We start from the raw sequence: 55,610 nt of genomic DNA, 5'->3' as shown, positions 1-55,610 counted from the left end.
GGCGATCGTCGTCGGCCACCCCGGCACCGGTGTCAAGGAGCAGACCGCCGGCCTGTACGCGCGGCGGCTGGCGGAAGAAGGCTTCGTCACGCTCGCCTTCGACGCGGCCTACCAGGGCGAGAGCGGCGGCGAACCCCGCGGCCTGGAGGACCCCGCCCACCGCGTCGAGGACCTCAAGGCCGCAGTCTCCTTCCTCACCACCCGCCGCGGAGTCGACGCGGAACGCATCGGCGCACTCGGCATCTGCGCCTCGGGCGGCTACGCGCTCCCCGCCACGGCGGGCGATCACCGCATCAAGGCCGTCGCCACGGTCAGCGCGGTCGACATCGCCCGCCAGTTCCGCCTGGGGGCCGACGGGGCACAGGACCCGGCCGTCTTCCAGCGCATGCTGGACGCCGCCGCCCGCGCGCGGACCGCTGAGGCCCGTGGCGAGGAGCCGCCGGTCCTGACCCTGTTCCCCGACACCGCCGAGCAGGCCCGCGCGCTCGGCGGAGAGCACGGCTTCGAGGGCTTCGAGTACTACCGCACCCCGCGAGGCCGGCACCCTCGCTCGGCGAGCTCCCTGACCTGGTCCAGCATCGACAGGATGGCGACCTTCGACGCTTTCGCCGCGGTCCCGCTGATCGCACCGCGGCCGCTGCTCATGGTCGTCGGCACCCGCGCCGTCACCTCGTGGATGAGCGTCGAGGCGTTCCAGCGCGCCGGCGGCCCCAAGGAGATCCACTGGATCGACGGCGCCGGCCATGTCGACCTGTACGACCGGAAGCAGTACGTCGACCCCGCCGTCGAGAGGCTCGCCGGTTTCTTCGCGGAGAACCTGGGCGAGTGAAGCGGCCTCGCGGGAGGACTACGCCGGTGCGGCGGCCTGGCGGAGATGGCGACTGACATCGCCGACGAGGGTGATGCGGACCCGGCGCTCCAGGAATCGCCACTGATCGTCGCGGCGCTCGAAGCGGTCCTGGTATCGGCCGGCGGCGATGGGCCGCAGCGGCAGATCGGGTAGTGCCTGCAACACGGTGACGTACGATCGCGCGGTCGCGGTCCCGGCCTCTTCGTCGACCTCAATGGCGAGGTTGGTGGTGACGTGCTGGGTCCGCGGCGTGCCGTCGTCGTAGACGATCACCGTCTCCCGGAACATCTTCTCGACCTCGCCGCGGCCGCTCACCGGCGCCGCGCTCCCCACGAAGGTGGCGCCGGCGAACAGCGCGTCCAGCCCGGCGAAGTCCCCGTCGTCCACGAGCTCGGCGTAGCGGGCGATCAGGTTCTCGATCGCCCGGTGACTCGGCGGGGGATCAGCGGGCATGGTCGGCCTCCAAGGCGAGCAGAACGATCCTCAGTATCGCCGGTGATGACAGCCGGCGTCTGAAGGCGCCGTCGGCGCCGCGCCGAGCCGGCACCCAGGACGGCTCCGGCCCGCCGCCCACCGTGTACCGAATGCTCGGCGACCGCAGTCCAGGACGACGGCAAAACCCCCATATCGGCACCACGGGTGAGGCTTTTCCCGAGCATTCGGCACGAGCCCCACACGACCACGACCCAGGTCAGGTCGATGCGGTGTCCCAGATCGGAGGTCTTCGCTCGCTGACCGCGCGCGGCTTCTGCGGCGAAGCGCATAAGGGCGCGGGTGGATTCTGTGCATCCACCCGCGCCCTCGGTGTTGCACCGGTTGTGGACCGGAGCCCAGGCGGTTACGTGGGCCGCACCCTCGCGACCGCGAAGATGTTCTGCCCGAAGCGGAGGGGCAGCCGGTCGAACCGGCGGCTCAGCGGCACGACCAGGCGGTCGTACAGCCTCACCAGCCGGGGATCGGCGAAGTCGGCCGTGCGGCCGACCATGACCCGGTTGAACAGCCCGCCAAGGATGTTGATGGGCCGGCAGACCTCCACCTCCAGACCGGCGAGCCGAAGCCTCTCGTTCAGGCTCTCCGGCGTGTAGCGCACCTGGCGGCCGGCCCGGTCGCGGTCGAAGGCGCTGTAGAGATTCGGGTAGCCGGCCTCCCAGACGATGAACCGGCCGCCCGGCACGGTGACCTTGGTCAAGGCATTGAGGGCCTCGACGTCGTCCTCCAGGTACCCCAGGACGTTGACCAGGAGCACCGTGTCGACCGGCGCGATGTCGAGTCGCTCCGGCAGTTCCACGCGGAGCACCTCGGCGTCCTCGAAGCGTCGCCGCAGGTGCTCGACCCAGCTCTGGGCCCGGTCGCTCAGCACCAGGCGCTGGAGCTTGGCGCCCACCAGCTCGATGAGCCGCGCGGACACCTCTCCCGTCTGCTCGCCGGGTACGAACAGCGAGCCGCCGACATACGGTGCGGCCATCGCCGCCTGGTAGGCGCGGTACCGATCGGCGTCCCCGCTGGGCTTCCAGAACGGGACCAGCTCGGGGGCGAGGTGACCGTCACCGTCGCCGGCGGTCGGCTTGACGGGTTCCCTCTTCACGAAGAACGGGCGGAGAGAGTCCCGTAACGACTTTCGGGTCATTTCGTCCTCCATCTTGTTTAGGTGCGGCCCCGGTCGTGTACACCGGTCGGCCGCACGGCTTCACCTCCTACAGTTCCGGCTGCGGGCCGTACCTCAAGTGCCGGGCGGACCGAACCAGCGGTGTGTCCTCCTCGGCCCTGGTCACCGCGGCATTCGCGCTCGCGGTGTGGCTCCGCTTGACCTTGACACAGTGACAAGGTCTTCACTGTGGCCGAGGAGGTGGTCCCGATGGCCATGCCGAGAGAGGACACGAACACGATGCGAGCTCTCCAGGGGCTGGAGAACGGCAGTTCGTCGGTGCGGTTGCAGGCCGCGATGGCGGTCGGCACGGCCCCAGACCCGAGGTTCGTCGACAAGCTCATCGAACGATGCGCGATCGAGCCTGAATTCTTCGTGCGCGAGATGCTCACGTGGGCACTCACCCGCCACTCATCATCAACGACGGTTCCGAAGCTCATCGCCGAGCTCCGCTCGGAGGGTGCGCAGGCACGAAGCCAGGCGCTGCACACGCTGTCCAAGATCGGGGATCGGCGGGCGTGGCCGGCGATCACCCGGGCGCTTCTGACCGACGCCGACGACGAGGTGGCGCGGAGCGCGTGGCGAGCAGCGGTCGTACTCGTGCCCGAAGGGGAAGAATCCGAGTTGGCCGGAGTGCTGGCGACCCAGTTCGGGCGCGGCGAGCGTGAGACGCAGCTGAGCCTCAGCCGGGCGCTGATCTCGCTCGGTGAGGTGATGATGCCGACCCTGCGCGCCGCGATGACGGATCGCGACCCTCGCGTGCGCCGGCACGCGATCGCCACGGAACGGCTGTTGCGCGACCCGGATGCCGGCTTCGAGTCCGCGATCGAGGAGGCGAAGCGCCTCGTAGCCCTCGGTGGGACCGGCCAGGAGGGACGGTAGACGGTGTTGATCGGTGATGTGGCACGACGGTCCGGGGTCAGCGCCCGCATGCTCAGGCACTACGAGTCGCTCGGCCTGGTGCGGCCGATGGGTCGTACCGAGGCCGGCTATCGAGCGTATTCCGGCGAGGACATCCGGCGGATCTTCCATATCGAGAGCCTGCGGTCATTGGGGCTGTCGCTGCGTGAGATCGGGTGCGCGCTGGATGATCCCGGCTTCAAGCCCTCGGAGCTCATCGACGACCTCATCCGCCAGACGCGAGAACGCATCGCGAATGAGACGGAGCTGCTCACGCGACTCCGTCGGATCGATGCCGCGGAACCCGCCGGCTGGGAGGACGTCCTCCAGATCGTCGCACTCCTCCAGGCCTTGGGGTCGGAGAACGCCGGGAAGCGCCAGCGAGCGGCCTTGTCCTCGGTCGAAGAGGCTCCGGTGCCGGTGGAGGCTCTGGTCGAGGCGGCGTTGAGCGAGACGGACCCGAACGTCGCCGGAGCCCTTCGCTGGGCCCTGGCGCAATCGGGCGATCGTGGATCGGCGCTGCTGGCGGAGGGCCTCGGCTCACCGGCAGCCGAGGTCCGGAAACGCGCCGTCCAGTCCATCGCCGAGATTCCGAACGGTGCGGCGACCGCACTGCTGCGCGACGCCCTCACGAACTCCGACATCGCGGTCCGCAGGTACGCGGCTCTGTCGCTCGGGGCGCGTGGAGTGGCCGACGCGGTCCCGACGCTCATCGACATGATCGTCGAGGGCACGAACGACGCCGACGCGGCCGACGCGCTGAGCGCGCTGGCGAGTGATCCCGCGTTGGCGGATCAGATCGCCACCGGGCTCGTCGACCGCCTCGCCCACGGCGCCGTCGAATCATCCGCACGCCGGCGGCTGACAGAGGCGCTCGCGGACATCCCGGGGACCACGACGTCACGTGCCCTCGCGGATCTGTCACATGACGACGACCGTGCCGTCGCGCTCACCGCGACCTACATTCTCACGCTGCGCGACGTACGAGAAGGGCAGTGACGACCCGCGGCGAAACGGGCCTTACCAGGAGAGCGGCTGACGCTAGGCGGCGTTGAGCGCATGCAGGAGGTGCCGTTCGTCGTGGTCGGAAAGTCCCGCGCGGCGTGGCCGTTCCGGATCTCTGGTCAGCTCCCACGCGAGGGTGTCCGCGAGCGTCTCGGCGAGCGGCCGCGAGACCAGACCCGCGGCTCTGGCCGTACTGCCGTCTCGGGAACCGAAACCGGCGTACTCCGGCAGAGGCAGCCACAGAGGCAGGGACCGTTCGCCCATCCACGGCGCGACGTCGTGGGCGAGCAGCCACTTCTGGTCGACCGCCGCGACCGAGCCGTGGTGGTCGGCCACCTGACGGGCCACCGCCAGGTGCTCGGGCAGGGAGAGTGTCTCGCCGACGACGTTGAAGACCCCGCTCACGCCGCCCTCGCCGGCGTCGATGAGCCACGTCGCCACATCGCGAACGTCGATCACCTGCGTCATCAGGTCAGGCGCGTCGGGCACCAGCACACTGCCATCGTCGGCGGCCGGTCGGGCGAACCGCAGCGGCCAGTAGCCCGTACGGTCGGAGGTGTCACCTGGACCGCCGATGAGCCCGACGCGGGCGATGAGTGAGCGGTCAGGACCGAAAGCGTTCGACACGTGTCGCTCGCACGCGACCTTCGCCTCCCCGTACGTTTCCATGGTCTCCATGACGTCCCCGGCGAGCGCTGGGAGCAGGGCGGCGCTCTCATCGTCTCCGGGTCTGGAGCCATCGGCGTACACGCTCACCGACGAGACGAAGAGGAACGATCCGGCGCAGCCGGCGAGAGCCGCGGTCGCGCGCCCGACCTGCCCCGGTTGACGGGACACGTCGACCACCACATCCCACTCGGCGCGGGAGACCTCGTCGTAAGCATCGGGGTCGTCTCGGTCGGCACGCTTGAACTCCGCGCCGCGCGGAACGGCCCCGGACTCACCACGAGCCATGCAGGTGACATGGTGTCCGCGTTCCACTGCCATCGTCGCGATGTGGACGCCGAGCCAGGCCGTGCCGCCGAGAACGAGAAGTCGCATGCGGACAGTGGAATCCATCCCGCAGAGTCCTCGAAAGGCGCTTCGCCCACGGCGTAGCCGTCCATTCCGGACGAACCTGCCGGCGGCAGCACGCGATGAGCTGCGGTCCGGCATGTTACCTGTGCGCGTCGCCCGTGGAGCCGAGACCGGTGTGGTCGGGAGCCCTTGCCGTGATGACGAAGGATCGCTAGGCGGGGGAGGCGTGCGCGGCGGGGAGCTCGGCGAAGGTCTCTTCGACCAATTTCGTCAAGGCGTCGCGGCCGTCATCGCCGGGCCGCTGTTGATGGTCGGGCTGGGCGCCGGGCTGTCGTTCGGCGTGGGTGACGGGGCGGCGATGAGCCTCGTCGAACCCGAGCGAGCCGGGATGGCCACCGGGCTCCTCCACAGCATGCGCATCGGCAGCGAAGCCATCGTCATCGCCCGTGTACGGCGCCGTCCTGGTCAGCCTGATCAGCACTCGCGTCGGCTCCCAGGAACTGGCCGCCAAGGTCGCTGCGGGAGACCTGACCGGCGACGACGCCGCCGTGCTGGCCGCTGGGTTCACCTACGCCTTGCACATCGCGCTGTACGGAACGGCCGCCGTGTGCCTTCTCGGCACGGTGGCCATCGCCGCCGCACCGGCCCGGCCGCGCCGAGACATCACCGAGAGCGTCGGGCAGCTCGTGCCGGTCGGTCATGAGCAGGCATGACCGCTGGTTGCGCCGGGAAGGCGTCGGCATCCCGCGATCGCGCCAGTACGGTAATACGGATCGGCAGTGAGAGGATAAGCTTCGCGAGTACCGCGAGTGGGGCCTTCCAGAGATGGGCGTCCAGATACTGGATGAACTCCTCGCCGGCCGCGGCCGCCACAGCGAGTCCCACATATGGCTGGACACCCACCACGCATTCGGAGTCACCCCGACATGTTTCACCGAATTCGCCAAGCGCGACGCCAAGGCACTCCTCGGCCGGCGCACCGAAGAAAGCACCCTGTGAACGACGACCGGAATGCGAAGGTGACACGATGAGCCGCCTCATCGTTCAGATGCAGATGTCGGTCGACGGCTGCGTGAGCAGCGACGTCCCCCGATCACGGTGGCAGCTGTGGGACTGGGGACCGGACTGGCCCTGGACACCCGATGCCCGCGCGCGGTTCAACGAGCTGTTCGCGTCCGCTTCAGGGATCTTGCTCAGCCGGCCGATGGTCAGCGAAGGGTACCTGGACCATTGGCGACGCACTGCCCAACAGCATCCGAACGACCCCGACTACGCATTCGCGGCACGCATCGGCCAGCTCCCGAAGGTCGTCGTCACCCACCGCGAGCCGGCCACCGCATGGCCGGGCACGACGGTGATCACTGGAGACTTCGCCGAGGCGGTGCGGCGGGCCAAAGACTCTGTCGACGGCGACCTCATCTGCTTCGGCGGCGCCGGCTTCGCCACCGCGCTGCTCGACCACGGCCTGGTCGACGAGCTGCAGCTCTACATCAATCCCGGCATCGCCGGTCACGGCGCACAGATCTTCAGCGATGCCCTCGCAGCCGACCGCCTCACTCTCCTCGACGCGACCTCCACCGACTGCGGAATCCTCATCACCCGCTGGCTGCCTGCGGCAGGTCGACAGAGCCGTTAGCTGGACAGGCACCAACGGGGCTGTCCGTTCCGGATGAACCTGTCGGCGGCAGTACGCGATGAGCTGCGGTCCGACAAGTGGTTGTTCACTTCGAACTGACGAATTATGTAGCGTGAGGCGGTGAAGAACATCGCGCCGTCCGAGGGTTCTGCTGGGATGACGGCACTCTTACCCGATGAGACCGAGCCGGAGCGACCCCGTAGGCGCCGGCACCCGAATGCCCGTCTCGACCGTCCCTGGTCGGTCAGCCTCCCGTAAATCGATGCGTGGAAGAGTTGGGGTCGCCATGAGGGAATCGACCGAGGTCATGCGTTTGGCGGACCACTTCCGGAACGCGCCTTCGGTCTTTACCTCGTCTCCGCTGTACCGTTCGTTGTGCATGAGCGCGGCCGATGACCGCGATCTTCTCGAGATTCTGACGGAGCGTCGGGCGGGGCAACAGCCGTCATACCTGCTCCTAGGCGCCGTGCACTACCTTTTGCTACGTGGCGTACGGCATCGGCTACGTGATTTCTATCCTTCTCTGGTCGGCTCCGCGGCTGCGGACCCGAACGACGCCGGGCCGGTGTTCCTCGATTTCTGTCGGGTCCACCGAGCGGAGTTGCGCCGGCTGGTCCGCGAACGCCTGGTCCAGACGAACGTGGTGAAGCGATCTGTCGCTCTGAAGATCGCCATGTCCGTGATCGCGGATCGATGTGACCGGCCCGTGCATTTGATCGAGGTGGGCGCGAGCGCCGGCGTTCACCTCCTCTTCGACCGTTACCGCTACGTCATCAGCGGCCGGACGTCCGGGCCCGCGGACGCCGACGTGACCATCGAGACGAAGTGGCTTGGCTCGGACCTGCCTCCCGCTTACGACCGTTGCCCACCGATCGCCGGCAGAACCGGCGTCGACATCAACCCCGTGGACGTCACGGACCCCGACGAGCGGCTCTGGCTCAGAGCACTGGTATGGCCCGAGAACCAGCAGGAGGCCGACCTGCTCTCCGCGGCGTTCCATCAATTGATCGAATATCCGGTCGACGTCATCGCCGGCGATGCGATCGACATCTGCCCGAGTCTCGGAAGACGGCTGCCTCCGGGCGAGCCACGTGTCGTGTTCCATGCCGCGACGCGAATGCACGTCCCACCGGCGCAGCGCGCGGAATTCGACAGTGCGATCGATTCCATCGGTGAGCATGGGCCGCTGTTTCACGTCTGGCAAGAACCTTCGACCGCGCCTCCTCGTGGGTCCGGCACCGATGTTCCCGAGGCCCTGGCCATGCACGGACCGGACGGCATTGATCCCATCCCTCTGATACAGGTCGACGGCCACCTCGAGTGGATAGCACCCCTGACGGTCGAGGTTCGGTGAATCCGGCAGGCCGCGGGTTCTGCTGTCCAGTTAACGGATTCCTCTCTGCTCGCAGCGGCTTGACACAGAGAGGCGCCGAGAACCGTACCGTCCCGCCAGCGCGCCGCGGGCGGAGCCAGACTCGGAGTCGATCGTTTCAGCCGGTCAACGGGCAGGCGTCGGCCGGCGAGGGCATCCTCAATAGAGGAACGTCGGCTTGGGCAGGGGCTTGCCGCTGTCGGTGGTGAGGCCATCGCCGGATGACCGCCCCATCAACCAGGCCAGGAGGGATGCCTGACGGCCTTGGACCGTCACGGCGTCGCCGCTGGTGGATGTCTCGTACCAGGCATCGGTATCTGCGGCGTGGATGCGCATGGCGGGCGAGTCCTCGCGGATGTTGAAGGCTGCTGTGACCTGTTCCAGTTGGTGGGAGACGAAGTCGGCGGGCCAGTGGTCGGGGGTGACGCCGATTCGTAGATCGACATGATGGATGAGTACCTCGCTGAGCCGGGCGTCGGCGATCCGGGCGGCGCGATGGCGTTGCCCGGCGGTCCAGCGGACTTCGTTCTGCCATGCCTCGGCGGGCATCAGTGTGTACTCGGTGGCGAACCTTTCGGCGCTGGCGCGGACATCGGCGATCAGTTCGGCGGTGCCGCGACCGGCGCCCGCCTCGATCTGCGCTTCCCGCGCCTCCAGGCTCGGATACTCCGCTGCTGGTGTTCCGGTCCGCGCCCAGGTCAGCAGCCGGATGCCGCCGTCGGCGTTGCGGGCGAGATGGGTCAGCACATGCCCTCGCGACCAGCCCGGCAGGAGGGATGGAACACGCATGTCCGCATCGCTGAGGGCGGCGACGGTGGTGAGTAGGTGCTCGGTCGCGGTGGTGATTTGATCGAGGAGTTCCGTGGGCTCAAAGCCCGCGTTCAGATCGACGCTCATGCCGTCATTGTCCGCCCCTACCTGCACGTCTTGCTGTCCTTGCTCTGGCTCTGTCAGTGGTCCAATGGTCGTTCCCAAAATATCTCGTCGCGCCATTCACCGTCGATGAAGATGTGTGAATGGGCGATGCCCCATGGTGTGAAGCCGTTGCTTCTCAGCACACCGTGGGAGCTCGCGTTGTCCATCCGCGCGTCCGGCGTGCCCCTGCTACTGGAACTCCGACCCCCGTTGGCCGGGTGAGTCCGAACTCGGCAGGCTTGAGAAAGGCGGGCGTGTCCAGTTAACGGTGTATCTCGGTTTTGTGAGGTTTAGTTGCGGGCGGCGGCCAAGCGGCCTTCCCTCCCTGGCCAGAGGCGGAAGAGGCGATCAGGATCGGCAGAGCTCTGGCGGGACGGCTGGGCGTTCCGTTCCATTTCGCGAGTCCCAACGAACCTGATGACACAGCTCCACGCTGGTGGGACTCCCTCTGACAGGGCGTCGCAGTCGTGCAACGGCACCGACAGCTCGGTCTCCAGCTCGTGCCGCCAGAGCAGATGGAACAGCACTGGCAGCACCGCGATCGGGTCTCCGACCGCTTCCGCCCTGGCCATCAGCGGCACCGGCCCGCAAAAGATCATCTGGAGCCGGTCCGCGCCTCGGGAAGCGAGTGGCGCGGATGCCGATAGCCCGCCAACCAGCGCACGTTCGCTGTCCGCACCGGATCCAGAGCACCCACCGGTTCGCTGCTGGCCGACCAGTGGAACGAGGACCTGATCCGCGCGATGTATCCGGACCTGCTGCGGGTCGGCGGGTCGCTGAAGTTCGGGGAGGCCACCACCTCGCTGATCGTCGGGAAGTGGTCGGCGGCCTCGCGGCAGAACACCCTGGCGGCGGCGCTGAAGGAGTGGGGGCGGATGCGCCGCACCATCCACGCCGCCCGCTACCTGTCCGACCCGATCTACCGGCGGAAGATCTCCCGGCAGCTCAACAAGGGCGAGAGCCTGCACGCGCTGCGGCGCGACCTGCACTACGCCCAGCAGGGCACCATCGTTCGCCCGCACCTGCAGGACCAGACCGAGCAGGCATGGTGCCTGACCCTGCTGACCAACGCGGTGATCACCTGGACGACCGAGTACTACGGCAAGGCGATCGGGACCTTGCGGGACCAGGGCCGCGATCTCGCCCCCTGAGAGCGCCCACCTCAACCGGCCTGGGTGGAAGAGCGCTGGGGCCCGGTGACCGTGGTGGTCGTGCCGGGGCTGGTCAGGGTGTCGGGTCGGGCCCTTCAGGTTGAAGGCGGAGCTTAGGGGGTTCGCGTGCTCGGGGCGGGGGCTGTGAGGATGCCGTTGAGCAGGACGAGGAATTGCCATCGGCTGCGGGCCTCGGGGGTGCCTGAGACCAGTTCGGCGGTGGCGGCCGTGATGTGCGGATGCCGGTCGGGCCGGATGGTGCGCAGTGCGGTGAGGAAGGCTTGCCATTCCTGCGCGGCGTTGGGGTCCTGGTTGCGGGTGCCGTGTTCGACGGCGGTCGCGGTGGCGAGCTGGAGCAGCAGGTCCACTCCCCAGGCTGCGCGTTCAGTGTCCATGCCGCCTTCGTACAGGACACTCATCAATGCCTCGATGAGGCCGAAGTAGTTGCGGCCGCGTGGCCGTGACACCAGCGCGGAGCGGGCGAGGTTCGGCCGCGTGTAGAGGATGTGGATGTAGGAGGCAAGGATCTTCATCAGGCGCTCGCGCCAGTCCCCGGGGGCCGTCACAGGGGTGAGGTCCACTTCTCCGAGCATCTCGTCCAGCATCGCGGCGTGCAGTTCGTCGGCGTTGCGGAAGTAGACGTACAGCGAGGCCGGCCCGGTGTCGAGTTCCCGGGCCAGGAGCCGCAGCGTCACCTGGTCGTGCCCCTGGTTCATCAGCTTGACGGCCGCAGCGACGATCCCGTCCGCGGTGAGGGCCGGCTTGGCGGGCCTGTCGCGGCGGCTGCGGGGGGATGCGTCAGGGGCAGGCATGACACCACAGTACCGAACATGTTCGACGCTGTACAAGTCGTATAGCCGCGCCCGACTCACCGAGTCGTTACTTATTGTGATTATCTACGCACTCGCTGCGTAAATCTACGGTTCGTTGAGGAGCATAGCTCGTTACATTCGCCCCGGGTTCATCCTGCATCGCCGGTGTCGGCGGGCGTTTGCCGGCCGTCGAGCCCGCCCGTCGATTGGATGGGAACCGTAACGAACGAACTTGTTCTTAGCGAACATGTTCGTTACCGTGATGGGACGGCGACTCTTCGACCGCTTTTGGAGGAATCATGTCGACCTACATCACCAACGTCCGCGTTTTCGACGGTGAGCGAGTCTTGGACGCCCGCACTGTGGGCATCGACGGGACCGAGATCGTCTCTGTCGGCCAGCAGCCGCCGCAGGACGCCGAGCTCGTCGACGGCCAGGGCGGCACGCTGCTGCCGGGCCTGATCGACGGTCATGTCCACACCTCGCTGGAAGGGCTGCGGCTCGCATTGGCGTTCGGGGTCACCACCGAGCTGGAGATGCAGGGGTACTGGACGCCTGAGCAGCGAGCACAGATCGGCGCCGACGACGAGATCGCCGACGTCCGGTCCGCCCTGCTCGCTCTGATGGCGCCCGGAGGGCACCCCAGCGAGCTGATGGGCGACCTCGGCGATCACGCCCCCGACAGCGGCGGCTGGACCATGCCCTCGGTATCGACCCCCCAGGAGGCCGTGGCCTACGTCAACGCGCGAGTAGCCGAAGGCGCCGACTACATCAAGGTCATGATCGAGGACGGTGCGGTCATGGGGCACCCCGGCCTACCGATGATCAGCACGGAGACCCTGAAGGCAGGAGTGGCCGAGGCACACCGGCTCGGCAAGCAGGTCATCGCCCATGCCCTGACCGTGGCGGCCACGCAGCAGGCCCTGGACGTCGGCGTGGACGGCTTCGCGCACCTGTTCATCGACCAGGCGCACACACCGCAGATCATCGCCGCCATCGCCGACGCCGGCGTCTTCGTCACCCCGTGCCTGGCCGTCAGCGCCTCGGTCATGGGCGGTACCGGCGTTGTGCTCGCCGAGGACCCCCGGGTGGAACGGCGACTGCCCGAGCCCTGGCTCGAAACGCTGCGCGGGACCTTCAACACCTTCCCGGACGGGCGCTTCGAGGACGTCCTCGGTTCCGTCGCGGCACTGCGCGACGCGGGCGTCGACATCATCGCCGGCACCGATTCCTCGGTTCCGGTGCCCTCCCACGGCGGCGTCGTGCACGGCGCGAGCCTGCACCACGAACTCCAGCTACTGGTCCGAGCGGGCCTCAGCCCCCAGGAGGCGCTGCGCGCGGCGACCGGCACACCGGCCCGCAGGTTCGGCCTCACCGACCGAGGCCGTATCGCCCCCGGAGCACGAGCCGACCTGCTCCTGGTCGACGGCGATCCCACGACCCGCATCGGCGACTCCCTGTCCATCCGAACGATCTGGCGCCGCGGTACCGCCATGGCAGCGCACTGAACGGCCAACGCACCGGGGGCCTCGACCAGTGCCCCACCACCTAGGAGTGATCCATCATGTCGACACCAACACCCGCCCCCACGGGCGCCGCTCAGCCGGCCGAGCGCGCCGTGCCCAAGAACGTCCGCTGGGTGCTGCTGGGGATCCTGCTCGCCATGCTGCTGGCGCAGCTGGACGGGCTGATCGTCGGCACCGCCATGCCCACCATCGTCAGTGAGATCGGAGGGCTGGACCACATCTCCTGGGTGGTGACCGCCTACACCCTCACCATGGCCTGCTCGACCCCGATCTGGGGCAAGCTCGGCGACCTTTTCAACCGCAAGCTGATGTTCCTGTCCTCGATCGTGCTCTTCCTGATCGCCTCGGCCCTGTCCGGGGCGTCGACGACCATGACCGAGTTGATCATCTTCCGCGCGGTCCAGGGCGTCGGCGCAGGCGGGCTCGCCGCAGGAGCGTTCGCGCTGATCGGCGCACTGCTGCCGCCCCGCGAACGCGGCCGGTACCAGGGCATGGTCGCCATCGTCATGGCGCTCGGCAGCATCGGCGGCCCGCTGGTGGGCGGTCTCATCACCGGCCACCTCGGCTGGCGGTGGGCGTTCTACATCAACCTCCCCATCGGGATCATCTGCATCGTGTGGTGCCAGCTGCTGCTGCACGTCCCGTCGGTCCGCAAGGAGAAGGCCGTCATCGACTGGCTGGGCATCACGCTGTTGACCAGCACGATCGCCGCGACTGTGCTGGCCTTCACCTGGGCGGGCAGCACCTACGCCTGGGAATCCTGGCAGATCCTCGCCCTCGCCGCCGGGACCGCCTCCGGGTCGGCTCTGTTCATCGCCTCCCAGAAGCGGGCCGCTGACCCGCTCATGCCGCTGCGGATCTTCACCGACGGCCGCAACTTCCCGCTCGCCTCGCTGCTGCTGATCGTCGCGGGCGTGGCCATGTTCGGCGCCACGCTCTACTTGCCACTCTTCCAGCAGACCGTGCAGGGCGCCTCGGCCACCAACTCGGGTCTGCTGCTGGTCCCGATGATGGCCGGCACCGTCATTGCCTCCAACATCGCCGGGAAGGTGATGACCAAGACCGGCAAGTACAAGATCTTCCCCGTGCTCGGCACCGCGTCACTGGTGGTCGGCATGTACCTGCTGTCGACCATGGACACCGGCACCGCCCGGTTCACCACCAGCCTGTTCATGGTCCTGGTCGGCATCGGCACCGGCTTCACCCTCCAGATGGCCAACACCATCGCCCAAAACAGCGTGGAACTGCGCGACATCGGAGCCGCCTCCGCCGCCGCGACCCTGTTCCGCACCGTCGGCGGCTCCCTCGGCGTCGCGGTCTTCGGCTCCCTGTTCACTAGCTCCGTCCAAGGCCACGCCGCACCAGGCGAAGGAAGCACCAACCACGTCGCGCACATGACCGCCGCAGCAAAGGACGCCTACCTCCACGCCGTCGCCCACGCCACCCACCAGATCTTCCTCGTCGGCGCAGCCATCGCCGCCGTCGGCCTCATCGCCGCCATCGCCATTAAAGAAGTACCGCTCCGTGCCAAGCCCGGCAGCGGTCCCGCTCCCGTCAAACCCACCACCCCACAACCAGCCAGCAAATAGCTTTCGGACCGGGCCGACGCCCACGCTCTATCCCAGATAGCGTCCAACTATCTGGGATAGAGCGCGACCTGCGGAGACGAACCGGATCCGCCGCGTGACAGGTATCAACTATCTGGCATAAGCCCGAGGAGGTCCGACGTGGGTGCCGTCCACCGCTTCGACACCGGCCGACAGGTCCCCACGCTCCGCCAAGCCGTCGAGACGTTCCTAGCCTCGGTGACCAACGCGCCCGACCTCGGCGCTGCCGTGTAGGTCCGAACGCATGCCGCCGCACTTGTTAAGACCTACTTGGCAACTTCGGTGGACCAGGCCCTCGGAGTGCTGGCCGGGGAACGCCCGAATCGTGCTGCTCGCTCAATTTGCGGGGGCCGAGGCATTGCCAGTGCGCCTGATAACCTGCGCGGTCATGTCTTGGTACTTCGCCGACGACAGTCCACTTCGCGCGTTGTCCTCTCGCACGTTACCGAAGATCGTTTTCAACGCGGTGTGCGACGAGTTGGGACGCTATTTTGCGCCTGACGGGCTTCGTTATGTGCGCTCGCGCCCTCGCGTCGAACAGCGCTGCGGCGACCTGGTGTTGACATTGTCGATGTGGTCGTCGCGGTCCAACGTCGGTGGTGAGCACGTCGCCCTGGAGGTCGTGTCGCACGTCGACAGCCGGGCGCTCGCGAAGTGGGTCAAGGCGACCGGAATCGGTGGCGGCAAAGCGCTGTTCACCGTCGACACCCGCAACGCGAGGACTGGCCGCTACGAGAAGTACTTCAACGTCGCCGCCGTGACCCCGGCGTCGTTCGTCGACCTCGCGGAGACCATCCGCAGGGTTTGCTGGGAACCGATGACCTGCATAACGGCCGAAGGGACGTTGCGGGCAGAAGTCCACCCGCGGCTGGAGCCGATCGAAGACAACTTCGCGTGCTGGCTGTGGATGCGCGGCCGCCGCGACGAAGCGCTGGCCACTGCCGGCCTGTCCGACGACGTCCGTGCCCGCCTGCTGGCTCAGGCGTAGCGTGCGATCAGCGGCAGACTGAGACTCGCCGATAGTCCCAGGACGTGATCCTCCCTGCCGGACGACATCGGCGGTCCTGACCGCCGGCCGGCCTCGGAGCGGGAAGTACGGGTCGCAACGCAGTCGAAGCTGATCGTTCATGTGGCGAGCGGGCCGCCGAGGTCAGAAGGCGCGGCCGCGTCGCCTGGCGAGGACGACGCGGCCGGTCCGTGACGGTCAGCGAACCTTGGCGAAGAACGCGCGGATGTCGGCGGCGAAGTGATCCGGTTGGTCCATGGCGATGAAGTGGTGGCCGCCGGGGTTGTCTTCCGGCCAGTGGAGGATGGTGTTGTGGCGTTCGGCGAGCCGGCGGATCCCAGGTGGTCCGCTGTAAACGCCGGTCGGTACGGCCGTCTGTCCTTCTGGCCAGCCGAAGCCGGTGCTCTCGTAGTACGGCCAGGCCGATGTCCCGAACGTCCCGGTGAACCAGTACAGGCTCACGTTGGTGAGGAACAGGTCGCGGTCGATCACCTGCTCCAGCGGCTTGCCGGAGGCGTTGAACTCGTGGAACTTCTGGGTCATCCAGGCCAGTGCCGCGATCGGAGAGTCGTGCCATCCGTAGGTGAAGGTCTGCGGTGCCGCGCGCAACAGCGCGTGGTGGTCGACGCCGTTCATCCAGTCCTGTTCCTGGAACCAGGCGAAGGCCGTCTGCTCCTCCTCGGTCATGTCCGGAAGGTCCTTCTCGGTGGGAAAGCCGAGACCGCTGACGACGTAAACGCCGACCACCTGGTCCGGTGCCGCCTTGGCCATCTCCGGCGCGACGTAGGCTCCGAAGTCCCCGCCCTGCGTGCCGTACCGCTCGTAGCCGAGGCGGCGCATCAGCTCCGCCCAGATCCGCGCCACGCGTGCCGCGGTCCAACCGGTCCCGCGCGGCGGTGCGGAGAAGCCGAAGCCTGGCACGGAGGGCACGACGACATGGAATGCCTCGGCGGGGTCACCGCCGTGTGCGCGGGGATCGGTGAGGCGGTCGATGAGATCGGTGAACTCCACGAACGAGTTCGGCCAGCCGTGCGTGAGGATGAGCGGCAGGGCGCCGGGCTCGGCCGAGCGAACGTGCAGGAAATGGATCTCCTGACCGTCGATCTCGGCCATGAACTGCGGGAATTCATTCAGTCGCGCCTCGTGCCGACGCCAGTCGTACTCGTTGCGCCAGTAGCCGGCGAGCTCTCGGAGGTAGGCGGCAGGAACGCCGCGGCTCCATCCATCGCCGGGCAGTTGCTGGGGCCACCGAGTGCGGTCCAGCCGGTTGTTCAGGTCATCCAGGTCGACTGGGGCGATGTCAATCTGGAACGGGCGGATCTCGGTACTCATGTTTCTCCCAGCGCGTCGCGATAACGGGTTCGACGGTAAACGCCATATAGGTCGCCCTCTGTCCTAGATGACCGGGCATGCTGGACGCCATGGGTGACATGTCCGCACGATCGCTCGCCTTGCTGTCGCTGCTGCAGACTCCCCGCGACTGGCCTGGGAGCGAGCCGGCCGAGCGTCTGGGGATCACTCCCCGGACCATCAGCGGAGCCCGCACCTGCGCTCCGTCCGGCGTCAGGTACCCGATCTCGAAGCCTCCGGCCGGCGGATCAACTCCATCGCCGATCACCATACGTAAGACCGTCATGACGGAGCGTCCTTTACGACTCGGCCGTCGCCTCGAAGGGTTGATCCGAACTTCGCAAGGTCACTCGCAACTTGAGTACGGAACTCGCAAGGTTCCTCCGGACAGGACAGGTGTCTCGTCCGGCCGAACCCTGCCGGTGGCCAGCGCGCTTAGCTGCGGGTCGAAAAGTAGGTCCGGACAGCGGCCGCCGATCTTGTTCAGACCTACCTTGCACTTTCGGTGAGAACAGCCCGTCGACATCGGTCCCGGAATGTCCGAGAGTGTCGTCCCGTCCCCGTCTGCACCGACCGCTAGATCGGAACGCGTCTGTGGAGGAACGAACGCAGCGGATGGAAACGCCGCCGCGAGGTATCGGGAGTTGCGTTCAGCCAGGACGGCGATAAGCTAGCCCGCTATTCTTCGATAGCGAGTACAAATTCGATGCGATGAATGAACTGAGTGACTACTGATCGAATCTGAGGAGAGCGGGCCGACTCATGAGTCTTAAGACATTGTTCACTTTTCGTTTCACCGCCGATTTGGGCGGCTACCGTGGGCGGCTTCTCAAGGAGGCGACCGGGATGCGGATCGGGGACATCGACAACCTGTGGAAAGACACCCCTGGAAAGGGGCAGATAACGCCCGGCGTCAGGATTTACCTGTGGCGGCCGAGCGGCGAACCGAACGATTGGCAGATTGATGCAACCACCCGAGAAGATGATTACGACTTCGCGGCGGTGACCGCCTGCCGGGACCGGCTCCTGCGGCTTCTCTCACAGATCGCCCAGCGATGGTAGGAAACCAATCCCGCCGCCGGGTAAAAATGCAGAATCGGCCGGAGCGTACGCTGGCGGGTCTGGCAGCGAACTTAGTTTTCCGGATCGGTCGAGGGGGACCAGAAACGTAGCTTGGTTCGTTGAGGCCCTTCCTCCACGTGCGGACACCTTGAGCGCCCTGGATAACGGAGCTCTGGGGGTGAGATGGGTCCTGTGTGGCGATTAAGGTCCACTCCGAGCAGGCCCTCCGCTCCCGAACGTGTCCCCAGCCGCCAGGTAGCTGGCTGAGAAGTCACGATTGCGGTTCGTGATCGTTGCGAGTGGGTGAATGCGGCGGGTTGGTTGGTGTTCCTGCTCGATTGTTTTCGCGTCGGAGACGGTCGGGTGGAGGGCGGGTTCGGGTGCGTCGGGAGTGGGAGCCGGAGGAGCTGATCGCGGCGTGGACGCTGCTGGACGGCGACTGGGATCTGGTGGGGAACAAGACGGGGGCGACGCGTCTGGGTTTCAGCCTTTTGCTGAAGTTCTTCGAGCAGGAGGGCCGGTTCCCTCGGCACGTGGGTGAGTTGCCCAAGGCCGCTGTCGACTACGTGGCGGGGCAGGTGAAGGTCGATGCGGCGCTGCTGGCGGAGTACGACTGGTCGGGCCGGTCGATCGAGCGGCACCGGGCGCAGGTGCGGGAGGCGCTGGGGTTTCGGGAGTCGACCCGGGCGGATGAAGACGTGCTGGCCGAGTGGCTGGCGGACAAGATCTGCCCGATGGTGTTCACGGACGAAGGGCTGCGGGCGGCGCTGCTGGCCCGCTGCCGGACGTTGAAGATCGAGCCGCCGGGCCGGGTGGAGCGGATCGTGGGGGCGGGCCGGGCGCGGTTCGAGCGGGAGTTCTGCCTGCATGTGCTGAACGGCCTGTCCGCGGACTCGGCGCGGTCGCTGTGGGAGCCGGCCACTGGTGAGGACGGGTTCCTGCTGGAGCTGAAGTCCGATCCGGGACGGTTGGGCCTGGAGACGCTGTTGGAGGAGATCGTTAAGCTCCGGCGTGCGAAGGCGCTCGGGCTTGCGGCGGATCTGTTCGGCGGGTACTCGGATCGGCTGGTGGCCTCGTGGCGGGCGCGGGCGATGGCCTCACATCCGTCGGACCTCCGCCAACACCGACCTGTTTTACGGCAGCGCCGGCACCATCCCCGGCAGCGACAAGGAGCACCAGGAAGTCTCCATGCTCAGCCTGCACCTGCTCCAGTCCGCGCTGGTGTTCATCAACACCCTGCTCGTCCAGTCCGTCCTGAAGGACCCCGCCGGGCAACAGCGCCTGACCGACGCCGACAAGCGCGGCCTGTCCCCGCTGTTCTGGTCCAACGCGAACCTGTACGGGTCGATCGACATCGACATGGAGCGCCGCCTCGACATCGGCCTCGCGGCCTGACCACCGCCCTCTTGATCATCCTGATCGAGGGGGCGTGATCGGCCTGTCGGGCAGCAGACCGGCCAGCGCGGTCCGGACGGCGGCCCGGCTCACCCCATGGGCGCGGGCCAAAGCTGCGATCGAGGCACCCTGGTCGGTGAACGCCGACCGCACCTCCTCCAGCCGGGCGCCGGACAGCACGGGCGGCCGGCCGCGGTAGCGGCCTTCGGCTTCCGCCGCGGCGATCCCTTCGGCGGTCAGTTCGTTCTGCAGGTCGCGCTGGAACTGCCCGACAGCGGTGATCACATTGATGATCAAAGCGGTGGTCGCGTCGCCTGCGGCCAGATCGTGGAAGTTCGACAAAGGCCCGGAAAGGACGCGCAGGGCGACGCGGCGGGCCTGGCACCAGTCGCGGACGGCGTGGATGTCGACCAGGTCGCGGCACAGCCGGAACAGCTCCGACACCGTCAAGACGTCGCCCGGATGGGCGGCGGCGGCGACCTTCGCGAACGCGGGCCGTTCCAGCGCCGGGATCTTCGAGGTCGTCGCCGGGTCCTCGAACAGCAACACGCCCTCGGCGGGGCGGAACCCTTCGGCGACGCCTTCGGTCCGGACGAGGAGGCCGGCCTCGGTGAGGATGTGCCGCTGCCGCAGCAGCGACTGCGTCGCGGTGGACACGCGGGAGTAGACAATCCGCACCGGGCACTCCTCGGGGAGGGGCGAACCCCCCTTCTACCTGTCGGGAAAACCTGTCGTCAATTCAAGGCCGAAAACGGCCGCTCGGAGCGGTGTTTCGGCACCTGGAGTCCGGTTTTCCGGGTGGCCGCGGGCCGGCCCGTCGGGGTGTCGGGAAACCATCTAATCCCGACAGGACCAGGGCGCCGATCTACTCCGGATCAGCGGGACCAGTATCGGAACGATGGACGGCGGTAACTCCGCCCGACCCAACTCGCTATCGCCGTTGGCCGTTCGATTGCTGCTCACAGGCCGGTGCTGCCGGGAGGCTGAGGCCGGTGGTGGGATCGGCGCGTGAAAGCGCTGGGGGAGATCGGGTGAGACCAGGGTGACCGCCAGCCCCGCCATAGAGAGGCCGCACATGACACGGAGCCCAATGTGACCGCCGCGATCGGAGATCCAGCGATGCGCGCGGCCAACGACGCCGCCGTGATCCGCGAGTCCCGTGACGTCCCCGAACGCTTCGGGGCGATTTTCGATGCCTACTTCGACGAGATCCGCGCGTACGTGGAGCGGCGGATCGGGCCGGAGAACGCCTCCGACGTCGCCGCCGAGACGTTCCTCGCCGCGTTCCGCAAACGCGACCGGTACGAGCCCGCGCGTGCCAGCGTGCGTACCTGGCTGTACGGATTCGCGACCAAGCTCGTCGGCAAGCATCGGCGCAGTGAGGTGCGGGCGCTGCGCGCCATGGACCGGATCGCCGGGGACGCCGGGTCTGAGGAACTCGAAGAGCGGATCGCCGGCCGGATCGCCGCCGAAAGTTTGCGGGGGCGGCTCGCGGGGGCACTCGCCGGGCTGTCCGCCGGGGACCGCGATGTGGTGCTGCTCGTCGCGCTCGCCGAGCTGAGCCACGAGGAGGTGGCCGCCGCGCTGGACATCCCGTACGGCACGGTCGGATCACGGCTGAACCGGGCCAGAAGAAAGCTACGTGAGGCGCTGGGTGGGACCAATCCACTGCTCGACCTGGAGGAACACGATGGATGAGATCCAGATGGTCCGCGGCCTGTACGGACCGCCCACAACCGCTCCGGTGCACGAGGTCGCCGCGGCCCGTGCCCGTCTCGAGCGGCTGTGCCGGCCCTCCCGTCGGCGGCTCGTGAGCGGCTCGCGGTTGCTGCCGCTCGGGCTCGGGCTGGCCGCCGCGGTCACCGCGGTGACGCTGACGGTCCTGTCGGCCGGCACCGGTCCAGACCCGGAGACCGGCCAGGATTCCGGCCGCCGGCTCCTGCTCGCGGCCGCGGAGAAGGCCGATCATCAGCCACAGCCCAACGGACAGTACTGGCATGTGCGGATGCAGGTGAGCGACCTGTTGCTCTTCGGCACACAGCGCGACCCGTATTGGATCAAGACGCGCGACCGCCTGGAGTACTGGATGTCTCGCGACCCCGGAAAGCTCGGCTGGGATCTGAAACAGCATCTCGGCGCCGAACCGGCGAGCCCGGCCGACGCTGCGGCGTGGCGGCGTGCGGGTTCGCCGTCGCCCTTCAGGGACGCACGGCTTTCGGGCTTCCACGCGACGGTAGCACCGGGACCAGGGAAGGCGACGCTCACGCGGAGTGATCCCAACCTTGAGATCCTCAGCGGAGAGTCCTTCCCGCTCCGCAAGGTCTTCGCCCTCCCCGCGCGCTCGGATGAGCTGGAGCTGGCCATCCGCAACCATCTCGGCCAGCGGGCCGACAAGAACGGCGAAGACAGTCCGGACGACGCTCGAGTCTTCGACTTCGGCAGCACGCTGTTGACACGCGCCCCGCTCACGCCACAGGTACGCGCGGCCACCTACCGGATGCTCGCCGGGCTGCACGGCGTCCGGAAGGCCGGGTCGGTGCGGGACCAGGCCGGCCGGTCGGGCACGGCGATCACCATAGGCGGCGGCACGGACAAGAACGGGAACCGGGTACCGCTGTACCGGCTCATCATCGATCCCTCGACGGGCCAGGCGCTCGCCGACGAGACCGTGGTGGAGAAGTCGGATACGAAGGTTCCCGCCAAGCCCGGTACGGCGTTCACCTCCTTCACCGTGCTGGAGTCCCACTGGACCAACACGGCGCCGAAGTAACCGCACCCTACGGCGTCGAGGCGGCCACCTCGACGCCGTAGGACCCGCGTCTCTCTCGATCGCGACGGGTTCTGGTCGTCGCCCCCCATCCGGACGCGAGGCCGCTACGACGACGACCCCGGTGTCACCCACTCGTGACCGCCATCAACCGCAGTCATGATCTTTCACTCCAACTACTTGGCGGCTGAGGACACGCCCGCAGCGCGCGGTGAGCGGAAGGCGCCCCCCAACGCCGCGGCGATTTCAGGAAGCAGATGACGCGGCTGGCGGTAGCCCGCCAGCCACCGCACATTCGCCGTCACGATCGAATCCGGGGCGCCCATCAGCCGGTACTCCCACCCCACCAGCCCGTACGCCCTCCTGATGGCCTCGAACGCCGCCAGGTCGCGTGGCTTACGTCGTTCAGCGGGACGGCAGTCGACGACCACTCCGGATCCGTCTGCCTTCCGCGCGAAGTAATCCGGCGCATGCGACCGGCCCTTCCGCCGATCCTCGGTCGACCAGAACAGCCAGAACGGCTGGGATGCGATCCCGATGATCGTGGGATCGAAGTCGAGCAGCATCAGGTGGTCGCGTTCCAGCCACGACTCGTACCCGACATGTCCTTCCTCCGTGGCCGTCCACCATCGACCTGGGAAGTGCCGTTGCCCCTTGTAGGAGGCGAAGCTCCGCGCAGGCGGCGCGGACTCCAACCGCGCGCTCCACGCGTCCGTCAGCGGAACCCGCACCTGCGCTCTGTCCGGCGTCAGGTGCCCGATCTCGAAGCCATCGGCCGGCGGATCGGCCCCGTCGCCGATCACCATGCGTAAGACCGTCATGACGGAGGATTCTTCACGACTCGGCCGTCGCCTCGCAGGGTTAATCCGAACTTCGCAAGATCACTCGCAACCTAAGTCCGGAACTCGCAAGGTTCGCCCGGACGGGACAACAGGTGGGTGATCGCTGACGGCGAACGGCCGGGCGGAAATTAAACCGGGCTCTTCTTTCTTGAGTGTGGATGACTCAAGCTTTTGGAGGCCTGATGAGCAAGATCGTCACCCTGCCGGTGCTGCCCCTCGATGACGAGGTCGTGCTGCCCGCGATGGTCGTGCCGCTCGATCTGTCGGAGAGCGACGTGCGGGCGGCGATCGACGCCGCGCGGGCGGGCGCCGTCTCCCGGGGGCCGGGCATCCGGTCGGAGGACAAGCCGCGGGTGCTGCTGGTGCCCCGGATCAATGGAAAGTACGCGGCCGTCGGCACGCTCGGCGTCGTCGAGCAGATCGGCAGGCTGCCCGGCGGCGGCCCGGGTGCCGTCGTCCGCGGCGTCGCCCGCGTGCGCATCGGCTCCGGGACGACCGGCCCCGGCGCGGCGCTGTGGGTGGAGGGCACCGAGGTCGAGGACACCGGGCTCGGCGCCCGCGCCGACGAACTGGCCAAGGAGTACAAGGCCCTCGTCGTCGGCGTGCTGGAGAAGCGCGGCGCCTGGCAGGTCGTCGACATGATCCAGCAGATCGAGGACCCGTCGGTGATGGCCGACCGGGCGGGCTACGCGTCCTACCTCAGCGCCGAGCAGAAGGCGCGCATCCTGGAGACCGCCGACGTCACCGAGCGTCTCCAGCTCGCGATCGGCTGGACCCGCGAGCACCTCGCGGAGCTGGACGTCGCCGAGACGATCCGCAAGGACGTCGAGGAGGGCGTCGAGAAGCAGCAGAAGGAGTTCCTGCTCCGCCAGCAGCTCGCCGCGATCCGCAAGGAGCTGAACGAGCTCAACGGTGACCCGTCCTCGGAGGAGGAGGACTACCGGGCGCGGGTGGAGGCGGCCGACCTACCGGAGAAGGTCCGCGAGGCGGCCCTGAAGGAGGTCGACAAGCTCGAGCGGACCTCCGACCAGTCGCCCGAGGGCGGCTGGATCCGGACCTGGCTGGACACGGTCCTCGACATCCCGTGGAACGAGCGGACCGAGGACGCCTACGACATCGCCGGCGCCCGCCGGATCCTCGATGAGGACCACACGGGTCTGGACGACGTCAAGGAGCGGATCGTGGAGTACCTCGCCGTGCGCAAGCGGCGGGAGGACCGCGGCCTCGGCGTGATCGGCGGCCGGCGGTCCGGCGCCGTCCTCGCCCTGGTCGGGCCGCCTGGGGTCGGAAAGACGTCACTCGGCGAAAGTGTGGCGCGGGCGATGGGCCGCGAGTTCGTCCGCGTGGCGCTCGGCGGCGTCCGGGACGAGGCCGAGATCCGAGGTCACCGCCGTACGTACGTCGGCGCGCTGCCCGGCCGCGTCGTCCGGGCGATTCGCGAGGCCGGCACGATGAACCCGGTCGTGCTGCTCGACGAGATCGACAAGGTCGGCGCGGACTACCGCGGCGACCCGACCGCGGCGTTGCTGGAGGTGCTGGACCCCGCGCAGAACCACACGTTCCGGGACCACTACCTCGAGGTGGAGCTCGACCTGTCCGACGTCGTCTTCCTGGCGACGGCGAACGCGCTGGAGACCATCCCCGGCCCGCTGCTGGACCGCATGGAGCTCGTCGCCCTCGACGGTTACACCGAGGACGAGAAGGTCGCCATCGCCCGCGACCACCTGCTGCGCCGTCAGCTCGACAAGGCGGGCCTGACCGCCGACGAGGTGACGATCGGCGAGGACGCGCTGCGGCTGCTCGCGGGCGAGTACACCCGCGAGGCCGGCGTACGGAGCCTGGAGCGGGCGATCGCCCGGGTGCTGCGCAAGGTGGCGACGAAGATCGCGCTGGAGGAGCAGGCGAATCCCTCCCGACCAACCGACCCCGACCGACCTCCCGCGCCCGTGACGGTCAGCGCCGGTGACCTGCGCGACTACCTCGGCCGTCCGCGCTTCACGCCGGAGACGTCGCTGAACGAGTCCGAGCGGCGCACGGCGGTGCCGGGCGTCGCGACCGGCCTGGCGGTCACCGGCGCGGGCGGCGACGTGCTCTACATCGAGGCGTCGCTGGCCGACCAGGAGACCGGCGACACCGGCGTCACCCTGACCGGCCAGCTCGGCGACGTGATGAAGGAGTCGGCCCGGATCGCGCTGTCCTACCTGCGGTCGCGCGGCGCGGAGCTGGAGCTCCCGGTGGGCGACCTGAAGGACCGGGGCGTGCACGTCCACGTGCCCGCCGGCGCTGTGCCCAAGGACGGGCCGAGCGCCGGCATCACGATGACGACGGCGCTCGCGTCGCTGCTGTCCGGGCGGCTCGTCCGTACGGACGTCGCGATGACCGGCGAGGTGTCGCTGACCGGGCGGGTCCTGCCGATCGGCGGCGTCAAGCAGAAGCTGCTCGCCGCGCACCGGGCGGGGATCACCACGGTGATCATCCCCAAGCGGAACGAGCCCGACCTGGACGATGTGCCCGCCGAGGTCCTGGAGCAGCTGACCGTCCACCCGGTCAGCGACGTCCGGGAGGTGCTCGAACTGGCGCTGGAGCCGGCGACCACGCGGAACGCGGTCGCAGCCTGACCGGCCGGGATCGCCACGCGGCGCCCCTCCCTCCGTGGGAGGGGCGCCGCTCGCGTACGGGCGGTCAGTTCCGCGGTTCGAGGCGGAAGACCCGGAGCTCCCGCCCGGAGCGCTCGACGTACCGGTCGAACGTCGGCCAGACCTTCACCAGCCGGGGCCAGACCTCGGCGCGTTCGGCCCCCTCCAGCAGCCGTGCGGTGACCGGGATCGTACGGCCCCGGTGGTCGACCTCGGCGTTCGGCTCGTGCAGCAGGTTCGTCGTCCACGCGGGATGGTGCTCGCGGCCGAAGTTGCTGCCGACCACGAGGTAGGAGCCGTCCGGTTCGGGCAGGCAGGCCAGCGGCGTCCGGCGGGGCAGGCCGCTGCGATGCCCGGTGGCCGTCAGCACGAGGCTGGGCACGATGTACTGCGCCAGGAGGAGCCGGCCGCCGGACAGCCGGTGCAGCGCGCGGTCCAGGGGCGGGACCACCTTCGGCCCGACCTTGGCGAACCACGCGGATCCGGCCATTCGCTGGACCGGCGGGGAGATGACGCTCTTGAGCCTGCTCGGTGCCATGACAGGTCCTGCCTTTCTGCGGGCGGCACTCGTGGTGTCGTTCGGGGCTGCGTCGCCTGAGCCCGGACCGGGCCCCGGCCACGCGACCTGGGCGGGGGCGGGGTGTCCGGCCAGACCGGGCGCCAGGGATCCGGCACGGCTGGGAGTCCGGCGTCCGGGCCGAGCGGGGGCCAGGCGTCCGGCGCGGGCGGGGGCCAGGTGACCGGCGGCGGCGAGCCAGCGCAGGGAGTCCGTCAGGCTCTCCTCGACCGGCCGGAGCGTGAGGCCGAGCGCGTCGATGGTCGCGGCGTCGTCGGAGGGCACGAGGGTCACCATGATCCGCGCGGCGTCCCGGGTCAGCGGGTAGTCGAACGCGCGGATCCGCTTGACCGTGTCCAGCAGCGCCCCGAGAGCGATCATCATCGCTCCGGGGATCGGGATCCGGCGGCAGCGTACGCCGGTGAGGGCGTCACAGCGGTCGGCGAGCTCCGGCCAGGTCAGGTAGTGCCCGCCCAGCATGTACCGGCGCGGCCCGAGACCGGGAACGGTCGCACGGGCCACGGCCTCGCCCAGGTCGCGCACGTCGAGGAGCGACACGCCGCCGCCCGGCGTCGGCCAGATCAGGTTGAGCGCCCCGGCCAGACCGGCCATCATCGCGTCCAGGTGCGGCTGCCGGGGGCCGATGACGCCGCCGGGGTAGAAGACGGTGACGGGCGCGCCGTCGGCCTGCAGGCGGCGGACGTAGCGTTCGGCCGCGACCTTCGACAGACCGTAGTCCGTACGCGGGTGCGCGAGGGGATCGTCCGGTCGGATCACCGGCCCCGCCGGTGGGACGAACGCCGCGATCGTGGACACGTGGATCACCGGGTCGAGTCCCCGGGCGACCGCGCCGCCGACCACGTTGCGGGTGCCGGCGACGTTGACCTCCAGGACGCTCGTGCGGGGGTCGGTGACGCCGAGCGCGGCCGCGGCGTGGACGACGGCGTCGCGGCCGTCGAGGGCCTGGGCGACCGCCTTCGCGTCGAGCATGTCTCCGGGATACATCTCCACGGCCTCCGCGTCGACGCCCACACCGCCGAGGACCGCGGCCGCCCGGCGGGGGTCGCGTACGAGCACGCGCACGTGGTGACCGGCCCGGAGCAGCGCCGCGACGGTGTACGAGCCCACGAATCCGGAACCACCGGTGACGAGAACGCGCATGAGATCAAACTAGCGCTTGGTGTTCGATCGAGGCAGGAGCGGCAGGGGATCACGAGTAACGGATCGGCCTTGTCCGGTCAATTCATGGACGAGGGGCGTGCCGCGGTTTAGCTTAAGTGGCACGCCTGAAATGTCCTGACAATCGCGATCCGGCGTGGAACGTTCCAAAACGCTCCCGTCGGGTCGCGGGCGTCCTGATGGAGATCGCCGACCGGGAGGACTCTATGAGAATCGGGCTCGCCGGGGCCGGCCGCATCGGTGCCCGCCACGCAGAAACCCTCCGCGCGCTGTCCTCTGTGGACGGCTTCGTGGTGGCCGATCCGGACGGGGACCGGGCACGCCGCCTCGCGGGGGAGTACGGCGGGTCGGCCGCCGACTCGGTCGACGCCCTGTTCGGCGAGCGGCTGGACGGCCTGGTGGTCGCCGCCGCGACGGACGCGCACGCCGAACTCGTGACCCGGGCCGTCCGGGCGGGCATCCCGACGTTCTGCGAGAAACCGGTCGCGCCGGACAGTTTTGGAACGCTCCAAGTCGTCCGGGAGGTGCAGGCGGCGGGCGTCCCCGTGCAGGTCGGATTCCAGCGCCGCTTCGACGCCGGCCACGTCGCGCTCCGGGATGCCGTCGCGGCCGGCCGCCTCGGCCGGCTGCACACCGTACGGTCCTGCACGCTCGATCCCGCGCCGCCGCCCGCCGCGTACGTCCGGGTCTCCGGCGGCATCTTCCGCGACTGCGCCGTCCACGACATCGACGCGGTCCGGTTCGTGACCGGGCGGCAGGTCGTCGAGGTCACGGCGACCGGGGCCAACAAGGGGGAGGAGTACTTCGCCGCGTGTGACGACGTCGACACCTGCGCGGCCGTGCTCACCTTCGACGACGGGACCCTCGCCCTCATCACCGAGACCCGCTACAACGGCGCCGGATACGACGTCCGCTTCGAGGCGTTCGGCGCCAAGGACAGCCTCGCGGCCGGGCTGAACACCGGGACGCCGCTGACGCCGGTCGACGGCGGCCCGGCGGCCGCGACGCTGGGCGCGCTGCCCTGCCAGGGCTTCCTCGAGCGGTTCGGGCCGGCGTACGAGGCCGAGCTCGCGACCTTCCTCCGGGTCGCCGCCGGGCAGGCCGAGAACCCGTGCCCGCCGGAGGAGGCCCTGGAGGCGTTCTACGTGGCCGAGGCGTGCGACCGGTCCCGTCGGGAGCGGCGCGCCGTGACGATCGAGGAGGTCCGGAAGTGAGGATCGCGGGTGCGCCCATCTCCTGGGGCGTGTGCGAGGTACCGGGATGGGGTCACCAGATGTCCCCGGACCGGGTGCTGGCCGAGATGCGGGACACGGGGCTGACCGCGACCGAGTTCGGCCCCGACGGGTTCCTGCCGGCCGACCCGGCCGAACGCGAGGCGCTGCTGGCCTCCTACGGTCTGGCGGCGGTCGGCGGCTTCGTCCCGGTCGTTCTGCACGAGCCGGGGCGCGATCCGCTGCCGGAGGTGGAGCGGGCGCTGCGCGGGTTCGGCGACGCGCCGATGCTCGTGCTGGCGGCCGTCACCGGCCGGGACGGGTACGACGAGCGCCCGGTGCTGTCCGCCCGTGACTGGACGACGCTGCTGACCAACCTCGACCGCATCGCGGCGTACGCCGCGGGGCTGGGGCGCCGGACCGCCCTGCACCCGCACGTCGGCACGATCGTCGAAGGCCCGGACGAGGTCGACCGGGTCCTGACCGGCTCCGGCGTGCCCCTCTGCCTGGACACCGGGCACCTGCTGATCGGCGGCACCGACCCGCTCGCGCTGGCGCGGTCGGCCGCGGACCGCATCGCGCACGTGCACCTCAAGGACGTCGACGCGAGCGCCGCCGACCGGGTGCGCGCGGGCCGGGCCACGTACACCGAGGCCGTCCGCGACGGCCTGTACCGTCCGCTCGGCACCGGCGACGTGGACACGGCGGGGATCGTGGCGGCGCTCGACCAGGCCGGCTACCAGGGCTGGTACGTCCTCGAACAGGACACCGTCCTGACCGCCGAGCCGGCGCCCGGCGGTGGCCCCGTCGCCGACGTCCGTACGGGCGTGGCCTTCCTGAACGGCTTGAAAACCGTTGCCGACGTGGGAGGACGTTAACCGGACCGACGACGGGGAATGATCGCCCGCGTCAAGATGGGCGAGCCACCCCCCGGCCCATGTTCGAGATCGGCCGGCACGGGGGTTGTGCGGTGTTCACTGGGTACGTCGGGTCGGGATCCTTCCGTTCAGGCCGCCGAGGCTCGGCCGGCTCGAAGGTCCGGTGGCCGGCCCTCGTCACGGCGGTCGCGCTGGGCTCGGCCGCCGGATGTTCCGGCGGCTCCCGCCACCAGCGCGGACCGATGACCGCGGCGACGGCCCTGAAGCCCGTCGCCGCCGAAGTGCAGGAGGCCGCGGCCCGGGTGTGGCCGGAGGCGGCGAAGATCTGGCCCGGCACGGTCCTCAAGGACCGGCGGGTCATCCTCGGCGAGGGCGGCCGGGCGCGGCTGGTCAGCGTGGACGGCGTGACGGACGTGAGCGCGGCCGAGCTGCGCAAGAGGAAGATCGACATCCCGCGCGGCGGCTCCTCCTACGCCACCTGGGACGGGCACCCCGCCGTCATCCTGAACGTCGCCGACCCCTCGTACAAGACGGACTCGGTGACGTCCGGGATGCCGTTGTCCGCCACGTTGTTCGCCGCCGCGACGGACGAGCTCTTCCACGCCACGCAGCAGAGCTGGCAGGCGTGGCGGAAGAGCGGCGAGATGCTGCGCGGCACGGACGTCCCGCTGGCCGTCACACCCCGGCTGTACCGGGCCATGGTCTACAACGATCTGGTCGCCGCCTTCAACGCGCCCAAGCAGCGGAACCAGCGGCTGGCCGGCGCGGCGTACTGGTGGTCGAGGTGGCACAAGGAGTTCCCCGGTGAGGTGAAGCGGGCCGCGGTCACCGACATCGGCGACGGCGCGGCGGGCTACTTCGGCGCCATCTCGATGGCCATGGCGATGGGCGCCAAACGCGAAGACCTCCCGGCGATCCGCAAGAACGCGCAGCTCCGGCCGCTGGAGGGGAGTCTCGATCCCGGGCAGATCACCCTGGACGGGGAGAGCACGGAGCTGGGCGGCGTCGCCGGCCTGCTCCTCGACGAGACCCGCAAGGACTGGAAGCGGCAGGTCACCCAGGGCCGCCAGACGCCGGTCGACCTGCTGCTCACGGGCGTGAACCCCGTCGCCGAGCCGGCGCCGGACTCGCTCCGGCAGTCCATCCAGGACATCCTCAGCAAGCTGAACACCGATCTGATCCCGCGGCTGAACCCTCTCATCTCCGCCTACCGGGACACCGGGCACGCGCTCGTCCTCGTGCCGATGAACACGGCCGAGGGCGACCTGGACGCGGGCGGCTACTACGTCTCCCACGAGATCCCGTACGAGATCCTCGCCCGGCTCACCGGCACGTTCCGGCTGAAGAGCGGGACGCTCCAGGCCAAGGAGGCGTCCGTGCTCGCGGGGGTGGTCGACGGCCGCTCGTACCTGATCATTCCCACCGGTGACAAGAGCACCAAGGGCCAGGTGTCGTCGAACCAGGCGCGGTTCGACGGCGGGTCCCTGACCGGCTCCTTCCAGGTGTCGCAACGCCACGAGGGCGGCCGCGAGCAGTTCGTCGCGCGCTGACCGAAGGGCGTCGCGCGCCGGCTCCGGGCGTCAGCGCGGCGACGGGACCGAGCCCGTGTCGGGCGGCCCGATCGTACGGGCGCGGATATGGCCGATGCCCGACCGGGTCGCGAGCACGACGAGCCGGTCACCTGGGATCAGCAGGTAGCCGTCCTGCAGGTCCCAGTCGAAGCGCGGGCGGCCGCGGCGGCCCAGTGCCAGCACGCGGGCCTCGCCGGGGAGGTTCGCCTCCCGCAGCGGCCGGCCGTCGAGCTCGGAGCCCTCGCCGATCGGCATGTCGGCGATCAGCATGACGCTGCGGCCGACCGGGATCGTCCCGATGACCTGGCGTTCCATCATGGAGGCGGCGAACGCCGGGGCCGCCAGGAAGGACACGCTGCGCGACACCGGGATCTTGAAGTTGCGGTGCACGCGCGCCGCCAGGTCGTCGTCGAACAGCCGGAGCACGACGCGGACGTTGTCCCGCAGGGCGCGGGCGTTCAGCCCGGCCTCCAGGTTGGCGATGTCGTCGCTCGTGACGGTGACGACGGCACGGCAGGTGCCGACCCACGCCGCGCGCAGCGTCTCCCCTCGGGTGGCGTCGCCGAACACGATCGGCAGCCCCAGGCGGCGGGCCAGGGGCACGCCGACCGCGTCCTCGCTGGCCTCGACGCAGACCACCGGGACGCCGAGGTCGTGGAGCTGCGACACGACCCGGAGGCCGACCCCGCCGAGGCCGACGACCACGACGTGCCCGCTGATCGGATCGCGCAGCCGCTCGAGCGGCCCCGCGAGCCGGGCCCGGACCACCGCGTCGACGACCGCGGCGGTGATCGCGGGCACCAGCGCGAGGCCGCCGAGCGTGGTGATCACCTGTGTCACCTTGGCCGCCCCGCTCAGGTCCGGGTCGGGGTTGGCGGCGCCGGCGATGTCGAGGAGGACGAGGTACAGCGAGTACGTGATGCCGTGACCGTCGGTGATGCTGAGCGCGGTGCTCCCCACCGCGACCAGCACCAGCAGGGCGACCGCCACCTGGAGGAGTCGCCGGCTGAGCAGCAGGCGCAGGCTCCGGGTGAGCCCGGACACCGGGCGCTGGGCCACCGGGGGGCCGGAGAGGGACGTGGGCGACGTGCCGTCGGCGACCGCGAGCACCAGGTTGGCCCGGTCCTGGTCCACCGGCAGCAGGCGTGGTCTCCCGTCCGGTCTGCGGGTGTCCGCGAGCGCGCAGATGACGTTGCGGACGCGGTCGCTGCGGTGGGCGACGTAGAGGGTGCGGCCCGCCACGCGGACGTGGCTGGGCGGCAGGTCTCCGAGGGCGGCGGCCACGAACGACGGCGCGGCGACCGCGCTGTCGGACAGCACGGCACAGTCCTTGAAGAGGGTGCGGATGCGGTTGCCCAGGGTGGTGTTCGACATTCGGACGACCAGCCGGATGTCGGGGTTGAGCTCCTGTGCCCGCAGCGCCGCGTGGATGTTGCCGACCTCGCTGTTGCTCACGAGGGCGACCGCGAGCGCCGACTCGATGTGCGCGGCCCGGAACGTCTCGTCGTCCAGCTCCGCCGCCTCGTGCACCCGGACGCGGGGCAGCTCGGCGATCTGTGGTCCGTGGTTGCGTCTCTTGGAGGGCACGATGACGGTGACGTCCTGCAGGTAACGCGTGGACAGCTCGTCGGCCAGCCGGAAGGCGAGCGGCGTGTCACCGCAGACGATCAGGCGACCGCGAACGGGGCTCCGGAGGCGGGGGACGACGGTCGGCACGGCGTGATCTTAACGGCCGCGGCTCCGACGCTCTGTGTACGGACGCACGCAGCGCGGGCCCGATGACGGCGGGCTTGCCGCCGCCGGGCCGACTCTCTAGTGTCCCAAGCAAGCGCTTGCCAAGTGGCGGGTGCGGGCCGGAACGACGGGAGCGGCGCATGCGGCGGGGCATCTGTCTGCTGGAAGAGGTCGAGTTCCATCCGATGAACTCGCGGCGGCCGCTGGAGTACCTGCGGTGGCTCACCGCGTACAAGAAGGAGGACGAGACGCTCGAACCCGGCCGGCACGTGCTCACGAAGGGAGAGTCGATCCGGTCGCGCGACATCGACCTGGTCGGCGCGTTCTACGCCGTCGGCATCACCGGGCACCCGCAGTTCAAGGTCGTCACGCTGTGGGACTGCCACGGCGGCTGGGACGGCGGGTGGCGGCAGATGCTGGAGATCTACACCGGCGTCAAGGAGAACCTCTTCCTGTCCTCCATCGACGACCTGCGCTTCACCGCGTACTCCCGGCCGCTCGGCACCGCCCCGGGCGGCCCGGCGCTGGCCGACGCGACGGGTGCGGAGTTCTTCGTCCTCGAGAGCGCTCGGGTCCGCCCCGGCGCGGCGCTCGACTACCTGGCGGCGGTCCGGGAGGAGCGCGTCCCCCTGCTCGCCGACCACGGTCACCGCCCGGTCGGCCTGTACGAGGTGCTGCTGTGCGACACCGAGGTCGTCACCGTCTGGGCGACCGACCTCGACTCCCACCTCGCGCTGCAGCGGTCGTACGACGCCGCGCTCGGGCTGGATGACGAGATCGACGCCGACGAACGCCTGCTCGCCTGGCGCAAGCGCGCCCGCGAGTTCCTCGACGGCACCTGGCGCGAGACGCTCCTGTCCCCGTACCCGGGCTCCCGGCTCGCGCCCGCCTGACCGGTCAGGTGCCGGCCAGGCGCTCCACGACGGGAGCGAACGCGTCGAGGTCGGCCTCGTTGTGCAGGACGTAGTACGAGACGCCGAGGTCGTCGCGCCAGCGCCGGAGCGCGTCGCAGACGGCCGGCGTCTCGCCGGTGAGCACCTGCGGGGTTCCGGACTGCGCGGCGGGGTCGGCGGCGCTCCACGCCTCGGTCGCACGGCCCGGGCCGACCCGCAGCACCGACGTGCCCAGCTCGATCGCCTCGAACCGGGACCCCGCCGCCTCCCGTACGACCTCGATCTTGTGCCGGAAGGCGTCCGGGCCGCCGTCCGCAGTGTCCGGTCCGGAGCCGTCCGCGCGCACCCGCAGGGTGAGGTTGACGACGTCGGCCTCCCGGGCGGCCAGGCGCAGCATCCGCGGGCCTCCGCCGCCCAGGACCAGCGGAGGGTGGGGGCGCTGCACGGGGAGCGGCCGCTGTTCCAGCCCGCCGAGGGTGTAGTGCTCGCCGGTGAAGGAGTACGGGCCGCCGCGCCACAGCCCCTTGAGCACCTGGATCGCCTCGGCGAGGCGTGAGATCCGGGTGCCGGGCGGGTCGAGCGGCAGCCCGGCGCCCGCGTAGTCCCGGGCCATCCACCCGGTGCCGAGGCCGAACTCGAGCCGGCCGCCGGACAGCAGGTCGATCGTGGCCGCCTCCTTGGCGAGCACGGCCGGGTGCCGGAAGTCGTTGGCGAACACCAGCGTGCCGACCCGGAGCCGGGCGGTCGCGCACGCCGCGGCGGTCAGCGCGGCGATCGGCGCGAACCGGGGGCCGACGAGATGGTCGGGGACGAGGAGGACGTCGAAGCCGGAGTCCTCGAGCCGGCGGGCCTTGGCGGCCCACGCGGCGGCCGTGTCCGCGTCGCGGAGGACGGCGCCGAAACGGAACGGACGCTTCACCCGTATGAGGGTATACCAAGCGCTTGCTCGCTGCCGCGCGAGCGTCTATCGTCGCGGCAGTACGACGACTCGAGGCGGTGTCGATGGCTGCACCCGTACGGGACGTGACCGAGGAAGAGGCCCGCTTCTTCCGCGCCAACGGCTGGGTGCGGCTGCCCGGCCTCGTCGGACCGGACTTCGTCGACCGGCTGCGGCGGCGCGCCCTCGACCGCCTGGCCGCCCGCCGCCGGGCGTCCGGCGCCGGCTTCGTCGACGAGGCGTTCGGGCAGGACCGCGACATCGCCGACCGGGACGCGGACTTCCGGGCGCTGGCCACGTCCCCGGCACTCGGCCGCGCGGCGGCGCGCCTGCTGACGGGCGTCGAGCGGGTACGGCTGCAGGTCACCAACGTGCTCGTCAAAGAGCCGGGCCGGCACGGCCGGACCGTCTTCCACCAGGACTTCCCCTGGATGCCGATGGACACCTCGGCGATGCTGACCGTGTGGCTGGCACTGTCCGACGTGCCCGCCGACATGGGCTCCCTGCGGTTCTTCACCGGGTCGCACCGATACGGCACGCTGGGCCGCACCTTCGTCCGGGAGGGCGACGACGCGCTGACCCGCCACCCGTGGCTGCGCGACCTGGAGCTCTCCCCGTCCCTCGACCTGACGGCCGGTGACGCCACCGTGCACAGCGCGCTGACCGTCCACGGCGCGCCGCAGAACCGCCGGAACACCCCGCGCCTGTCGTTCACCGCGACGTACTTCGACGCCGCCGCGCTCTACACCGGCGCGCCGTACGGCCAGACCGACGGGCTGGGCCTGGAGGTCAACCGGCCCTTCGACCACCCGCAGTTCCCCCTCATCCCGGTGGAGTGACATGGTGCAGACCGTCCGCGGCCCGGTGGCCGACCCCGGGGCGACCCTGATGCACGAGCACATCTTCGGGCTCAGCCCGGAGATCCTCTGGAACTGGCCGGACATCCCCGAGGGCTGGGATCTGGAGGAACGCGCCCGCGAGGCCGCGGGAAAGCTCAACGAGCTGAAGGCCGCGGGCGTCGACACGATCGTCGACCTCACCGTGGTCGGCCTCGGCCGGTACGTCCCCGCCGTCCAGCGCGTGGCCGAGCGGACCGAGCTGAACATCGTCGTCGCGACCGGCCTGTACACCTACGACGCGCTGCCGCCGTACTTCGGCAACCGCGGGCCCGGCACGCTCTTCGGCGGCCCGGACCGGCTGGCCGAGTTCTTCGTCCGCGACATCACCGACGGCATCGGCCGTACCGGCGTGCGGGCGGGCATGCTCAAGTGCGCGACCGGGCGGCAGGGCATCACCCCCGGCGTGGAGCGGGTGATGCGCGCGGTCGCCGAGGCCCACCGCGCCACGGGCGTGCCGATCACCACGCACAGCGAGTCGGCCACCCGCAACGGGCTCGACCAGCAGAAGCTCCTCGCCGCCGAGGGCGTCGACCTGGGCCGCGTCGTCATCGGCCACGCGGGCGACTCCACCGACCTGGCCTACCTGGAGGAGCTCATCGCGAACGGCTCGTACCTCGGCATGGACCGGTTCGGCATCGAGTTCACCTCGTTCGAGGACCGGGTCGCGACCGTCGCCGCGCTGTGCGAGCGCGGGCACGCCGGGCGGATGGTGCTGTCCCACGACTCGTACTGCTTCAACGACCGCTTCGACCCCGACGTCGTACGGCGGCGGCACCCGAACTACCACCTGCTGCACATCTCCCGGGACGTGCTCCCCGCCCTGCGCGGGCGCGGCGTCACCGAGGAGCAGATCCACCAGATGCTGGTCGACAACCCCCGGCGCGTCCTGGGAGGCGGATCGTGAGCGGACCCGAGACGGCGACCGACTTCGACGTCACCGCGGACTGGCACGTCGCCGATCCGTACCCCTTCCTGACCCGCCTGCGCCACGAGCGGCCGGTGTTCTGGAGCGACCACCTGCGCATGTGGGTGCTCACGCGCTACACCGACGTACGGGACGCCTACCGCGACCACCGCCGGTTCTCCTCGGTCGGCTCGCTCACCATCTCCCGTACGCTCACCGACGAGGTCAAGGAGTCGCTCGGCGAGCACCGGTCGTTCCTCGACAACTTCGCCGCCAACGTCGACCCGCCGCAGCACACCCGCATCCGCCGGGCCATCTCCCGCGCGTTCACCCCGCGCGCCGTCGAGCGGCTCGGGGACGCGTTCGCCACCCAGGTCGACGCGGTCCTGGACGCCGTCGAGCCCCAGGGGCACGCCGACCTCGTCGCGGACCTCGCGCATCCGCCGTCGGCCCGGCTGACGGCGGGGTTCATCGGCGTGCCGCCCGAGGACGAGCACCAGGTCAAGCAGTGGGTGTACTCCTGGTTCCAGCTGTTCCTGTCCCCGCAGCCACCCGCCCGCCAGCGCGAACTCGCCCAGGACTTCCTCAAGTACCTCGACTACGTCGACCGTCTCGTCACCGAACGCCGCGCCGAACCCCGCGACGACTTCGCCGGGCTCATGGCGGAGCTCATCGACACCGGCCCCGGCGGCCTGTCGCACCGGGAGGTCGTCGAGACCATCAGCGCGCTGCTGCTCGGCGGAAACGACACCGTCCCGAACAGCCTCGGCAACGCCGTCCACCGCATGCAGCGGGACCGCGCGTCCTGGACGGCCGTCGTCGCCGACCCCGCGCTCATCCCCAACCTGATCGAGGAGACGCTGCGCATCGACGGCGCCAGCCTCGGCAGCTTCCGCCGCACCACCGAGGACGTCACCCTGCACGGCGTCACGATCCCGGCGGGCGCGGAGGTGCTCCTGCACGCCGACTCCGCGGGCCACGACGAGACGGTGTTCCCCGACCCCGAGCGGTTCGACATCCGCCGCCCGAACGCCCGCGACCACATGGTCTTCGGCTACGGCATCCACCACTGCGTCGGCGCCGCCCTCGCCCGCCTCGAACTCCGCATCGCCCTCGATCGCGTCACCGCCCGGCTGCCCGGCCTGCGCCTCGTCCCGGACCAGGACATCGCCTACCGCAAGAGCCTGGTCGGCCGCGGCCTCCCCACCCTCCTGGTCGAGTGGTGAGGTTCACGGACCGCGCCGCGCTCGTCACGGGCGGCGGGTCGGGGATCGGCCGCGCCGTCGCGGTGCGACTCGCGGCCGAGGGCGCGCGGGTGGCCGTCGCCGACATCCGGTACGACGCCGCGCGCGAGACGGCCGAGATCCTGCGGAGGACGGGTGCCACGGCCCTCGCCCTGGCGGCGGACGTCGGTGACGAGGAGGCCGTGCGCCGGATGGTCGCCGACACCGTACGGGAGTTCGGGCGCCTCGATGTGCTGCACAACAACGCCGCCGCGCTCGGCCGCGACGTCTACGGCCGCGACCTGGACCTCACCGCCATGGACGTCGAGGTGTGGGACCGGACGCTCGCGGTGAGCCTGCGCGGGGCGATGCTCGGCTGCAAGCACGCCGTGCCGGCGATGCGGACCGGCGGCGCGATCGTCAACACGTCGTCGGTGTCGGGCCTGCTCGGCGACACGGACCACGCGGCGTACGGCTCCGCCAAGGCCGCGCTGACCTCGCTCACGCGCTACGTCGCGACCATGTACGGCGAGCGGGGCATCCGCTGCAACGCCGTCGCGCCCGGCCTCGTCCTGACCGACGTCGCCCGCGCCGTGATGACGCCCGAACGGCTCGCCGAGAAGACCGCCGAACGCGTTCTGCCGTACGCGGCCGAACCCGCGGACGTCGCGGCGCTGGTCGCCTTCCTCGCCTCCGACGAGGCCCGCTGCATCACCGGCCAGACCATCGTCATCGACAGCGGCACCACCACCCACCGCCCCGAACACGCCATCCGCCAGGCACGGTCCCGCTGACCAGCCTGGCCTCCGTCAAGCGGCGGTCAGCGTCGGGGAACGCCCTGGGCCGTGGCGTGTTCGGCGTAGTGGACGGCTTCGCCACGTGGGAACCGCTTGGCAGTGGTGGGGCTGTTCGCGCCGCTGAAAGACACTAAAGTGCTCCGCCTCATGGCGGATGGCATCGATGCTGCGAAGTTGATGGTTCAGCCCGCAGCCACGGGCGAGCCCGCTCGTTTCCTGCAGCATGGCAATGCCCTCGTCGCGCGTGGCGCGATCGGACACCAAGGTGTGCGCGTATGCATGCGGCACCATGTAGATCACCGGCCATCTCGTCGATCACTCACACCCCCGGTCGCACGCGTGGCGCGCGACTCTGCGAAGATCGCCTCGAAGGCGGCCACCGATCACCGGGGCCGACCAACGAGAGGACGACTTCATGACGCTCATGACGAGCAAGCCCACGGTGGCCGTTCTGGGTCCGGGCGGCATCGGCGGTCTGCTGGCCGCCCTGCTGTCCCGCTCCGGCCACCGCGTCATCTGCCTGGCCCGCGAAGCCACGGCACACACCTTGCGCAGCGGCGGGATCGAGGTACGCAGTCGCCAGTTCGGCGACTTCACCGCGGCGGTGGAAGCGTCCACCGAACTGCGTGAGCCGGTCGACGCGTGCCTGATCACCGTCAAGCAGACCGCTCTGGACACCGCGCTCACCCGCGTCCCGCCCGCGGTCCTCGGCGACGCCCTCGTCGTACCGCTGCTGAACGGCGTCGAACACCCCGCGACTCTCCGGGCTCGCTACCGGCCTGACCGGGTGGTCCCTGGAGTGATCCGCGTGGAGTCCACCCGCCTTGCCTACAGCGGCACCGGGCCCGTCGTCATCGAGCACGGCAGCCCGTTCGCCGAGATCGACCTGGCCGCCGGCACGGCACCCCGCTCTCACGTCGAGACCCTGGCGGCCGCCCTGTCCGCCGCAGGGGCGACGGCCCGCGTGACCGAGGACGAGACCACCGCTCTGTGGGCGAAGATGGCCTTCCTCGCCCCCTTCGCCCTCCTCACCACCCGGTACGGCGCTCCCCTCGGAGATATCCGCACCCGCCACCACGAGGAGCTGGAGAGCCTGGTCGCCGAAACCGCCGCGGTCAGCCGCGCCTGCGGCGCGCCGGTGGACCCCGCTCAGGCCCTGGCGCGCTACGACGCCTTCCCGGCCGATGCCAAGTCCTCCATGCAGCGCGACGCGGAGGCGGGCCGGCCGCTGGAACTCGACGCCATCGGCGGAGCGCTGCTGCGCGCGGCGGATCGGCACGGTGTGCTCGTGCCGGTGACGGCCCGACTGGTACGGGAACTGCGGGCCGCAGGCCACTAGGGCACATCGGGTTTCGCCGTCGCGGTGGCCACCTTGCCGCCGGAGTGGACCGGGCTCCGTCCCATCTGAGCCTTCTATCCGGTCAACACCGGCGACAAGGTTCCCGCTGTCACCGTGTCGACCACGCCGGTGGTCGGTACGCGACGTGCGGGAGCAGGCGCTCAGGTCGCGGGGGTGAAGCGGGCGGCGATCCGGTCGAGGGTGCGGAGGATGGCGACGGTCTCGTCGAGGGGCATGACGGCCGACTCGGCGCGGCCGTCGGCGACGCACCGGGCGACCTCCTCGGCCTGGTAGGTGTAGCCGTGACCGGGCAGGTCGGCGGTGAACGTCTCCGGCTCCGCGTCCGTGCGGTGCAGGGTCATGGCCGTCGGCCGCCAGGCCGGTGACGCGACCTCGACACGGCCCGTGGTGCCGACGATGGTCGCGGTCTGCGGCGAGTCGCCGAGGAGGCCGCAGTGCAGCAGCGCCACCGCTCCGGAGGCGTAGCCGAGCAGGATGCCGGTGTTGGCGTCCACGCCGGTGGGCGCGCTCGTCGCGACGGCCTGCACGCTGTCGGGATCGCCGAGCAGCATCCACGCGAAGGACACCGGATAGACGCCGAGGTCGAGCAGGGCGCCGCCGGCGAGTTCGGGCGCCCAGAGCCGGTGTTCCGGGTCGTAGTCGGCGGCGAACGAGAAGTCGGCGTACACCGCCGTGACGTCGCCGATCGCGCCGTCGGCGATCAGCTCGCGCAGCCGGGTGACGATCGGGTTGAACCGCGTCCACATCGCCTCCATGGCGAACAGGCCGCGGTCGCGGGCGAGGGCGACCAGCGCCTCCGCGTCCGCCGCGCTCGTCGTGAACGGCTTCTCGACCAGGACGCCGCGCCCCGCCTCCAGGCAGACGCGGGCCGCGTCGTAGTGGCCGCTGTGCGGCGTCGCGACGTAGACGACGTCGACCTGGTCATCGGCCGCGAGCTCGGCGTAGGAGCCGTACGCGCTCGCGATGCCGTACCGGTCGGCGAACGCCTGGGCGGTCTGCGGGGCCCGGGACCCCACGGCCGCCACCTTGTGGCCCAGCAGGAGCAGGTCCTCGGTAAGCGTACGCGCGATGCCCCCGGTCCCGAGGATTCCCCACCGAATCGTCATGGCCGGGATCGTACGGGCCGGGGCCGGCGGGGGGAATGCCGGCCCCGGGGCTTGTCCGGGTCAGCCCATCCGGGCGATGGACTTGTACTCCAGGTAGGCGGCCAGGCCCTCGGGGCCCAGCTCGCGGCCGACGCCGCTGCCCTTGTAGCCGCCGAAGGGTGACGACGCCTCGATCATGTACATGTTCACGCCGTACGTCCCGGTGCGGACCTGACGGGCGATCTCCAGCCCGCGGTCATCGTCGGCCGTCCACACCGTGCCGGCCAGGCCGTAGTCGCTGTCGTTGGCGACCCGCACCGCGTCGGCCTCGTCCTCGTACGCGATCACCGACAGCACCGGGCCGAAGATCTCCTCGCGCGCGACGCGCATGTCGTTCGTGACGCCGGCGAAGACGGTCGGCGTGACGTACCAGCCGCGGTCGTACGGCCGGCCGGACCCGCCGAGCGCGACCTTGGCGCCCTCCTCCTGGCCGATCCGGATGTAGCCCTCGACGCGTTCCTGCTGGCGCTTGGCGACGAGCGGGCCGATCTCGGTGGCGGGGTCGGCCGGGTCGCCGACCTTCATCCCGCGCACGGTCTCGGCGAGCGCGTCGACGACCTCGTCGTAGCGGTTCCGGGAGGCGAGAATCCGGGTCTGGGCGACGCACGCCTGGCCGTTGTTCATCAGCGACGCCATCTTCAGCCAGCCCATCGTCGCGGCGAGGTCGGCGTCGTCGAGGATGATCGCCGCGGACTTGCCGCCGAGCTCGAGCGTGCAGCGTTTGAGCTGCTCGCCGCAGATCGCGCCGATCTTCCGGCCGGCCGCCGTCGACCCGGTGAAGGCCACCTTGTCGACGCCCGGGTGGCGGACGAGGTGCTCGCCGGTCTCCCGCCCGGCGGCGACGATGCTGACGACGCCCTCGGGCACGCCGGCCTCGGTCAGCAGTTCGGCGAGGACGTAGCCGTCCAGCGGCGTCTCGGGCGCCGGCTTGATCACGATGGTGCAGCCGGCGATGAGCGCCGGGGCGAGCTTGAGCGCGATGATGAACTGCGGGACGTTCCACGGCACGATCGCGGCGACCACGCCGACCGGCTCGCGGCGGACCGTGACCGGCCCCATCAGCCCGGCGCGCTCCTCCTCCCAGGCGATCTCCTTGCCGAGCGCGGCGAAGTAGCCGTAGACGGCCTGGGCCTGCCCGGTCTGGCCGAGCTGGGAGAACGAGATCGGGCAGCCCATCTCGGCGGTGATCAGCTCGGACAGGTCGCCGAGACGCTGGGCGTACAGCTCGGTGAGGCGGGCGACGACGGCGGCGCGCTCGGCCGGCGCCATGCGCGGCCAGGGGCCGTGGTCGAAGGCATCCCGGGCCGCCGCGACGGCCCGGTCCATGTCCTCCGGGGTCGCCTCGGGCACCCGTCCGATCACCTCTTCGGTGTGCGGGGAGACGACGTCGATGGTGCCGGTGCCGGCGGGCGCGACCCACTCGCCGCCGATGTAGAGCCGATCGTGTTCACGCATGCCGTACCTCCGGAGGCGGGAGGGCCTTGACCGAGTGCTTGCTTGGTATCTTCTCCATCCGGTCGCCCCCTGTCCAGCGTGGCATGCCTCACGACGGCGTCAGGCGTCGCGGCGGCGTAGGACGAGGTACCCGCCGACGCAGGCGGCCGTGGCCCAGATCGCGAGGATGCCCAGCGCCGTCCACGGTCCGAAGTCGCGATGGGAGATGTACGACCGATCCGGCCGCACCGCCTGCATCATCACCTGCCCGGCCTGATCGGGCAGGAACTGCGCGACCGTCCGGACCTTGGGGATGTAGCCGAGCCCCTGGGAGTCGAGGAACAGCAACGGGATCATGATTCCCAGAGACAGCGCCGTACTGCGCAGCATGGTCGCCACGCCGATCGCGAAGGCGCACAGCAGCGTCAGGTAGACGCACGCGAACACGACCGCGCGCAGCACTCCCGGCTCGCCGAGGGTGGTGCCGTGCGGGCCGAGCGCGGCCTGTGTCGTGAAGAACGTCACGAGGACGGTGACCAGGGAGAACGCCGAGGTCGGCAGCGTCGCGGCCAGCACCTTGGCGCCGTAGAGCACGCCCCGGCGCGGCACCGCCGCGAGGGAGGCCAGGATCGTGCCGCTGGTGTACTCGGTGCCGACGCACAGCACGCCGAAGACGACGAGCGGGATCTGGCCCAGCGTCAGACTGTAGAGACCGGTCGTGACGGGGTCGAAGTTGGCGCGTGCCGGCCGGTCCATCCGGTCGAAGCCGTGGCGAATGCCGAGGCAGAAGAGGACACCGAGCCCCACGCTGAGGATGAAGGTCAGCGCGAGGGTCCAGGCCGTGGACCGAACGGTGCGGACCTTGATCAGTTCAGCGCTCACAGCCGCTCGCGCGGCGATCGTGTTCACCACTGCGGACCTCCGGCCCGGTAGTCGACGACGTCCCCGGTGAGCCGCATGAACGCCTCCTCCAGCGAGGCGGTCTGCGTCGCGACCTCGTGCACGATCAGTCCCTTGGCGGCGGCGATCTCACCGATCGTCGCGGGCTCGGTCCCGTCCGCCTCGAGCGTGCCGTCCGCGACCTGGGTCACGGTGATGCCGGCCGCGGCGATCGCGTCCCGCATCCGCTCCGGCTCGGGCGTCCTGACCCGTACGAACGAGCGGGTGTGCGCGGCGACGAACTCGGCCACGGTGGTGTCGGCGAGCAGCCGGCCGCGGCCGATCACGACGAGGTGTTCGGCGGTCAGCGCCATCTCGCCCATGAGATGACTGGAGACGAGAACCGTTCTGCCCTCGGCCGCCAGCGTCTTCAGCAGATTCCGGATCCACACGATGCCCTCGGGGTCCAGCCCGTTGAGCGGTTCGTCGAAGAGCAGGATCGGCGGGTCGCCGAGCAGCGCCGCGGCGATGCCGAGACGCTGGGACATGCCGAGGGAGAATCCCCTGACCCGCTTCCGGGCGACGCCCTCCAGCCCGACCATCGCCAGGACCTCCCGAACCCGCGTCTTCGGGATCCGGTTGCTCCGCGCCAGCCACCGCAGGTGGTCCTGGGCCCGGCGGCCGCGGTGCACGGCCGTGGCCTCGAGCAGCGCCCCGACCCGCCGCAGTGGCTCGGTCAGCCGTTCGTAGGGCCGCCCGTCGATGAGGACCCGGCCCTCGGCCGGGCGGTCGAGGCTCAGCATCATCCGCATCGTGGTCGACTTCCCGGCGCCGTTCGGCCCGAGGAAGCCGGTCACCTGGCCCGGCCGGACCGTGAAGGACAGCCGGTCGACGGCGACGGTGCCGCCGTATCTCTTGGTGAGGTTCCGCACTTCGATCACGGTCTCGACGCTCCCGTACGGCGGGCCGCCGGCGCTTCGGAGCGGCGGTGGAATCGCGGCCTCCGCCCGGGCGCGTACGGCGGCTCGCGGAGCGCGGTCCACTCCGACCAGGGGATGAGGGACTCGGGTCGGAGGCGGGGGCGAACGAGGGCCGGTACGGTTCGGACGGTGCGCGAACCCGATCCGGTCTTCACCCGGCGGCTCGGCCGGGGCCGGCTGATCGCCCTCGACGCCGTGGCCGGGGTCGGATCGACCCTCGTCCTGCTCGGCGTCGCCTTCGCCCGGCCGGTGGACCTGCCAGCGTGGGCGACCTGCCTGCTCGTCGGGGCGGTCGGGCTGCCCGTCGCCGTACGGCGCCTGTGGCCGCTGCCCGTCTTCGGGATCGTGTTCGCGGCGTCGGTGGCGGCGATGCTCGCCGGCGCCGGCTGGAATCCGCTGCTCGTCGCGGCGTTCGCGTTGTACCTCGTGGCGCTGACCGAACGTCGCCATCCCAGGGAGCCCACCCTCGTCATCGCGGGGATCAGCGTCTTCGGCGTGCTCCTGGCCACCCTCGCCGGGCAGCGCGGCGGCTCGGGGGTCACCGACTTCCTCCTCATCGGCCCGCCGGTGCTCGGCGGGGCGTGGACGATCGGCCGGGCCGTGCGCGAACGCCGCGCGTACGCCGCGCGGGCGGCCGAGCAACTCGCCGACCGGGCCGTGACCGAGGAGCGCCTGCGGATCGCGCGCGAACTGCACGACGTGGTGTCCCACACCCTCAGCCTGATCGGCGTGAAGGCCGGGGTCGCGGGCTACGTCCTCGAGTCGCGCGCCGCGGGGGACGCGGCCGCCGGCGGCGAGGTCCGCGAGGCGTTGCGCGTCATTGAGACGACGAGCCGGGACGCGCTCGGCGAGATGCGCACCATGCTCGGCATGCTGCGCTCCGACGACGCGTCCCCCGAGCTGCGGCCGGCTCCCGACCTCGCCGAGCTGACCGAGCTGCGCGAACGCGCCGCGACCGCCGGCGTCCGCGTCGAGCTGGCGGTTCACGGCGTGGCCGGGCTGCCCGAGGGGATGGGACGCTCGGTGTACCGGATCGTGCAGGAGGCGGTGACGAACGTGGTCCGGCACGCGGCCCCGGCGCACTGCCGGGTCGTCGTGGCGGGCGACGCGAAGGAGGTACGGATCCGGGTGACCGACGACGGCCCGGGGAACCGGGTGCTCCCGGGGCCGCCGGGGCACGGCATCATCGGGATGCGGGAACGCGCCCACCTGTACGGCGGAACGCTGGCGGCCGGGCCGCGCCCCGAGGGCGGGTTCGAGGTGTCCGCCCGCCTGCCCCGTCCTGCCCCGGAGGATCCATGACCGAGCGAAGCGAGGGAATCAGGAAGCACAGCACCTTGGTCATGGGGCCGACGAAGGAGGTCCCATGACCGCACCCGCACCCGTCCGCGTCCTGGTCGCCGACGACCAGGCGCTGCTGCGCGGCAGTTTCCGCGTGCTCGTCGACACCGCCCCGGACCTGGTCACGGTCGGCGAGGCGGGCACCGGGACGGAGGCGGTCGAGTTCGCCGTCCGCAAGCGGCCGGACGTCGTGCTGATGGACGTCCGCATGCCGGAGATGGACGGCATCGAGGCGACCCGGCGCATCTGCGGTCCGGACGGGCCGCCCGGCGTGCGGGTGCTGATCCTCACGACGTTCGACCTGGACGAGTACGTGCACGCGGCGCTGCGCGCCGGGGCCAGCGGGTTCCTGCTGAAGAACACCCCGCCCGCCGACCTGCTCGCCGGGATCCGGGTCATCGCCTCCGGTGAGGCGCTGCTCGCGCCGGCCGTGACCCGGCGGCTGATCGCGGAGTTCGCCCGTCGGCCCCTGCCGGCCCGGCAGCCCGCGCGGGAGCTGGAAGGGCTGACGGGCCGGGAGCGCGAGGTGCTCACCCTCATCGCCCGCGGCCTGTCCAACGGCGAGATCGCCGATCATCTGTACCTGAGCCCGGCGACCGTGAAGACGCACGTGGGGAACCTGCTGGCCAAGCTCGCCGCCCGCGACCGGGCCCAGCTCGTCATGGTCGCCTACGAGACCGGACTGGTCACTCCGACACCCCGCTGACCGCCTCGCCGACACGCCACCCCAGTGACCGGTAAAACAGGTGTGACGTGCGATAATGAGGGTACCTCGCTTCCACCAACCATCTTCTGTCAGTGGATATCGCCATGCCTAAGTTCCGTCGAGTTGTACACCGCTTCGTCAATCGTCGCACCGTCCAGTCCCTCCGGCTCACGGAGAGCCTGGAGCAGTGGGAGCGGCTCGCCACCCCGGAGGAGCGGGCCCAGCTGCTCGCCAAGTCCGACCTGCGGAAAGCGGCCTGATACAGCAGCACCCCAGCAGAGCGGAGGCCCTCGGCGAACCCTCGCCGGGGGCCTTTCGCGTCCGGCGGGATGTTCCTCACTAAAGGGACCGGACGCGGCGTGTGAGGTCCGTGTTGTCGGCGGGGCCTGTTAGCTTGCCGGGCATGCCCCGCCTCCTGCACACCTCCGACTGGCACCTCGGCCGGTTCTTCCACCGCGAGGACATGCTCGGCGCGCAGGCGGCGTTCGTCGACCACCTCGTCGAGACGGTCCGGTCCGAGGGGGTCGACTGCGTCCTCGTGTCCGGCGACCTTTACGACCGGGCGCTGCCGCCGGTCGACGCGGTCGACCTGTGCGACGAGGCGCTGCGGCGGCTCCTGGCCGAGAAGGTCCGGGTCGTGCTGATCAGCGGCAACCACGACTCCGCGCGGCGGCTCGGCTTCGGCGCCGACCTGATGGACGGCTCCGGGGTGCACCTGCGCACCGACCCGGAGACGGTCGGCCGGCCGGTCCTCCTCGACGACGGCACCGCGATCTACGGCATCCCCTACCTCGAGCCCGAGGTCGTCCGCGGCCGGTGGGAGCTCGCCGAGCGCGGGCACACCGCCGCGCTGACCGAGGCGATGCGCCGGATCCGCGCCGACCTGGCGGGGCGTGGCGGCCGGTCGGTCGTCCTGGCGCACGCGTTCGTCACCGGGGGAGCGGCGAGCGACAGCGAGCGCGACATCGCGATCGGCGGAGTGGCGAACGTCCCGGTGAGCGTCTTCGACGGCGTCGACTACGCCGCCCTCGGCCACCTGCACCGCGCCCAGCCGCTGACCGAGACCGTGCGCTACTCCGGCTCGCCGCTGGCCTACTCCTTCTCCGAGGAGAAGCACGCCAAGGGCACCTGGCTGGTCGACCTCGGCGAGACGGTGCGCGCCGAGTTCGTCGAGGCGCCGGTGCCCCGCCGGATCAAGCGCCTCGAGGGCCGAATCGACGACCTGCTCACCGCCGAGCACCTCGCCGTGTACGAAGATCACTGGCTGCAGATCACGCTCACCGACGCGCAGCATCCCGTGGGCGCCATGGACCGGCTGCGGCGACGGTTCCCGCACGTTCTCGCGCTGGCCTTCGAACCGGAGCGGACCGCGGACACCGGCGAGCGGACCTGGGCGGAGCGGGTCAAGGGCCGCTCCGAGACCGAGATCGCCTGCGACTTCGTCACCGAGGTGCGCGGCGCGGCGCCGGACGAGGCCGAGCGCGCGCTGCTGCACGAGGCGTTCGAGCACTACCGGCGCGAGGAGGCGGCCCGGTGAGACTCCACGACGGTGCCCGCGCGGCGAGATCCCGCGAGGAAGTGGCCCGGTGAGACTCCACCACCTCACGATCACCGCGTTCGGGCCCTTCGCCGGCACCGAGCGCATCGACTTCGACGCGCTGTCCGACGCGGGCCTGTTCCTCATCAACGGCCCGACCGGCGCGGGCAAGACCAGCGTGCTCGACGCGGTCTGCTTCGCGCTGTACGGCCGGGTGCCGAGCGTCCGCAACGACGCGAAGAACCTCCGCAGCCACCACGCCCCGCCCGACCGCTCGCCCGAGGTCGCCCTGGAGGTGACGATCCGCGGCCGCCGGTTCCGGGTCACGCGGTCGCCCCGGTGGGACCGGCCGAAGCTGCGCGGCACCGGCACCACGGAGGAGAAGGCCAAGGTCCTCCTCCAGGAGTGGCGCGCCGGTGAGTGGGAGGCACTGTCGACCCGGTTCGACGAGGCCGGTCAGAAGATCGGGGATCTGCTCGGCATGTCCGCCGAGCAGTTCTGCCAGGTGGTGCTGCTGCCACAGGGCGACTTCGCGGCGTTCCTGCGCGCCGACGCCGAGAAGCGGCGCACGGTCCTGGAGCGGCTGTTCGCCACCGAGATCTTCACCGACGTCGAGAAGTGGCTGCGCGACAAGCGCCAGGAGACCGGGCGCGAGGCCGAGGCCCTGCGCACCGCCGCCGGGTCCACCGCCGACCGCGCGGCCGAGGCGGCCGGCGCCGAGCGGCCCGACCTCGACCCCGACGCGCTCGCCGCGTGGGCGGTCGAGCTGTCCGCCCACATGGACGACGTCCGCGCGGCCGCCGAGGATCGGGTCGCGGCCGCCGCGAGTGTCCTGTCGGCCGCACGGGCCGCCGCGGAGCGGGGGCGTGCCGTCGCCGACCGGCGGGCCCAGCGCGCCGCCGCCGAGACCGACGCGGCGGCGCTGGCCGAGCGGGCCGGTGAGCGGGCCGCGCTGGCCGGCGCGCTGCACGACGCCGAGCGGGCCCGCCGCGTCCTCCCGCTGCTGCACGTCGCCGAGGGCCGTGCCGCCCGCCGCGACCAGGCCGCGGCCGTGGTGGGCCGGCAGCGGGACGCCGTGACCAGGCTCGTCCCCGACACCGCCGACGCCGACGTCATGCGCAAGGAGGAGCGCGCCCGCCGCGAGGAGGCCGCCGTCCTCGAACAGCGCCGCGACGACGAGCGACGGCTCGCCGCCTTCGGCCGGGAGCTGAAGGAGGCGGAGGACAGAGGCCGGGACCTCGAAGCGGCTGAGGCCGAGCTCGCCCTCTTCCTCACCGACTCTCCGCGCTACCGCGAGGACCTCGCCGAGCGACTGGAGGGGACGCGCGCCCGCCTCGCCGCCAGGCCCGTGGCCGAGGCCGCCGTGGACACCGCCCGGCGGCGGCTGGACGCGGCGGTCCGGCGCGACACGCTGGCGGCGGCGCTGGCGCGGACGGAGGAGGAGCACCGCGCCGCGACCGACGCCGCCCAGGCGGCCCGGGACGCCTTCCAGGAGATCCGCCAGGCGGTTCTGGAGGGCATGGCCGCCCGGCTCGCCCGGGAGCTGACACCCGGTGAGCCCTGCGCCGTCTGCGGATCCACCGAGCACCCGGCGCCCGCGACCCCGGACCGGGACCTCCCGGACGAGGCCGCCGAGGCCGCCGCCCAGGCCGCCTACGAGCAGGCCGGGAAGGACCGGGAACGGATCGCCACCCGCCTCGCCGAACTGCGCGCCGAGCACGCGGCTGCGGCCCAGGACGCCGGTGACGATCCCGTCGACGACCTGCGCGCCGCGCTCGTCGCCGCGCAGGAGGAGCTGGCCGGCCTGACGGCCGCCGCGGCCGACGTCGCGCGGCTCGAGGAGGACCTCCGACAGGTCGACGCCGAGTACGAGGAGGCCCGCGACCGGCGGCGGGAGGTCGACACCGCGCTCACCGAGAACCGCACGCTGCGCGTCTCCCTGACCGCCGAGTCGCTCCGCCTGCGCACCGGCCTGGACGAGGCGCGCGGCGGCGACCCGACCCTGGAGGCCCGGATCCGGCGGCTCGGTGCCGAGGCCGACCTGCTCCGCGACGCCGCCACCGCGATCGAGCGGCTCCGCGCGGCCACCGACGACGCCGACACCGCGCGGCGTGAGGCCGCCGACGCCGCCGAGGCCGAGGGCTTCCCCTCGGTCGAGGCCGTACGCTCCGCCACTCTCGACGACGCGGCCCACGAGGAGCTGACGCGGCGGGCCAGGGCCTACGACGACGAGGAGGCCAGGGTCACGGCGCGGCTGAACGACCCCGAGCTCGCCGCGGCCGCCGCCGAGCCGGCGCCCGACCTCGACGCCCTCGAGGCCGCGCTCGCCGACGCCGACCAGGCCCACCAGGCCGTCTCCTCGGCGCGCGACCGCGCCCGGCACCGCCGTGACCGGCTCGCCGCGCTCGCGGCCGAGCTGCGGCGGCACGCCGCCGCCTGGCGTCCCGTCGCCGGGCACCACGGGCTCGTGTCCCGGCTGGCCGCCCTCGCGTCCGGCGACCCGGCGGTGAACACCGCGCGGATGCGGCTGTCGGCGTACGTCCTGGCCGCCCGGCTGGAGCAGGTCGTGGCCGCCGCGAACCACCGGCTGGCCCGCATGTCCTCCGCCCGGTACATCCTCGAGCACACCGTCGAGCGCGCGGCGGGGGAGAAGGGCCGCCACGGCACCGGCGGGCTCGGGCTGCGCGTCATCGACGGCTGGACCGGGCAGCACCGCGACCCGGCGACCCTGTCGGGCGGGGAGACGTTCATCGCCTCGCTCGCCCTGGCCCTCGGCCTGGCCGACGTGGTGACCGCCGAGGCCGGCGGCGCGGAGATCGGCACGCTGTTCGTCGACGAGGGGTTCGGCACCCTCGACGAGGAGACCCTCGACGAGGTGATGGACGTCCTCGACGGCCTGCGCGACGGCGGTCGCGCGGTCGGCATCGTCAGCCACGTCGCCGAGCTGCGCACCCGCATCCCCACGCAGCTCCGGGTCCGCAAGACCCGCACCGGCTCGGCCCTCGCCGTCACCGGCGCCGGTCACGACGCCCCGGCCGCGCGGACGGTCGCGCCGATCTCCTGAGCCCATCGGCCGAGCCCGCAGGCGACTCTGCCCGATCTCGCCGGTCAGGGCCTACGGTCATGCCATATGGCTTCCAGGCTGAGGCGGCCGACGGCGAGCCCGGTCAGGTCACGGTTCACTTCGCCCCCGCTCACCGGCGCGATCGTGCGGACATCCGCGCAGGAGACGGTTGCTCCGCACGCGGCCCACCCTTACTGTGACGCGGTGACGACTCAGGTGATCGTCCTGAACGGCGGGTCCAGTTCGGGGAAGTCCGGGATCGCCCGGTGTCTGCAGGCGGTCCTGCCGGATCCGTGGCTCGCTCTCGGAGTAGACACGCTCATCCAGGCGATGCCCGCGCCCTCGCAGACGTCGGATGCGGGGATCGACATCGCCATGGACGGCGAGGTCGTCGTCGGGCCGGAGTTCCGCATGCTGGAGGCGGCGTGGATCGAGGGCGTGGCGGCGATGGCCCGTGCCGGCGCGCGGATCATCGTCGATGAGGTCTTCCTCGGCGGTGCCGAGTCCCAGCGCCGCTGGCAGAAGGCACTCGACACGCTGGAGGTCCTGTGGGTCGGGGTCCGCTGCGAGAGCGCGGTCGCCGCGGGTCGCGAGATCGCCCGGGGCGATCGGGTCATCGGAATGGCGGCGTCCCAGGCGGAGATCGTTCACCAGGACGTCGTCTACGACCTGCAGGTGGACACGACCCGTACCGAGTCCCTGGAATGCGCCCGGACCATCGCCGCCCACGTGCGATGAGCGCGATGCCGCCCGGAGTGGCCTGCGCGGGCGGATCTTGCGGCATCGCAGTCCTGCCCTCGTTCATCGTCGCGCTACGGACCGACACCGGTCGCAGTGCCACGGATCACCGGAGGTCATCTCGTACCCGACGACACCCTCGCGGCTCCGATCGACAGAGCGATGATCACCGGTGGACGTGCCATCGTCTGGCTCACCGTGCCCGGCCATCCTGAGGACGCCCGAAGACTCGCTCCGATCGTCGCGGCACGCCTCAACGCCGCGTACGGCTGACGGCGAGTTCCGGTGGTGAGACCGAATCTCCGGACTCACCGATCGGAGGTCTCCCTGTTCGTATCGTCGACCATTCGACGTGCCTCGTCGGGATACTTATCGACCAGCACTTTGAGCCACGCCAGATCGGCGAGATACGACACGCCGCCGTACGGTGACGAACGCAATGCGGCGTAGAACCGGTCCACCGAACGCCTGAGCCGCGCGACGGCATCCGCCGGGGGACGGTCGACCATCATTCCGGCCTGACGACGTGGACGATCATCTCGACGGCCTTGTCGATCTCCTCGGCCGGGCAGATGGGGTCACCCCACGACCACCACCAGTACAGCCGCTCGGACGCGTCCGGCATGCACCGGATGATCTCGGCGAGCATTCCCGCCCCCGGGAAACCGACGCGGATCCGCGTCGGGGCGATCTCCTCCGCCGTGAGACCGGCCTTACCGCACGCCGTGGAGAGGCGCCGGCACAAGTCATGGACTTCTTCCTGTCCATTCTCGATCGTCATGATCGCCCTTTCGAGTTGCCGTGATCGACCCCTCTAGATTGGCGTCATCGGTTTACCCTGAGGAAGCGTTCCCGCCGCCATTCCATGAGCTGGAGTTGACGCGGCGATCCCTGGGGTCACGCTGCAGTGGCCCTGAATTCCGACAAAGGAGAAAAGTCGAATGAACCAGTACTACAGCCCACAAGCCATATGGGGTCGCGAACTGCGCCACTACCGCAAGGCGGCCTCCTCCACTCAGGCGCAACTCGCGGCGAAGATCTTCTGCTCGGAGTCACTGATCAGCTCCATCGAGACCGGCCAGGCCCCCGCCACCCCCGAGTTCGCCAAGGCGGCCGACGAGGCCCTCGACACCGGCGGCGCGCTGCTCCGCACCCTGGACTGGCGCAAGGGCGCCCCGGCCTACCCCGCCTGGTTCGTCGACTGGATCCCGGTCGAAGACACGGCCGTCCAGCTCCGCGTCTTCGAGATCGACCTCATCCACGGTCTGCTCCAGACGCCCGACTACGCCCGTGCGCTCCTGGGCGGCGATGAGGCAGCCGTCGAGGCGCGCATGCTACGCCAGGGCATCATCACCCGAGAGGACCCGCCGCCCCCGGCGCTGTACTGCGTCCTCGACGAGAGCGCGCTCCGCCGGAACGTCGGAGGCGCGAAGGTGATGTACGAGCAACTCCAGCACCTCCTCAAACTCAGCGAACGCGACAACATCAGCATCCAGATAGTCCCCACCCGAGCCCACCGCGGCGTACGCGGGCCGTTCGCCGTCGCGACCTCGGAGGACGGAAACGAGACCGCGCACGCCGGAAATGCCTTTGGCGGCGCGGTCTCCACACGGCAAGAGGATCTCGCTACGGTGGTGTCATCCTGGGAATCGATCCGGACCGAAGCCCTGCCCGTGGACATGTCGAGAGACCTGATCCGCCGAATCGCAGAGGAGCTCTGGAGAACATGAGCAACCTGGAGTGGCGCAAATCCAGCCGTAGCGACGACACCGGAGGAATGTGCGTCGAGGTGGCCCTGACGGACAGGCGGCAAGCCTGATCCTCGTCGGGTTCGGGCGACGCGCGGGACGGAAAGGATGTGCGGATCGGGCGGGCGGTTGACAGGCTGGGGGCATGAGCCACCAGCATGACGCCGTCCCCGGCTCGCCCGAGGGGGCGGACTGGATCACCACGCCCATCACCGCCGATCTCCTGCGCGGCGCGCTCGACCTGGAGCGCACCGAGCACGGTGTGCTGCCGCACCGGCTGCCCGCCTGGGCCCGCGCCCAGGCGGGCGACGGGCAGGTGGCCATGGCGGAGGCGCAGCCCTCCGGCGTACGAGCGGTGTTCCGGACCCGGGCCACGGCGATCGAGCTGGACACGCTCCGCACCAAGCCGGCCTACGAGGGCGCGCCGCCCCGCCCGGACGGCGTGTACGACCTGCTCGTCGACGGCCGGCTGGCCGGTCAGGCCAGTACGACCGGTGGGAACGTCCTGATGATGGACATGGCCACCGGGTCCGCCGAGACCAGGCCCGGCCCGGTGGGCACCGTCCGGTTCACCGGTCTGCCCGAGCGGGTGAAGGACGTCGAGATCTGGCTGCCGTACAACGAGATCACCCAGGTGGTCGCCCTGCGCACCGACGCGCCCGTCGAGGCCGTGCCGCAGGGGGATCACCGGGTATGGCTGCACCACGGCAGTTCGATCAGCCACGGCTCGAACGCCGCGAGCCCCACCACGACCTGGCCGGCGCTGGCCGCCGCGCTGGGCGGCGTCGACCTGATCAACCTCGGTTTCGGCGGCAGCGCCCTGCTCGATCCGTTCACCGCCCGCGTCCTGCGGGACACCCCGGCGGACCTGGTCAGCGTCAAGCTCGGCATCAACCTGGTCAACGCCGACCTGATGCGGCTGCGCGCCTTCACCCCGGCCGTGCACGGCTTCCTCGACACCATCCGCGAGGGGCATCCCACCACGCCGCTGCTGGTCGTCTCCGCGATCCTCTGCCCCATCCACGAGGAGACCCCCGGCCCCAGCGCACCGGACTTCAGCGACCTCGGCTCGGGAGTGCTGCGGTTCAAGGCCGCGGGCGACCCCGCGGAGATCCCCTTCGGGAAGCTGACCCTGGGCGTCATCCGCGAGGAACTCTCCCGCATCGTCAAGCAGCGGGCGGCCGACGACCCGAACCTGTACTACCTCGACGGCCGCGACCTCTACGGCGAGGCGGACTTCGCCGAGTTGCCGCTGCCCGACCGGTTGCATCCGGACGCCGCCACGCACCGCCGCATCGGCGAACGCTTCGCCGAGCGGGCCTTCGGCGCCGGTGGACCGTTCGCCGCCCGGCGCGCCTGACGTTCGTTCCCCGCTCCGCGGCCCTCGCCATGGTGCGGGGGCCGCGCGCTCACAGGCCGTCGGGATCGGGCAGCGCCCGGCTCCAGGCGTCCTCGAAGCGGGAGACATCGATCTCCATGGCGGCGTACCGCGGGTCGTACAGGTCGATCGGCGGGTTGATCGGCCAGTTCGCGGACTCGGCCCTGGTCCCGGGGCCGTCGCCGGTGAGCGTGACCTGCCGGATCCACCGCCCGTCGGGGCCGAGCTCCACGAGGTAGCGGGTGTCGTCCTCGTCCTCGCTCGGCATGTCGAGGTGGACGCGGTCCCGGCCGACCAGCGCTGCGTAGCCGGGCTCGTGCCGGTACCCCTCCCGCTTGTCCCGCAGGGCGGCCAGGGCGGGGTCGGCCGAGAGCGCGTCGATGTCGACCTCGTCCAGTGACCAGGTCTCGGCCCGTGCGACGGCCTCCGGGTCGGTGATCACCTCGACCTCGGCGCAGGTGTCGATGATCTGCCGCGCCGACGAGGCGCGGATCCACCACCAGAGCCCGCCCATCCCGTAGTCGTGGACGACCAGGTAACGGGACTTGGCCGACGTGGGGGACTCGGTCACGGCGCCAACACTATCGATCTCGAGCCGAGGGGCCGGCCAGGTGAAACCTGGCCATGGTGGACGTGGGGGCGTGCGCCGACCACGCCGGGTCCCAGGGTGAACTCCTCGAAGGCGAACCGCCCGCCGGTGTGCGCCGCGGTGAGCCGGCGCGCGGCGGAGACGCCGGATCCCTGGCGTTCACTGCCGCAAGAGCGCAGTGAACGCCAGGGATCCTTCGCGTTTAGGGCGTGTCCGGTGGATCACGTGCTGGTCGATCTGTGGCGGCGCGGGATGTGCGCGGCACCGGCCGGGCGGGACGGTTCGCCCCCCGGGCCGGGGCGTCGTTTCTGGCGGTGTCTACTCAGCGGAGAGAATTCTCCGCTGAGAACACACCGGTGGAAGAGGACCGGGGACCTGGGTGCGCGATCCGTGGAGATTGCCCGTCATCTCCTCGGGGCATTCGGTCCACAAGAT

General features: G+C 70.8%; 55 protein-coding genes and 2 pseudogenes (1 of these 57 running past the window's edge). 37 read left to right on the top strand and 20 right to left on the bottom strand.

What is annotated here, in order from left to right; all coding sequences use genetic code 11:
- Positions 1-829 carry the 3' portion of an alpha/beta hydrolase gene (locus tag AB0K82_RS28260; protein WP_364402604.1) on the top strand. The gene continues 92 nt to the left of window position 1, outside the view, so only the last 829 of its 921 coding nucleotides appear in the window; its start codon lies beyond the left edge, outside the window; it ends in the stop codon at positions 827-829.
- An 18-nt stretch (positions 830-847) separates the two neighbouring features.
- Here AB0K82_RS28260 and AB0K82_RS28255 read toward each other — a convergent pair whose 3' ends face one another.
- Together AB0K82_RS28255 and AB0K82_RS28250 are read right to left on the bottom strand one after the other, a co-directional pair.
- Positions 848-1,303, bottom strand: coding sequence for a nuclear transport factor 2 family protein (locus tag AB0K82_RS28255; protein ID WP_364402602.1), 456 nt, complete (start codon positions 1,301-1,303; stop codon positions 848-850).
- A gap of 385 nt (positions 1,304-1,688) precedes the next feature.
- Positions 1,689-2,477, bottom strand: coding sequence for a methyltransferase domain-containing protein (locus AB0K82_RS28250; protein ID WP_364402600.1), 789 nt, complete (start codon positions 2,475-2,477; stop codon positions 1,689-1,691).
- Positions 2,478-2,705: 228 nt separating this feature from the next.
- Here AB0K82_RS28250 and AB0K82_RS28245 point away from each other — a divergent pair, with 228 nt between their 5' ends.
- Complete coding sequence (locus AB0K82_RS28245; RefSeq protein ID WP_364402598.1) at positions 2,706-3,377, top strand: HEAT repeat domain-containing protein; 672 nt, start codon at positions 2,706-2,708, stop codon at positions 3,375-3,377.
- A 3-nt stretch (positions 3,378-3,380) separates the two neighbouring features.
- Positions 3,381-4,394, top strand: coding sequence for a HEAT repeat domain-containing protein (locus AB0K82_RS28240; RefSeq protein WP_364402596.1), 1,014 nt, complete (start codon positions 3,381-3,383; stop codon positions 4,392-4,394).
- Between the two features lie 42 nt (positions 4,395-4,436).
- On the opposite strand, the gene AB0K82_RS28235 is transcribed toward AB0K82_RS28240, so the two are convergent.
- Both AB0K82_RS28235 and AB0K82_RS28230 read right to left on the bottom strand, forming a co-directional pair.
- Complete coding sequence (locus AB0K82_RS28235; RefSeq protein ID WP_364402594.1) at positions 4,437-5,441, bottom strand: NAD-dependent epimerase/dehydratase family protein; 1,005 nt, start codon at positions 5,439-5,441, stop codon at positions 4,437-4,439.
- 187 nt (positions 5,442-5,628) lie between these two features.
- A complete protein-coding gene (locus AB0K82_RS28230; RefSeq protein WP_364402592.1) occupies positions 5,629-5,826 on the bottom strand; it encodes a hypothetical protein in 198 nt (65 codons plus the stop codon).
- 37 nt (positions 5,827-5,863) lie between these two features.
- Here AB0K82_RS28230 and AB0K82_RS28225 point away from each other — a divergent pair, with 37 nt between their 5' ends.
- The 4 genes from AB0K82_RS28225 (at position 5,864) to AB0K82_RS28210 (ending at position 8,407) form a co-directional block, all read left to right on the top strand.
- On the top strand, positions 5,864-6,130 hold the full coding sequence (locus tag AB0K82_RS28225; protein WP_364402590.1) for a hypothetical protein: 267 nt from the start codon (positions 5,864-5,866) through the stop codon (positions 6,128-6,130).
- A 112-nt stretch (positions 6,131-6,242) separates the two neighbouring features.
- Positions 6,243-6,416: a hypothetical protein gene (locus tag AB0K82_RS28220; protein ID WP_364402588.1), complete on the top strand. Its 174-nt coding sequence runs from the start codon at positions 6,243-6,245 to the stop codon at positions 6,414-6,416.
- Between the two features lie 28 nt (positions 6,417-6,444).
- Positions 6,445-7,053: a dihydrofolate reductase family protein gene (locus AB0K82_RS28215; RefSeq protein ID WP_364402586.1), complete on the top strand. Its 609-nt coding sequence runs from the start codon at positions 6,445-6,447 to the stop codon at positions 7,051-7,053.
- 175 nt (positions 7,054-7,228) lie between these two features.
- Positions 7,229-8,407, top strand: a complete 1,179-nt coding sequence (locus tag AB0K82_RS28210; RefSeq protein ID WP_364402584.1) for a DUF2332 domain-containing protein — start codon at positions 7,229-7,231, stop codon at positions 8,405-8,407.
- Between the two features lie 177 nt (positions 8,408-8,584).
- Here AB0K82_RS28210 and AB0K82_RS28205 read toward each other — a convergent pair whose 3' ends face one another.
- On the bottom strand, positions 8,585-9,322 hold the full coding sequence (locus AB0K82_RS28205) for a maleylpyruvate isomerase family mycothiol-dependent enzyme (RefSeq protein ID WP_364402582.1): 738 nt from the start codon (positions 9,320-9,322) through the stop codon (positions 8,585-8,587).
- Between the two features lie 722 nt (positions 9,323-10,044).
- Here AB0K82_RS28205 and AB0K82_RS28200 point away from each other — a divergent pair.
- Entirely contained in the window at positions 10,045-10,491 is a 447-nt protein-coding gene (locus AB0K82_RS28200) for a Tn3 family transposase (RefSeq protein WP_364402687.1), read from the top strand.
- 113 nt (positions 10,492-10,604) lie between these two features.
- On the opposite strand, the gene AB0K82_RS28195 is transcribed toward AB0K82_RS28200, so the two are convergent.
- Positions 10,605-11,303, bottom strand: a complete 699-nt coding sequence (locus AB0K82_RS28195) for a TetR/AcrR family transcriptional regulator (RefSeq protein ID WP_364402579.1) — start codon at positions 11,301-11,303, stop codon at positions 10,605-10,607.
- 299 nt (positions 11,304-11,602) lie between these two features.
- Here AB0K82_RS28195 and AB0K82_RS28190 point away from each other — a divergent pair, with 299 nt between their 5' ends.
- From AB0K82_RS28190 to AB0K82_RS28180, 3 genes are all read left to right on the top strand, one after another.
- The gene (locus AB0K82_RS28190) at positions 11,603-12,811 is read left to right on the top strand and encodes an amidohydrolase family protein (RefSeq protein ID WP_364402576.1); all 1,209 of its coding nucleotides are present in this window, start codon (positions 11,603-11,605) and stop codon (positions 12,809-12,811) included.
- A 56-nt stretch (positions 12,812-12,867) separates the two neighbouring features.
- A complete protein-coding gene (locus tag AB0K82_RS28185) occupies positions 12,868-14,418 on the top strand; it encodes an MDR family MFS transporter (RefSeq protein ID WP_364402573.1) in 1,551 nt (516 codons plus the stop codon).
- Positions 14,419-14,761: 343 nt separating this feature from the next.
- Positions 14,762-15,424, top strand: a complete 663-nt coding sequence (locus AB0K82_RS28180) for a hypothetical protein (RefSeq protein ID WP_364402570.1) — start codon at positions 14,762-14,764, stop codon at positions 15,422-15,424.
- A gap of 216 nt (positions 15,425-15,640) precedes the next feature.
- On the opposite strand, the gene AB0K82_RS28175 is transcribed toward AB0K82_RS28180, so the two are convergent.
- A complete protein-coding gene (locus AB0K82_RS28175) occupies positions 15,641-16,774 on the bottom strand; it encodes an epoxide hydrolase family protein (protein WP_364402568.1) in 1,134 nt (377 codons plus the stop codon).
- A gap of 89 nt (positions 16,775-16,863) precedes the next feature.
- Here AB0K82_RS28175 and AB0K82_RS28170 point away from each other — a divergent pair.
- The 4 genes and pseudogenes from AB0K82_RS28170 to AB0K82_RS28155 form a co-directional block, all read left to right on the top strand.
- A pseudogene (locus AB0K82_RS28170) lies at positions 16,864-16,974 on the top strand (transcriptional regulator); the annotation flags it as partial.
- A 580-nt stretch (positions 16,975-17,554) separates the two neighbouring features.
- Positions 17,555-17,854, top strand: coding sequence for a hypothetical protein (locus tag AB0K82_RS28165; protein WP_364402565.1), 300 nt, complete (start codon positions 17,555-17,557; stop codon positions 17,852-17,854).
- Positions 17,855-18,153: 299 nt separating this feature from the next.
- Positions 18,154-18,603 (top strand): annotated as a pseudogene (locus AB0K82_RS28160) (DUF4158 domain-containing protein); the annotation flags it as partial.
- Between the two features lie 262 nt (positions 18,604-18,865).
- The gene (locus tag AB0K82_RS28155) at positions 18,866-19,249 is read left to right on the top strand and encodes a Tn3 family transposase (RefSeq protein WP_364402563.1); all 384 of its coding nucleotides are present in this window, start codon (positions 18,866-18,868) and stop codon (positions 19,247-19,249) included.
- Positions 19,250-19,264: 15 nt separating this feature from the next.
- Here AB0K82_RS28155 and AB0K82_RS28150 read toward each other — a convergent pair whose 3' ends face one another.
- On the bottom strand, positions 19,265-19,927 hold the full coding sequence (locus tag AB0K82_RS28150; protein WP_364402560.1) for a recombinase family protein: 663 nt from the start codon (positions 19,925-19,927) through the stop codon (positions 19,265-19,267).
- Positions 19,928-20,341: 414 nt separating this feature from the next.
- Here AB0K82_RS28150 and AB0K82_RS28145 point away from each other — a divergent pair, with 414 nt between their 5' ends.
- Both AB0K82_RS28145 and AB0K82_RS28140 read left to right on the top strand, forming a co-directional pair.
- Positions 20,342-20,947: an RNA polymerase sigma factor gene (locus AB0K82_RS28145; protein WP_364402557.1), complete on the top strand. Its 606-nt coding sequence runs from the start codon at positions 20,342-20,344 to the stop codon at positions 20,945-20,947.
- Complete coding sequence (locus tag AB0K82_RS28140; protein WP_364402554.1) at positions 20,940-22,019, top strand: CU044_5270 family protein; 1,080 nt, start codon at positions 20,940-20,942, stop codon at positions 22,017-22,019. Before AB0K82_RS28145 ends, AB0K82_RS28140 begins: the two co-directional genes overlap by 8 nt.
- A gap of 173 nt (positions 22,020-22,192) precedes the next feature.
- Here the strand turns inward: AB0K82_RS28140 and AB0K82_RS28135 are convergent, their stop codons facing one another.
- Positions 22,193-22,822: a TnsA-like heteromeric transposase endonuclease subunit gene (locus AB0K82_RS28135; protein WP_364402551.1), complete on the bottom strand. Its 630-nt coding sequence runs from the start codon at positions 22,820-22,822 to the stop codon at positions 22,193-22,195.
- A gap of 218 nt (positions 22,823-23,040) precedes the next feature.
- Between AB0K82_RS28135 and lon the strand changes: the two genes are divergently transcribed.
- Positions 23,041-25,476, top strand: coding sequence for an endopeptidase La (gene lon, locus AB0K82_RS28130; RefSeq protein WP_364402548.1), 2,436 nt, complete (start codon positions 23,041-23,043; stop codon positions 25,474-25,476).
- A gap of 64 nt (positions 25,477-25,540) precedes the next feature.
- Here lon and AB0K82_RS28125 read toward each other — a convergent pair whose 3' ends face one another.
- The gene (locus tag AB0K82_RS28125) at positions 25,541-27,211 is read right to left on the bottom strand and encodes a nitroreductase family deazaflavin-dependent oxidoreductase (protein WP_364402545.1); all 1,671 of its coding nucleotides are present in this window, start codon (positions 27,209-27,211) and stop codon (positions 25,541-25,543) included.
- A gap of 224 nt (positions 27,212-27,435) precedes the next feature.
- Between AB0K82_RS28125 and AB0K82_RS28120 the strand changes: the two genes are divergently transcribed.
- From AB0K82_RS28120 to AB0K82_RS28110, 3 genes are all read left to right on the top strand, one after another.
- A complete protein-coding gene (locus AB0K82_RS28120) occupies positions 27,436-28,443 on the top strand; it encodes a Gfo/Idh/MocA family oxidoreductase (protein ID WP_364402542.1) in 1,008 nt (335 codons plus the stop codon).
- Positions 28,440-29,318, top strand: a complete 879-nt coding sequence (locus AB0K82_RS28115) for a TIM barrel protein (RefSeq protein ID WP_364402539.1) — start codon at positions 28,440-28,442, stop codon at positions 29,316-29,318. The genes AB0K82_RS28120 and AB0K82_RS28115 overlap by 4 nt, the downstream gene beginning before the upstream one ends.
- Before the next feature lie 242 nt (positions 29,319-29,560).
- Positions 29,561-30,868, top strand: a complete 1,308-nt coding sequence (locus AB0K82_RS28110; protein ID WP_364402536.1) for a hypothetical protein — start codon at positions 29,561-29,563, stop codon at positions 30,866-30,868.
- Between the two features lie 30 nt (positions 30,869-30,898).
- Here the strand turns inward: AB0K82_RS28110 and AB0K82_RS28105 are convergent, their stop codons facing one another.
- The gene (locus tag AB0K82_RS28105) at positions 30,899-32,605 is read right to left on the bottom strand and encodes an NAD-binding protein (RefSeq protein ID WP_364402534.1); all 1,707 of its coding nucleotides are present in this window, start codon (positions 32,603-32,605) and stop codon (positions 30,899-30,901) included.
- A 158-nt stretch (positions 32,606-32,763) separates the two neighbouring features.
- Between AB0K82_RS28105 and AB0K82_RS28100 the strand changes: the two genes are divergently transcribed.
- On the top strand, positions 32,764-33,516 hold the full coding sequence (locus tag AB0K82_RS28100; protein ID WP_364402531.1) for a hypothetical protein: 753 nt from the start codon (positions 32,764-32,766) through the stop codon (positions 33,514-33,516).
- Between the two features lie 4 nt (positions 33,517-33,520).
- On the opposite strand, the gene AB0K82_RS28095 is transcribed toward AB0K82_RS28100, so the two are convergent.
- Positions 33,521-34,435: a TIGR03621 family F420-dependent LLM class oxidoreductase gene (locus AB0K82_RS28095; protein ID WP_364402528.1), complete on the bottom strand. Its 915-nt coding sequence runs from the start codon at positions 34,433-34,435 to the stop codon at positions 33,521-33,523.
- An 83-nt stretch (positions 34,436-34,518) separates the two neighbouring features.
- On the opposite strand from AB0K82_RS28095, the gene AB0K82_RS28090 reads away from it, so the two are divergent.
- From AB0K82_RS28090 to AB0K82_RS28075, 4 genes are read left to right on the top strand one after another with little or no spacing between them, the layout of a single operon-like run.
- Positions 34,519-35,292 (top strand): phytanoyl-CoA dioxygenase family protein, encoded by a 774-nt coding sequence (locus AB0K82_RS28090; protein WP_364402525.1) that lies wholly within the window; start codon positions 34,519-34,521, stop codon positions 35,290-35,292.
- Between the two features lies 1 nt (position 35,293).
- Positions 35,294-36,256 carry a phosphotriesterase-related protein gene (locus AB0K82_RS28085; protein WP_364402522.1) on the top strand — a complete coding sequence of 321 codons (963 nt, stop codon included), beginning with the start codon at positions 35,294-35,296 and terminating at the stop codon, positions 36,254-36,256.
- The gene (locus tag AB0K82_RS28080; protein WP_364402519.1) at positions 36,253-37,482 is read left to right on the top strand and encodes a cytochrome P450; all 1,230 of its coding nucleotides are present in this window, start codon (positions 36,253-36,255) and stop codon (positions 37,480-37,482) included. The genes AB0K82_RS28085 and AB0K82_RS28080 overlap by 4 nt, the downstream gene beginning before the upstream one ends.
- Complete coding sequence (locus AB0K82_RS28075) at positions 37,479-38,273, top strand: SDR family oxidoreductase (RefSeq protein ID WP_364402516.1); 795 nt, start codon at positions 37,479-37,481, stop codon at positions 38,271-38,273. Before AB0K82_RS28080 ends, AB0K82_RS28075 begins: the two co-directional genes overlap by 4 nt.
- Positions 38,274-38,288: 15 nt before the next feature.
- Here the strand turns inward: AB0K82_RS28075 and AB0K82_RS28070 are convergent, their stop codons facing one another.
- Positions 38,289-38,576 carry a hypothetical protein gene (locus tag AB0K82_RS28070; RefSeq protein WP_364402513.1) on the bottom strand — a complete coding sequence of 96 codons (288 nt, stop codon included), beginning with the start codon at positions 38,574-38,576 and terminating at the stop codon, positions 38,289-38,291.
- 115 nt (positions 38,577-38,691) lie between these two features.
- On the opposite strand from AB0K82_RS28070, the gene AB0K82_RS28065 reads away from it, so the two are divergent.
- Positions 38,692-39,615, top strand: coding sequence for a 2-dehydropantoate 2-reductase (locus AB0K82_RS28065; RefSeq protein WP_364402510.1), 924 nt, complete (start codon positions 38,692-38,694; stop codon positions 39,613-39,615).
- 161 nt (positions 39,616-39,776) lie between these two features.
- On the opposite strand, the gene AB0K82_RS28060 is transcribed toward AB0K82_RS28065, so the two are convergent.
- From AB0K82_RS28060 to AB0K82_RS28045, 4 genes are all read right to left on the bottom strand, one after another.
- Positions 39,777-40,742, bottom strand: coding sequence for a Gfo/Idh/MocA family oxidoreductase (locus AB0K82_RS28060; protein WP_364402507.1), 966 nt, complete (start codon positions 40,740-40,742; stop codon positions 39,777-39,779).
- A 60-nt stretch (positions 40,743-40,802) separates the two neighbouring features.
- On the bottom strand, positions 40,803-42,236 hold the full coding sequence (locus AB0K82_RS28055; protein WP_364402504.1) for an aldehyde dehydrogenase: 1,434 nt from the start codon (positions 42,234-42,236) through the stop codon (positions 40,803-40,805).
- A gap of 99 nt (positions 42,237-42,335) precedes the next feature.
- The gene (locus tag AB0K82_RS28050) at positions 42,336-43,097 is read right to left on the bottom strand and encodes an ABC transporter permease subunit (RefSeq protein WP_364402501.1); all 762 of its coding nucleotides are present in this window, start codon (positions 43,095-43,097) and stop codon (positions 42,336-42,338) included.
- Positions 43,098-43,120: 23 nt separating this feature from the next.
- A complete protein-coding gene (locus AB0K82_RS28045; protein WP_364402498.1) occupies positions 43,121-44,035 on the bottom strand; it encodes an ATP-binding cassette domain-containing protein in 915 nt (304 codons plus the stop codon).
- A gap of 168 nt (positions 44,036-44,203) precedes the next feature.
- On the opposite strand from AB0K82_RS28045, the gene AB0K82_RS28040 reads away from it, so the two are divergent.
- The 7 genes from AB0K82_RS28040 to AB0K82_RS28010 all read left to right on the top strand — a co-directional run bounded on the left by AB0K82_RS28040 (position 44,204) and on the right by AB0K82_RS28010 (position 51,733).
- Positions 44,204-45,376 (top strand): sensor histidine kinase, encoded by a 1,173-nt coding sequence (locus AB0K82_RS28040; RefSeq protein ID WP_364402495.1) that lies wholly within the window; start codon positions 44,204-44,206, stop codon positions 45,374-45,376.
- 64 nt (positions 45,377-45,440) lie between these two features.
- Entirely contained in the window at positions 45,441-46,121 is a 681-nt protein-coding gene (locus AB0K82_RS28035) for a response regulator transcription factor (protein ID WP_364402493.1), read from the top strand.
- A gap of 104 nt (positions 46,122-46,225) precedes the next feature.
- Positions 46,226-46,381: a hypothetical protein gene (locus tag AB0K82_RS28030; protein WP_364402490.1), complete on the top strand. Its 156-nt coding sequence runs from the start codon at positions 46,226-46,228 to the stop codon at positions 46,379-46,381.
- 143 nt (positions 46,382-46,524) lie between these two features.
- The gene (locus AB0K82_RS28025; protein ID WP_364402488.1) at positions 46,525-47,658 is read left to right on the top strand and encodes an exonuclease SbcCD subunit D; all 1,134 of its coding nucleotides are present in this window, start codon (positions 46,525-46,527) and stop codon (positions 47,656-47,658) included.
- A gap of 49 nt (positions 47,659-47,707) precedes the next feature.
- A complete protein-coding gene (locus tag AB0K82_RS28020) occupies positions 47,708-50,722 on the top strand; it encodes an SMC family ATPase (protein WP_364402485.1) in 3,015 nt (1,004 codons plus the stop codon).
- Between the two features lie 204 nt (positions 50,723-50,926).
- A complete protein-coding gene (gene cpt, locus AB0K82_RS28015) occupies positions 50,927-51,460 on the top strand; it encodes a chloramphenicol phosphotransferase CPT (RefSeq protein ID WP_364402482.1) in 534 nt (177 codons plus the stop codon).
- 96 nt (positions 51,461-51,556) lie between these two features.
- The gene (locus AB0K82_RS28010) at positions 51,557-51,733 is read left to right on the top strand and encodes a hypothetical protein (RefSeq protein ID WP_364402479.1); all 177 of its coding nucleotides are present in this window, start codon (positions 51,557-51,559) and stop codon (positions 51,731-51,733) included.
- Between the two features lie 35 nt (positions 51,734-51,768).
- Here the strand turns inward: AB0K82_RS28010 and AB0K82_RS28005 are convergent, their stop codons facing one another.
- Positions 51,769-51,969, bottom strand: coding sequence for a hypothetical protein (locus AB0K82_RS28005; RefSeq protein WP_364402476.1), 201 nt, complete (start codon positions 51,967-51,969; stop codon positions 51,769-51,771).
- Positions 51,969-52,241, bottom strand: coding sequence for a hypothetical protein (locus tag AB0K82_RS28000; protein WP_364402473.1), 273 nt, complete (start codon positions 52,239-52,241; stop codon positions 51,969-51,971). Before AB0K82_RS28000 ends, AB0K82_RS28005 begins: the two co-directional genes overlap by 1 nt.
- A 160-nt stretch (positions 52,242-52,401) precedes the next feature.
- On the opposite strand from AB0K82_RS28000, the gene AB0K82_RS27995 reads away from it, so the two are divergent.
- The 3 genes from AB0K82_RS27995 (at position 52,402) to AB0K82_RS27985 (ending at position 54,568) form a co-directional block, all read left to right on the top strand.
- The gene (locus AB0K82_RS27995; protein ID WP_364402470.1) at positions 52,402-53,190 is read left to right on the top strand and encodes a helix-turn-helix transcriptional regulator; all 789 of its coding nucleotides are present in this window, start codon (positions 52,402-52,404) and stop codon (positions 53,188-53,190) included.
- Positions 53,187-53,279 (top strand): DUF397 domain-containing protein, encoded by a 93-nt coding sequence (locus tag AB0K82_RS27990; RefSeq protein ID WP_364402467.1) that lies wholly within the window; start codon positions 53,187-53,189, stop codon positions 53,277-53,279. The genes AB0K82_RS27995 and AB0K82_RS27990 overlap by 4 nt, the downstream gene beginning before the upstream one ends.
- Before the next feature lie 74 nt (positions 53,280-53,353).
- Positions 53,354-54,568, top strand: coding sequence for a GDSL-type esterase/lipase family protein (locus AB0K82_RS27985; protein ID WP_364402464.1), 1,215 nt, complete (start codon positions 53,354-53,356; stop codon positions 54,566-54,568).
- Between the two features lie 49 nt (positions 54,569-54,617).
- On the opposite strand, the gene AB0K82_RS27980 is transcribed toward AB0K82_RS27985, so the two are convergent.
- Positions 54,618-55,157 (bottom strand): hypothetical protein, encoded by a 540-nt coding sequence (locus tag AB0K82_RS27980; protein WP_364402461.1) that lies wholly within the window; start codon positions 55,155-55,157, stop codon positions 54,618-54,620.
- Positions 55,158-55,610: the final 453 nt, after the last annotated feature.

The organism is Actinoallomurus sp. NPDC052274, from assembly GCF_040679475.1.
In the GTDB taxonomy this organism is placed as follows: domain Bacteria; phylum Actinomycetota; class Actinomycetes; order Streptosporangiales; family Streptosporangiaceae; genus Actinoallomurus; species Actinoallomurus liliacearum.
This window is presented reverse-complemented; position numbering and strand designations above follow the sequence as displayed.

Excerpts from the sequence above, each read along its gene's own strand:
- AB0K82_RS28255 (WP_364402602.1), bottom strand. The coding sequence starts at position 1,303 with ATGCCCGCTGATCCCCCGCCGAGTCACCGGGCGATCGAGAACCTGATC.
- AB0K82_RS28250 (WP_364402600.1), bottom strand. The coding sequence starts at position 2,477 with ATGACCCGAAAGTCGTTACGGGACTCTCTCCGCCCGTTCTTCGTGAAG.
- AB0K82_RS28245 (WP_364402598.1), top strand. The coding sequence starts at position 2,706 with ATGGCCATGCCGAGAGAGGACACGAACACGATGCGAGCTCTCCAGGGG.
- AB0K82_RS28235 (WP_364402594.1), bottom strand. The coding sequence starts at position 5,441 with ATGCGACTTCTCGTTCTCGGCGGCACGGCCTGGCTCGGCGTCCACATC.
- AB0K82_RS28220 (WP_364402588.1), top strand. The coding sequence starts at position 6,243 with ATGGGCGTCCAGATACTGGATGAACTCCTCGCCGGCCGCGGCCGCCAC.
- AB0K82_RS28215 (WP_364402586.1), top strand. The coding sequence starts at position 6,445 with ATGAGCCGCCTCATCGTTCAGATGCAGATGTCGGTCGACGGCTGCGTG.
- AB0K82_RS28210 (WP_364402584.1), top strand. The coding sequence starts at position 7,229 with ATGAGACCGAGCCGGAGCGACCCCGTAGGCGCCGGCACCCGAATGCCC.
- AB0K82_RS28205 (WP_364402582.1), bottom strand. The coding sequence starts at position 9,322 with ATGAGCGTCGATCTGAACGCGGGCTTTGAGCCCACGGAACTCCTCGAT.
- AB0K82_RS28195 (WP_364402579.1), bottom strand. The coding sequence starts at position 11,303 with ATGCCTGCCCCTGACGCATCCCCCCGCAGCCGCCGCGACAGGCCCGCC.
- AB0K82_RS28190 (WP_364402576.1), top strand. The coding sequence starts at position 11,603 with ATGTCGACCTACATCACCAACGTCCGCGTTTTCGACGGTGAGCGAGTC.
- AB0K82_RS28185 (WP_364402573.1), top strand. The coding sequence starts at position 12,868 with ATGTCGACACCAACACCCGCCCCCACGGGCGCCGCTCAGCCGGCCGAG.
- AB0K82_RS28175 (WP_364402568.1), bottom strand. The coding sequence starts at position 16,774 with ATGAGTACCGAGATCCGCCCGTTCCAGATTGACATCGCCCCAGTCGAC.
- AB0K82_RS28165 (WP_364402565.1), top strand. The coding sequence starts at position 17,555 with ATGAGTCTTAAGACATTGTTCACTTTTCGTTTCACCGCCGATTTGGGC.
- AB0K82_RS28140 (WP_364402554.1), top strand. The coding sequence starts at position 20,940 with ATGGATGAGATCCAGATGGTCCGCGGCCTGTACGGACCGCCCACAACC.
- AB0K82_RS28135 (WP_364402551.1), bottom strand. The coding sequence starts at position 22,822 with ATGGTGATCGGCGACGGGGCCGATCCGCCGGCCGATGGCTTCGAGATC.
- lon (WP_364402548.1), top strand. The coding sequence starts at position 23,041 with ATGAGCAAGATCGTCACCCTGCCGGTGCTGCCCCTCGATGACGAGGTC.
- AB0K82_RS28125 (WP_364402545.1), bottom strand. The coding sequence starts at position 27,211 with ATGCGCGTTCTCGTCACCGGTGGTTCCGGATTCGTGGGCTCGTACACC.
- AB0K82_RS28120 (WP_364402542.1), top strand. The coding sequence starts at position 27,436 with ATGAGAATCGGGCTCGCCGGGGCCGGCCGCATCGGTGCCCGCCACGCA.
- AB0K82_RS28110 (WP_364402536.1), top strand. The coding sequence starts at position 29,561 with ATGACCGCGGCGACGGCCCTGAAGCCCGTCGCCGCCGAAGTGCAGGAG.
- AB0K82_RS28100 (WP_364402531.1), top strand. The coding sequence starts at position 32,764 with ATGCGGCGGGGCATCTGTCTGCTGGAAGAGGTCGAGTTCCATCCGATG.
- AB0K82_RS28090 (WP_364402525.1), top strand. The coding sequence starts at position 34,519 with ATGGCTGCACCCGTACGGGACGTGACCGAGGAAGAGGCCCGCTTCTTC.
- AB0K82_RS28085 (WP_364402522.1), top strand. The coding sequence starts at position 35,294 with ATGGTGCAGACCGTCCGCGGCCCGGTGGCCGACCCCGGGGCGACCCTG.
- AB0K82_RS28065 (WP_364402510.1), top strand. The coding sequence starts at position 38,692 with ATGACGCTCATGACGAGCAAGCCCACGGTGGCCGTTCTGGGTCCGGGC.
- AB0K82_RS28060 (WP_364402507.1), bottom strand. The coding sequence starts at position 40,742 with ATGACGATTCGGTGGGGAATCCTCGGGACCGGGGGCATCGCGCGTACG.
- AB0K82_RS28055 (WP_364402504.1), bottom strand. The coding sequence starts at position 42,236 with ATGCGTGAACACGATCGGCTCTACATCGGCGGCGAGTGGGTCGCGCCC.
- AB0K82_RS28035 (WP_364402493.1), top strand. The coding sequence starts at position 45,441 with ATGACCGCACCCGCACCCGTCCGCGTCCTGGTCGCCGACGACCAGGCG.
- AB0K82_RS28030 (WP_364402490.1), top strand. The coding sequence starts at position 46,226 with ATGCCTAAGTTCCGTCGAGTTGTACACCGCTTCGTCAATCGTCGCACC.
- AB0K82_RS28025 (WP_364402488.1), top strand. The coding sequence starts at position 46,525 with ATGCCCCGCCTCCTGCACACCTCCGACTGGCACCTCGGCCGGTTCTTC.
- AB0K82_RS28005 (WP_364402476.1), bottom strand. The coding sequence starts at position 51,969 with ATGGTCGACCGTCCCCCGGCGGATGCCGTCGCGCGGCTCAGGCGTTCG.
- AB0K82_RS28000 (WP_364402473.1), bottom strand. The coding sequence starts at position 52,241 with ATGACGATCGAGAATGGACAGGAAGAAGTCCATGACTTGTGCCGGCGC.
- AB0K82_RS27995 (WP_364402470.1), top strand. The coding sequence starts at position 52,402 with ATGAACCAGTACTACAGCCCACAAGCCATATGGGGTCGCGAACTGCGC.
- AB0K82_RS27990 (WP_364402467.1), top strand. The coding sequence starts at position 53,187 with ATGAGCAACCTGGAGTGGCGCAAATCCAGCCGTAGCGACGACACCGGA.
- AB0K82_RS27985 (WP_364402464.1), top strand. The coding sequence starts at position 53,354 with ATGAGCCACCAGCATGACGCCGTCCCCGGCTCGCCCGAGGGGGCGGAC.